Origin of the sequence: Shinella daejeonensis (genome assembly GCF_024281235.1) — a bacterium.
GTDB classification, from domain to species: domain Bacteria; phylum Pseudomonadota; class Alphaproteobacteria; order Rhizobiales; family Rhizobiaceae; genus Shinella; species Shinella daejeonensis.
On record NZ_JAHWXY010000008.1, the window covers coordinates 113,118 to 169,408 of the forward strand.

At 63.1% G+C, this 56,291-nt stretch carries 52 protein-coding genes, 1 tRNA gene and 2 pseudogenes (2 of these 55 cut by a window edge); 24 read left to right on the forward strand and 31 right to left on the reverse strand.

The genetic code is table 11. The annotated features are described in order from the left end of the window. The 5 genes from dapB to mepA form a co-directional block, all read right to left on the reverse strand. Positions 1-640, reverse strand: partial view of a 4-hydroxy-tetrahydrodipicolinate reductase gene (dapB, locus tag KYK29_RS17295; RefSeq protein ID WP_254692143.1) — the 5' portion only. The gene continues 179 nt to the left of window position 1, outside the view; only the first 640 of its 819 coding nucleotides appear in the window; it begins with the start codon at positions 638-640; its stop codon lies off the left edge, out of view. 20 nt (positions 641-660) lie between these two features. Next, on the reverse strand, positions 661-2,454 hold the full coding sequence (locus KYK29_RS17300) for an ABC transporter ATP-binding protein (RefSeq protein WP_254692144.1): 1,794 nt from the start codon (positions 2,452-2,454) through the stop codon (positions 661-663). A gap of 117 nt (positions 2,455-2,571) precedes the next feature. After that, on the reverse strand, positions 2,572-3,597 hold the full coding sequence (locus KYK29_RS17305; protein WP_254692145.1) for a glucokinase: 1,026 nt from the start codon (positions 3,595-3,597) through the stop codon (positions 2,572-2,574). Positions 3,598-3,654: 57 nt separating this feature from the next. Further along, positions 3,655-4,035, reverse strand: coding sequence for a methylglyoxal synthase (locus KYK29_RS17310; RefSeq protein WP_254692146.1), 381 nt, complete (start codon positions 4,033-4,035; stop codon positions 3,655-3,657). A gap of 137 nt (positions 4,036-4,172) precedes the next feature. After that, positions 4,173-5,159: a penicillin-insensitive murein endopeptidase gene (gene mepA, locus KYK29_RS17315; RefSeq protein ID WP_437437270.1), complete on the reverse strand. Its 987-nt coding sequence runs from the start codon at positions 5,157-5,159 to the stop codon at positions 4,173-4,175. Positions 5,160-5,423: 264 nt separating this feature from the next. Between mepA and KYK29_RS17320 the strand changes: the two genes are divergently transcribed. The 5 genes from KYK29_RS17320 (at position 5,424) to KYK29_RS17340 (ending at position 12,286) form a co-directional block, all read left to right on the forward strand. Then, positions 5,424-7,280, forward strand: a complete 1,857-nt coding sequence (locus tag KYK29_RS17320; RefSeq protein ID WP_254692148.1) for an extracellular solute-binding protein — start codon at positions 5,424-5,426, stop codon at positions 7,278-7,280. Between the two features lie 184 nt (positions 7,281-7,464). Next, a complete protein-coding gene (locus KYK29_RS17325; protein ID WP_254692149.1) occupies positions 7,465-8,541 on the forward strand; it encodes a microcin C ABC transporter permease YejB in 1,077 nt (358 codons plus the stop codon). Continuing rightward, on the forward strand, positions 8,541-9,680 hold the full coding sequence (locus KYK29_RS17330; RefSeq protein WP_254692150.1) for an ABC transporter permease: 1,140 nt from the start codon (positions 8,541-8,543) through the stop codon (positions 9,678-9,680). Before KYK29_RS17325 ends, KYK29_RS17330 begins: the two co-directional genes overlap by 1 nt. Before the next feature lie 8 nt (positions 9,681-9,688). Further along, a complete protein-coding gene (locus tag KYK29_RS17335) occupies positions 9,689-11,317 on the forward strand; it encodes an ABC transporter ATP-binding protein (protein ID WP_254692151.1) in 1,629 nt (542 codons plus the stop codon). A 9-nt stretch (positions 11,318-11,326) separates the two neighbouring features. Beyond that, positions 11,327-12,286, forward strand: coding sequence for a 2-hydroxyacid dehydrogenase (locus KYK29_RS17340; RefSeq protein ID WP_254692152.1), 960 nt, complete (start codon positions 11,327-11,329; stop codon positions 12,284-12,286). 8 nt (positions 12,287-12,294) lie between these two features. Here KYK29_RS17340 and KYK29_RS17345 read toward each other — a convergent pair whose 3' ends face one another. The 3 genes from KYK29_RS17345 to KYK29_RS17355 form a co-directional block, all read right to left on the reverse strand. Next, positions 12,295-13,149 (reverse strand): C40 family peptidase, encoded by an 855-nt coding sequence (locus KYK29_RS17345; protein WP_254692153.1) that lies wholly within the window; start codon positions 13,147-13,149, stop codon positions 12,295-12,297. Between the two features lie 9 nt (positions 13,150-13,158). Continuing rightward, positions 13,159-13,506: a MarR family transcriptional regulator gene (locus KYK29_RS17350; RefSeq protein WP_254692154.1), complete on the reverse strand. Its 348-nt coding sequence runs from the start codon at positions 13,504-13,506 to the stop codon at positions 13,159-13,161. Positions 13,507-13,569: 63 nt separating this feature from the next. Further along, on the reverse strand, positions 13,570-14,964 hold the full coding sequence (locus KYK29_RS17355; protein ID WP_254692155.1) for a leucyl aminopeptidase family protein: 1,395 nt from the start codon (positions 14,962-14,964) through the stop codon (positions 13,570-13,572). Positions 14,965-15,095: 131 nt separating this feature from the next. Here KYK29_RS17355 and KYK29_RS17360 point away from each other — a divergent pair, with 131 nt between their 5' ends. Beyond that, entirely contained in the window at positions 15,096-15,905 is an 810-nt protein-coding gene (locus KYK29_RS17360; protein WP_254692156.1) for a tetratricopeptide repeat protein, read from the forward strand. Positions 15,906-15,974: 69 nt separating this feature from the next. On the opposite strand, the gene KYK29_RS17365 is transcribed toward KYK29_RS17360, so the two are convergent. The 9 genes from KYK29_RS17365 to KYK29_RS17405 form a co-directional block, all read right to left on the reverse strand. Beyond that, positions 15,975-16,958: a type II secretion system F family protein gene (locus KYK29_RS17365; RefSeq protein ID WP_254692157.1), complete on the reverse strand. Its 984-nt coding sequence runs from the start codon at positions 16,956-16,958 to the stop codon at positions 15,975-15,977. A gap of 12 nt (positions 16,959-16,970) precedes the next feature. Then, complete coding sequence (locus tag KYK29_RS17370) at positions 16,971-17,981, reverse strand: type II secretion system F family protein (protein ID WP_254692158.1); 1,011 nt, start codon at positions 17,979-17,981, stop codon at positions 16,971-16,973. Between the two features lie 19 nt (positions 17,982-18,000). Continuing rightward, positions 18,001-19,479, reverse strand: a complete 1,479-nt coding sequence (locus KYK29_RS17375; RefSeq protein ID WP_254692159.1) for a TadA family conjugal transfer-associated ATPase — start codon at positions 19,477-19,479, stop codon at positions 18,001-18,003. A 44-nt stretch (positions 19,480-19,523) separates the two neighbouring features. Continuing rightward, positions 19,524-20,807, reverse strand: a complete 1,284-nt coding sequence (locus KYK29_RS17380) for a CpaE/TadZ family protein (RefSeq protein WP_254692160.1) — start codon at positions 20,805-20,807, stop codon at positions 19,524-19,526. A 64-nt stretch (positions 20,808-20,871) separates the two neighbouring features. Then, positions 20,872-21,588, reverse strand: a complete 717-nt coding sequence (locus KYK29_RS17385; protein ID WP_254692161.1) for a CpaD family pilus assembly protein — start codon at positions 21,586-21,588, stop codon at positions 20,872-20,874. Between the two features lie 12 nt (positions 21,589-21,600). Further along, positions 21,601-23,148 carry a type II and III secretion system protein family protein gene (locus KYK29_RS17390; RefSeq protein ID WP_254692162.1) on the reverse strand — a complete coding sequence of 516 codons (1,548 nt, stop codon included), beginning with the start codon at positions 23,146-23,148 and terminating at the stop codon, positions 21,601-21,603. 12 nt (positions 23,149-23,160) lie between these two features. After that, positions 23,161-23,970: a Flp pilus assembly protein CpaB gene (gene cpaB, locus KYK29_RS17395; protein WP_254692163.1), complete on the reverse strand. Its 810-nt coding sequence runs from the start codon at positions 23,968-23,970 to the stop codon at positions 23,161-23,163. Between the two features lie 174 nt (positions 23,971-24,144). After that, positions 24,145-24,657 carry an A24 family peptidase gene (locus tag KYK29_RS17400; RefSeq protein WP_254692164.1) on the reverse strand — a complete coding sequence of 171 codons (513 nt, stop codon included), beginning with the start codon at positions 24,655-24,657 and terminating at the stop codon, positions 24,145-24,147. 92 nt (positions 24,658-24,749) lie between these two features. Next, positions 24,750-24,938, reverse strand: a complete 189-nt coding sequence (locus KYK29_RS17405) for a Flp family type IVb pilin (protein ID WP_254692165.1) — start codon at positions 24,936-24,938, stop codon at positions 24,750-24,752. Positions 24,939-25,262: 324 nt separating this feature from the next. Here KYK29_RS17405 and KYK29_RS17410 point away from each other — a divergent pair, with 324 nt between their 5' ends. The 6 genes from KYK29_RS17410 (at position 25,263) to KYK29_RS17435 (ending at position 29,714) form a co-directional block, all read left to right on the forward strand. Further along, entirely contained in the window at positions 25,263-25,676 is a 414-nt protein-coding gene (locus KYK29_RS17410; RefSeq protein WP_254692166.1) for a pilus assembly protein N-terminal domain-containing protein, read from the forward strand. 115 nt (positions 25,677-25,791) lie between these two features. Then, the gene (locus KYK29_RS17415) at positions 25,792-26,403 is read left to right on the forward strand and encodes a TadE/TadG family type IV pilus assembly protein (RefSeq protein WP_254692194.1); all 612 of its coding nucleotides are present in this window, start codon (positions 25,792-25,794) and stop codon (positions 26,401-26,403) included. After that, positions 26,403-26,984 carry a TadE/TadG family type IV pilus assembly protein gene (locus tag KYK29_RS17420; RefSeq protein WP_254692167.1) on the forward strand — a complete coding sequence of 194 codons (582 nt, stop codon included), beginning with the start codon at positions 26,403-26,405 and terminating at the stop codon, positions 26,982-26,984. Before KYK29_RS17415 ends, KYK29_RS17420 begins: the two co-directional genes overlap by 1 nt. A 106-nt stretch (positions 26,985-27,090) precedes the next feature. Then, entirely contained in the window at positions 27,091-28,320 is a 1,230-nt protein-coding gene (locus KYK29_RS17425; protein ID WP_254692168.1) for a phosphopentomutase, read from the forward strand. 105 nt (positions 28,321-28,425) lie between these two features. Beyond that, positions 28,426-29,055: a uracil phosphoribosyltransferase gene (upp, locus tag KYK29_RS17430; protein ID WP_254692169.1), complete on the forward strand. Its 630-nt coding sequence runs from the start codon at positions 28,426-28,428 to the stop codon at positions 29,053-29,055. A gap of 122 nt (positions 29,056-29,177) precedes the next feature. Continuing rightward, a complete protein-coding gene (locus KYK29_RS17435) occupies positions 29,178-29,714 on the forward strand; it encodes a TIGR02281 family clan AA aspartic protease (RefSeq protein WP_254692170.1) in 537 nt (178 codons plus the stop codon). Here the strand turns inward: KYK29_RS17435 and deoA are convergent. The 6 genes from deoA to KYK29_RS17465 all read right to left on the reverse strand — a co-directional run bounded on the left by deoA (position 29,704) and on the right by KYK29_RS17465 (position 36,038). Further along, positions 29,704-31,023: a thymidine phosphorylase gene (deoA, locus tag KYK29_RS17440; RefSeq protein WP_254692195.1), complete on the reverse strand. Its 1,320-nt coding sequence runs from the start codon at positions 31,021-31,023 to the stop codon at positions 29,704-29,706. The genes KYK29_RS17435 and deoA overlap by 11 nt on opposite strands. 178 nt (positions 31,024-31,201) lie before the next feature. Further along, positions 31,202-32,005, reverse strand: a complete 804-nt coding sequence (locus tag KYK29_RS17445; protein WP_254692171.1) for a purine-nucleoside phosphorylase — start codon at positions 32,003-32,005, stop codon at positions 31,202-31,204. Continuing rightward, positions 32,002-32,394 carry a cytidine deaminase gene (locus KYK29_RS17450; protein WP_254692172.1) on the reverse strand — a complete coding sequence of 131 codons (393 nt, stop codon included), beginning with the start codon at positions 32,392-32,394 and terminating at the stop codon, positions 32,002-32,004. The genes KYK29_RS17445 and KYK29_RS17450 overlap by 4 nt, the downstream gene beginning before the upstream one ends. A 1-nt stretch (position 32,395) precedes the next feature. After that, on the reverse strand, positions 32,396-33,367 hold the full coding sequence (locus KYK29_RS17455) for an ABC transporter permease (protein WP_254692173.1): 972 nt from the start codon (positions 33,365-33,367) through the stop codon (positions 32,396-32,398). Between the two features lie 5 nt (positions 33,368-33,372). Further along, complete coding sequence (locus tag KYK29_RS17460) at positions 33,373-34,506, reverse strand: ABC transporter permease (RefSeq protein WP_254692174.1); 1,134 nt, start codon at positions 34,504-34,506, stop codon at positions 33,373-33,375. Further along, positions 34,503-36,038 (reverse strand): ABC transporter ATP-binding protein, encoded by a 1,536-nt coding sequence (locus tag KYK29_RS17465; RefSeq protein WP_254692175.1) that lies wholly within the window; start codon positions 36,036-36,038, stop codon positions 34,503-34,505. Before KYK29_RS17465 ends, KYK29_RS17460 begins: the two co-directional genes overlap by 4 nt. A gap of 159 nt (positions 36,039-36,197) precedes the next feature. On the opposite strand from KYK29_RS17465, the gene KYK29_RS17470 reads away from it, so the two are divergent. Beyond that, positions 36,198-36,419 (forward strand): SlyX family protein, encoded by a 222-nt coding sequence (locus KYK29_RS17470; RefSeq protein ID WP_254692176.1) that lies wholly within the window; start codon positions 36,198-36,200, stop codon positions 36,417-36,419. A 62-nt stretch (positions 36,420-36,481) separates the two neighbouring features. On the opposite strand, the gene KYK29_RS17475 is transcribed toward KYK29_RS17470, so the two are convergent. The 3 genes from KYK29_RS17475 to KYK29_RS17485 form a co-directional block, all read right to left on the reverse strand. Then, the gene (locus KYK29_RS17475; RefSeq protein WP_254692177.1) at positions 36,482-37,474 is read right to left on the reverse strand and encodes a BMP family lipoprotein; all 993 of its coding nucleotides are present in this window, start codon (positions 37,472-37,474) and stop codon (positions 36,482-36,484) included. A gap of 229 nt (positions 37,475-37,703) precedes the next feature. Beyond that, the gene (gene msrA / locus KYK29_RS17480; protein ID WP_254692178.1) at positions 37,704-38,354 is read right to left on the reverse strand and encodes a peptide-methionine (S)-S-oxide reductase MsrA; all 651 of its coding nucleotides are present in this window, start codon (positions 38,352-38,354) and stop codon (positions 37,704-37,706) included. 37 nt (positions 38,355-38,391) lie between these two features. Then, the gene (locus KYK29_RS17485) at positions 38,392-38,709 is read right to left on the reverse strand and encodes a hypothetical protein (RefSeq protein ID WP_254692196.1); all 318 of its coding nucleotides are present in this window, start codon (positions 38,707-38,709) and stop codon (positions 38,392-38,394) included. A gap of 231 nt (positions 38,710-38,940) precedes the next feature. Here KYK29_RS17485 and KYK29_RS17490 point away from each other — a divergent pair. Then, positions 38,941-39,030: transfer RNA gene (locus KYK29_RS17490), tRNA-Ser, on the forward strand. A 594-nt stretch (positions 39,031-39,624) separates the two neighbouring features. Beyond that, on the forward strand, positions 39,625-41,883 hold the full coding sequence (locus tag KYK29_RS17495; protein WP_254692179.1) for a hypothetical protein: 2,259 nt from the start codon (positions 39,625-39,627) through the stop codon (positions 41,881-41,883). Positions 41,884-42,322: 439 nt separating this feature from the next. Here KYK29_RS17495 and KYK29_RS17500 read toward each other — a convergent pair whose 3' ends face one another. The 3 genes and pseudogenes from KYK29_RS17500 to intI1 all read right to left on the reverse strand — a co-directional run bounded on the left by KYK29_RS17500 (position 42,323) and on the right by intI1 (position 47,546). Next, a complete protein-coding gene (locus KYK29_RS17500; RefSeq protein WP_254692180.1) occupies positions 42,323-42,859 on the reverse strand; it encodes a hypothetical protein in 537 nt (178 codons plus the stop codon). A gap of 801 nt (positions 42,860-43,660) precedes the next feature. Next, a pseudogene (locus tag KYK29_RS17505) lies at positions 43,661-46,195 on the reverse strand (TrlF family AAA-like ATPase); the annotation flags it as partial. A 337-nt stretch (positions 46,196-46,532) separates the two neighbouring features. After that, positions 46,533-47,546: a class 1 integron integrase IntI1 gene (gene intI1, locus KYK29_RS17510; RefSeq protein ID WP_000845048.1), complete on the reverse strand. Its 1,014-nt coding sequence runs from the start codon at positions 47,544-47,546 to the stop codon at positions 46,533-46,535. 145 nt (positions 47,547-47,691) lie between these two features. Here intI1 and aadA1 point away from each other — a divergent pair, with 145 nt between their 5' ends. From aadA1 to KYK29_RS17530, 4 genes are all read left to right on the forward strand, one after another. Next, positions 47,692-48,483, forward strand: a complete 792-nt coding sequence (gene aadA1 / locus KYK29_RS17515; RefSeq protein WP_001206316.1) for an ANT(3'')-Ia family aminoglycoside nucleotidyltransferase AadA1 — start codon at positions 47,692-47,694, stop codon at positions 48,481-48,483. Positions 48,484-48,646: 163 nt separating this feature from the next. Continuing rightward, positions 48,647-48,994: a quaternary ammonium compound efflux SMR transporter QacE delta 1 gene (locus KYK29_RS17520; protein WP_000679427.1), complete on the forward strand. Its 348-nt coding sequence runs from the start codon at positions 48,647-48,649 to the stop codon at positions 48,992-48,994. After that, positions 48,988-49,827 carry a sulfonamide-resistant dihydropteroate synthase Sul1 gene (sul1, locus tag KYK29_RS17525; protein WP_000259031.1) on the forward strand — a complete coding sequence of 280 codons (840 nt, stop codon included), beginning with the start codon at positions 48,988-48,990 and terminating at the stop codon, positions 49,825-49,827. Before KYK29_RS17520 ends, sul1 begins: the two co-directional genes overlap by 7 nt. Before the next feature lie 127 nt (positions 49,828-49,954). Beyond that, the gene (locus KYK29_RS17530; RefSeq protein ID WP_000376623.1) at positions 49,955-50,455 is read left to right on the forward strand and encodes a GNAT family N-acetyltransferase; all 501 of its coding nucleotides are present in this window, start codon (positions 49,955-49,957) and stop codon (positions 50,453-50,455) included. A 123-nt stretch (positions 50,456-50,578) separates the two neighbouring features. On the opposite strand, the pseudogene KYK29_RS22645 reads toward KYK29_RS17530, so the two are convergent. Next, positions 50,579-50,815 (reverse strand): annotated as a pseudogene (locus tag KYK29_RS22645) (hypothetical protein); the annotation flags it as partial. Between the two features lie 287 nt (positions 50,816-51,102). Between KYK29_RS22645 and KYK29_RS17540 the strand changes: the two are divergent. Next, complete coding sequence (locus tag KYK29_RS17540) at positions 51,103-52,290, forward strand: phospholipase D family protein (RefSeq protein WP_254692183.1); 1,188 nt, start codon at positions 51,103-51,105, stop codon at positions 52,288-52,290. On the opposite strand, the gene KYK29_RS17545 is transcribed toward KYK29_RS17540, so the two are convergent. After that, on the reverse strand, positions 52,287-53,927 hold the full coding sequence (locus KYK29_RS17545; RefSeq protein WP_208632944.1) for an Eco57I restriction-modification methylase domain-containing protein: 1,641 nt from the start codon (positions 53,925-53,927) through the stop codon (positions 52,287-52,289). The two genes, KYK29_RS17540 and KYK29_RS17545, sit on opposite strands and share 4 nt — an antisense overlap. Positions 53,928-54,512: 585 nt before the next feature. Here KYK29_RS17545 and KYK29_RS17550 point away from each other — a divergent pair. The 4 genes from KYK29_RS17550 to KYK29_RS17565 form a co-directional block, all read left to right on the forward strand. Next, positions 54,513-55,043: an antirestriction protein ArdA gene (locus KYK29_RS17550; RefSeq protein WP_254692184.1), complete on the forward strand. Its 531-nt coding sequence runs from the start codon at positions 54,513-54,515 to the stop codon at positions 55,041-55,043. Between the two features lie 198 nt (positions 55,044-55,241). After that, a complete protein-coding gene (locus KYK29_RS17555) occupies positions 55,242-55,457 on the forward strand; it encodes a transcriptional regulator domain-containing protein (protein WP_254692185.1) in 216 nt (71 codons plus the stop codon). Then, complete coding sequence (locus KYK29_RS17560; protein WP_226948974.1) at positions 55,390-56,022, forward strand: DUF2285 domain-containing protein; 633 nt, start codon at positions 55,390-55,392, stop codon at positions 56,020-56,022. The genes KYK29_RS17555 and KYK29_RS17560 overlap by 68 nt, the downstream gene beginning before the upstream one ends. A gap of 237 nt (positions 56,023-56,259) precedes the next feature. Next, on the forward strand, positions 56,260-56,291 hold the beginning of the coding sequence (locus KYK29_RS17565; protein WP_145396302.1) for a GNAT family N-acetyltransferase. The gene runs 517 nt beyond the window's last position; the window shows 32 of its 549 coding nt (coding positions 1-32); the start codon lies at positions 56,260-56,262; its stop codon lies off the right edge, out of view.

A 56,291-nucleotide genomic window follows, 5' to 3' on the forward strand; every position in this document is an offset into this window, starting at 1 on the left:
CGCGCAGCGTGGCGAAGCCGATCGTCCCCTGCGGCCGGGGGCCGGTATGGCCGTCGCGGACCCGCACGGAATTGTCACCAAGAGCGATGCCACGCCCCTTCGCCGCCGCCTCGCCCAGCAGCAGCGCCGTCCCCGAGGGGGCGTCGACCTTGTGGCGATGGTGCATTTCGAGCACCTCGATGTCCCAGTCGGCGGGGCCGAGCGCGCGCGCCGCCGTTTCGGCGAGCACGCCGAGCAGGTTGACGCCGAGGCTCATGTTGCCGGACTTGACGATGCGGGCGTGGCGCGCCGCTGCGGCGATCCGCGCGTCGTCCTCCGCCGCGCAGCCCGTCGTGCCGATCACATGGACGATGCGCGCCTGCGCGGCGAGGGCCGCGAATTCGACGGTTGCCGCCGGTGCGGTGAAGTCGAGCACGCCTTCCGCCTCGACGAAGGCTTCGAGCGGCCGGTCGCTCACCGGGACGCCGATCGGTCCGAGGCCGGCGATCTCGCCCGCATCGCGGCCGACGAAGGGCGATTGCTCCCGCTCCACCGCGGCGAAAAGCTCCACGCCTTCCATGGCGTGGATGGCGCGGATCAGGGTCTGCCCCATGCGGCCGGCGGCCCCGACCACGACCAGTTTCATTGCGGTTGCGCTCATGTCTTTCCTCGCGGGATCGGTCATGGACCCGGTGTCGCGGCGGGGTCCTGGAGATTGTTCAGGCGAGCGTAAAGGCCGCCCGGCCGGCTCGCAAGCGCCTCGTGGGTGCCTTCCTCGGCGACGCGGCCCTGTTGCATCACGATGATCTTGTCGGCGCGCACGATGGTGGAGAGCCGGTGGGCGATGACGACGACGGTGCGGCCGCTCATCGCCTCGTCGAGCGCCTTTTGCACCGCCTTTTCCGATTCGGTGTCGAGCGCCGAGGTCGCCTCGTCGAGCAGCAGGATCGGGGCGTTGCGCACCAGCGCGCGCGCGATGGAAAGCCGCTGGCGCTGGCCGCCGGAAAGCGTCACGCCGTTCTCGCCGACCAGCGTGTCGTAGCCCTGCGGCTGGGCGAGGATGAAGTCGTGCGCATAGGCATGGCGGGCGGCTGCCTCCACTTCGGCGTCGGTGGCGTCGGGCCGGCCATAGCGGATGTTGTCGCGGATCGTTCCCTCGAAGAGATAGGGCTGCTGCGAGACATAGGCGATGGCGTTGCGCAGCGACTGCTTGGTGACATGGGCGATATCCTGCCCGTCGATGAGGATTTCGCCCGCCACGGGATCGTAGAAGCGCGGGATCAGGCTGATGACGGTCGACTTGCCGGCCCCGGACGGGCCGACCAGCGCCGTCGTCCTGCCGCCATCGGCGGTGAAGGTGACATCCTTGAGGATGTCCTCGCCCTCCAGATAGCCGAAGCGCACGTCGCGGAAGCTGATCGCCGCCTCCGTCACCTCCAGCGGCCGGGCGTCGGGCAGGTCGGCCTGCCGCGGCTTGAGATCGAGGATCTCGTAGATCATGCGGGCGTTGACGACGGCGCGTTCGAGCGAGACCTGAAGGCGCGCCAGCCGCTTTGCCGGATCATAGGCCATCAGCAACGCGGTGACGAAGGAGAAGAAGGCGCCCGGCAGCACGCCGCCGTAGATGGAGCGGAAGGCCGCATAAGCGAGAACGCCGGCGATGGCGAAGCCGGCGAAGGTCTCGGTCATCGGCGCGGTGCGTTCGGAAAGCCGGGCGATGCGGTTGGAGCGGCCCTCCGCCCGGCTGATGATATCCTCGACCTTCTCCTCGAGCTGGGCCTCCATGGTGAAGGCCTTGACGATGGAGATGCCCTGGATCGTTTCCTGCATCGCGCCGAGCACGTGGCTGTTGAGTTCGATCGATTCGCGGGTGGCGCTGCGCAGCCGCTTCGACACGTAGCGCAGGCCGAGAAGCAGCGGCGGCGCCAGCACGAAGACGATGAGGGTCAGCAGCCAGTCCTTCGAGATCATCACGCCGATCAGCGCGACGAGGGTGAGGAAATCGCGCGCGACCGAGGTGACGGTCATATTGAGGACGTCGCGGATGCCGGTGACGTTCTGGTTGATCTGGGCGGCAAGATAGGCCGAGCGCGATTCGCTGAAGAAGCCGACGCTGAGCGACATCAGGTGCGCATAGATGCGGCGCTGGTAGCGGGCCACGATATTGTTGCCGATGCGCGACAGGGTGACCGCCTGGCCGTAGGTCGCAAAGCCGCGCAGCAGGAAGGCCAGGAAGATCGCGCCGCAGATGAGCAGCACGAGGTCGGCGCGCTTGTTGGCGAAGGCCTCGTTGACCACGGATTCCATGATCCAGGCCGCAAAGGCGGTCGTCCCCGCCACGACGGCGAGGCAGAGCGTGGCGAAGGCGTAGCCGCGGATATGGTCGCGGCCGTTTTCCGCGATGACGCGCCTGAGGACGGTGGTTACGGTGTCGGAGCTGACATGATAGCGCTCCGTTCGACTCTTGTCGGTCAATAAACTGACTTCCCTGCACGGATTCGTCGATTGCCGGCGTACGCCGGCCCGGTGCGCTCTATAGGCCGTGCGCCGGTCTTTGGCGAGTCCGGGCTGCCTCGGGCGACGCCCGGCACGTCACCTTTTCCAATGGCGTCCCTCGGTTGCAACACCGAACCGGTCGGGCATGCGGGCGAAGGCGGCAAGGCCGACGAGAGCGGCGACCGGGTGGGTCACCACATAGGTGGGGATCGCGCCCAGAAGCGCCCGGTGCGGCGCCTTGTCCTCGAAGGCCGCGCGAAACTCCGGTCCGCGCAGCGCCGGCAGGATTTTCTGCGAGATGCCGCCGGCCAGATAGACGCCGCCTCGCGCCATGAAGATCATCGCCATATCGCCGGCGACGCGGCCGAGATAGGTGGAAAACAGCGAAAGCGTTTCGATTGCGGCGCGATCGTCCTGCGCCAGCGCCTGGGCCGTCACCTCGGCCGGCGTGGACAAGGGCGCATCGGCGCCGTCGGCGGCCGAGACGGCGCGGTAGATGTTCATGATGCCGCGCCCGGACAGAAGCTCTTCGCCGGCGACGCGGCCTTCGATCCGTTCGAGGAAGGGCCAGATTTCGTAGTCGCGCTCGCTGCGCGGGCCGACGTCCACATGCCCGCCTTCGCCGGGGACCGGTATCCAGCTGTGGCGCGCATAGACGAGGCCGGCGACCCCGAGGCCGGTGCCGGGGCCGAGCACGGCGCGCGAGGCCGCCGGACGCTCGACGCCGGGGCCGATCTGTTCGCGGTCGCCGTCGGGCAGCGAGGCGATCGCCAGCGCCTGCGCCTCGAAATCATTGACGAGCAGCACGTCCTGAAAGCCGAGATTGGCGATCATCTCCCGCGGGCGCACCACCCAGGGGCAATTGGTGAGCGGCACCTCGTCCCCCTCGATCGGCCCGGCGAGCGCCAGGATCGCCGAACGCGGCTGGACCGAGGTTGTGTCGAGGATGCAGCGTTGCAGCGCCTCGTCGATATTGGCGAAATCGGCTGTCTTGACGGGCGGAAACGGCCGCGGCTCGGCGAAGGCGTCGATCAAAAGCGCAAAGCGGGCGTTTGTCCCGCCGATGTCGCCGATCAGGATCGGAAAGGGAAGATTGATGTCGTGATTGCTTGCCTGTGTCATCGCCGCCCCGCTGTCGTAGTCATGCCGCTTCCGGCCTACCGACCACAGCCGCCGCCGTCAATCGCCGGGAGCGGCCAGAAGCCGCTCGGCGGTCGCCCGGGTCAGCGCCATCGGGATGTCGTAGACGATAGCGAGCCGCATCAGCGCCTTCACGTCCACATCGTGCGGCATGGGGGTGAGCGGGTCGACGAAGAAGATCAGGAGATCGACCTCACCCGTGGCGATCAGCGCGCCGATCTGCTGGTCGCCGCCGAGCGGGCCGCTCTTCAGCCGCGTCACGTCGAGGCCGGGGCAGGCTTCCAGCACCCGGCTGCCCGTCGTGCCGGTGGCCACGATGCGCGCCCTGGAGAGTATAGCGTCGTTGCGCAAGGCGAAGGCCGCCATGTCGTCCTTCTTCTCGTCATGGGCGATGAGGGCGATGCATTTCCTGCGCGACATGCGGGATTCCTTGCCGATGGTACTCTTTTAGAGCCCCTGACAAAACCTCCGCCCGGAGGTTTTGTCAGGGGCTCTAAATCGATTTGAACGATTTATACAGAAATGCCGTCCGGTTGAGAAGGACCGCCGCTGCCGGCCTATTGAAGCGGCCGGGGGGTCGGCATGGGCGGGATCGCCGGCAGTGCCGGAAAGCCGGCGGACATCGCAGCCCCGACCGTGGCCGGCCGGCCGGCGCCGCCGGAAAAGGCCAGCACCCGCGAAGGGCCGCCGCGATAGGTCGCCTCCAGTTCGGAGGCCGGCGAGGGGCCGGCGAGCACGGCGGCGCAGGCGCCGGGCAGATCGGCGAGCGTCACGACGCGCGGCTTGGCCGGCTTGACCGGCTTGGTGTCCTTCTTCGGGGCGGGTTTCGCCCAGGGTTCCTTGGTGAACCACCAGGCGAGCGACTGGTCGCAGCCGTCGCCTGCCGGCACCGCGGCCTGCGGTTTGCAGCCGGCCGCGCCCTCGGGGCACTTGATGCGGATATGGAAATGTTCGTCATGGCCGTAGATCGGCCGCACCTTGCCGAGGTGGGTGCGATCGCCGTTCCAGGTGTCGCAGAGCTTCTTCTTGATCGCCGGATTGACGAAGACGCGCTCGACCTGCGGATAGCTTGCGGCCGTCATGACGAGACGGGCGTGGGTCTCCGTCCAGCGTCGCGGATCGACCGTCAGGAACTTGCTCCTGTCGAGCATGGTGGTGAAGGGGAGCGTCTCGCGCTCCGCCACGGAAAGCCTGCGCTCCGGCATCGGCGTGAACCAGACGTCGGCGTCGAGGCCGACCTGATGCGAGGCGTGGCCGTTGAGCATCGGCCCGCCGCGCGGCTGCGAGATGTCGCCGAGCAGCAGCCCGGGCCAGCCGATGGCGCGGGCGTCCTGCGAAAAGCGTTCGAGCAGCGCGAGCATCTCGGGATGGCCCCAGCGGCGGTTGCGCGACAGCCGCATGGCCTGCCACGCGGGGCCGTCTGCGGGAATGGCCATCGCCCCGGCGATGCAGCCTTTCGCATAGGAACCGTAGGGTTGCGCGTCCATGCGGGCGGGTAGCCGCTTGGCGCCGAACAGCGCCTTGGCCGCCGTTTCATCGGCCAGGGCCGGATGGGGGAGCGCGGCAAGCGCGAGCCCGGCGGCGAAAAGGCGGAAGGCGAGACGGGAGAAGAGGGGTTGCAAGGGCGCTGTCCGGTCTGAAAACGAAATCGTTGCCAAAGGCTAAACGACCATCCTTTCGAGGAGGTGAATGGTAGCGCCGAAAAGAGCGGCAAAAAACGGCCGCTTTGAGGACGGACTGTCATTTGCCCGCATTTTGCCTATTCTCCCGGTAAGATTCGGGGACGCCCGCACGAAAGGAAATCCGGAATGAAGATACCGCAGGCAGGACCGGCGACGAGGATCGCGATGATGGCGCTGGCTCTTTCGCTGGTTCTTTCCGGAGGGGCGGGAGCCGAGGACGCGCGCACGCCGCAATGGCGCAGCGGCGTTGCGACCGCCGGCGACCTGAAGCATCCGGACGGGTTCGCGCATTTCGACTACGTCAATCCCGATGCGCCGAAGGGAGGCGAACTGAGGCTTTCCGCCCTCGGCACCTTCGACACGTTCAATCCGCTTCTGGCGCGGGGCGAGGCGGCAAGCGGCCTCAGTCTCGTCTTCGACACGCTGATGCAGCCGGCGGAAGACGAGATCACGGCCTCCTATGGTCTGCTTGCCGAGGCGGTTTCCTATCCCGACGATATTTCACAGGCCACCTTCCGCCTGCGCGCCGAGGCGAAATGGGCCGATGGCGCGCCCGTGACGCCGGAGGACGTCGTCTACAGTTTCGAGAAGGCGAAGGAACTCAATCCGCTTTACACCAGCTATTATCAGCATGTGGTTTCGGCGGAGGCCTCCGGCGAGCGCGACGTCACCTTCCGCTTCGACGAGAAGAACAATCGGGAACTGCCGCAGATCCTCGGCCAGTTCCCGATCATGCCGAAGCACTGGTGGGAGGGCGAGGACGGGAAGGGCGTAAAGCGGGATATCGGCCGCACGACGCTGGAGCCCGTCATGGGCTCGGGTCCCTATCGCATCGCCAGCTTTCAGGCCGGCTCCACGGTGCGCTACGAATTGCGTGACGATTATTGGGGCAAGGACGTCAACGTCAACGTCGGCCGCAACAATTTCGGCGTGATCAGCTATGCGTTCTTCGGCGACCGCAACGTCGAATTCGAAGCCTTCCGGGCCGGCAACGTCGATTTCTTCCAGGACAACAGCGCCAGCCACTGGGCGACGGCCTACGACTTTCCGGCCATGAAGGACGGCCGCGTGCTGCGCGAGGAAATCGAGAATCCGCTGCGCGCCACCGGCATCATGCAGGCCTTCGTGCCCAATCTGCGGCGCGAGAAGTTCCAGGATCAGCGGGTGCGCGAGGCGCTGAACTACGCTTTCGATTTCGAGGATCTGAACCGTAACCTCGCCTATAACGCCTTCGAGCGCGTCGACAGCTATTTCTGGGGCACCGAGCTTGCCTCCTCCGGCCTGCCGGAAGGTCGCGAGAAGGAAATCCTGGAGGCCTTGAAGGACAAGGTCCCGCCAGCCGTCTTCACGACGCCCTATACCAATCCCGTGGCCGGCGATCCGCAGAAGGCGCGCGGGAACCTGCGGCAGGCGCTCACGCTCTTCCAGGAGGCCGGCTACGAACTGAAGGGCAACCGGCTGGTGAACGCCGAGACCGGCGACCCCTTCGGCATCGAGATCCTGCTGTCCAATCCGTCTTTCGAGCGAACGGTCACGCCCTTCGTCAACAGCCTGAAGAAGATCGGCGTCGACGCCCGCATCCGCACCGTCGACGCCTCGCAATATACCAATCGCCTCAGAAGCTTCGATTACGACATGATCTACGGCATCTGGGCGCAGACGCTGGTTCCCGGCAACGAGCAGATCGATTACTGGGGCTCGGCCTCCGTCGATCGCGAAGGCTCCAAGAACTATGCCGGCATTTCGGATCCGGCGATCGACGAACTGATCCGGAAGATCATCTTCGCGCCGGACCGCGAGGAACTGGTGGCCGCCACCCGCGCGCTCGACCGGGTGTTGCTGGCGCATCATTATGTCGTGCCGCTGTTTTATTCCAGGGCGGTGCGGATCGCCTATTGGAAACGTCTCGTCCGTCCGCAGGAACTGCCCTATTACGGCCTCGGCTTCCCCGACCTGTGGTGGTCGGCAGATGCCGGCAAGTGAGCGGGGACTTGCGCGCAACCGCGTCCTCGGCTCCATATAGCAGAGACGAATCATCATCGCCGCCGCGCTGTCGCGCGGCCGGCAGAGCGGAAGGAAAAGGCTTGAGCGGCTGGATATCGAAGCGGAGCGCTCCAGGGCGGTCAACCGAAGCGAACCGGCATGTCTTGCGGGCGGGACGCCGCTGATGGGCGCCTATATCCTGCGCCGCCTCCTGCTGATGATCCCGACCATTCTCGGGATCATGGCGATTTCCTTCACGATCGTCCAGTTCGCGCCGGGCGGGCCGGTGGAACAGGTGATCTCGGATCTCACCAATCAGGGGGCGGGCGACCGGCTGTCCGGCGGCGGCGATCTTCTGGCCGCCGGCGGCGACGAAGGGACCTATCGCGGCGCGCGCGGCCTCGATCCCGAATTCATCGCCAAGCTGGAAAAGCAGTTCGGTTTCGACAAGCCGCCGCTCGAACGCTTCGGCATCATGATGTGGGACTATCTCCGTTTCGACTTCGGCGAGAGCTTCTTCCGCAACATCTCGGTCGTGGACCTGATCGCCCAGAAGATGCCGGTCTCCATCTCGCTCGGCGTCTGGATCCTCGTCCTCTCCTATGCGATCTCCATTCCGCTCGGCATCCGCAAGGCGGTGAAGGACGGCTCGTCCTTCGACATGTGGACCTCGGGTATCATCATCGTCGGCTACGCCGTGCCGAGCTTCCTCTTCGGCATCCTGCTGATCGTGCTTTTCGCCGGCGGCTCCTTTTTCGACTGGTTCCCGTTGCGCGGTATCGTTTCGGACAATTTCTCCAGCCTTGCCTGGTGGCAGAAGCCGCTCGACTATATGTGGCACATGACGCTGCCGCTGATCACCTTGCTGCTCTCGGCGTTTGCGACGACGACGCTGCTGACGAAGAATTCCTTCATCGACGAGATCAAGAAGCAATATGTGACGACGGCGCGCGCCAAGGGACTGACCGAGCGGCAGGTGCTCTACGGCCATGTCTTCCGCAACGCCATGCTGATCATCATCGCCGGTTTTCCCGGCGCTTTCATTTCGGCCTTCTTCACCGGATCGCTGCTGATCGAATATATCTTCTCGCTCGACGGCCTCGGCCGCCTCGGTTACGATTCCATCGTGCGGCGCGACTATCCGATCGTCTTCGCGACGCTTTATATCTTCTCGCTGATGGGTCTCGTCGTCAGCCTCATTTCCGATCTCATCTATACCTGGGTCGATCCGCGCATCGATTTCGAGCGAAGGGACGTGTGATGAGCGCCGTCGCCCGCCTCGAACCCGCCGCCGCGCCCCGGAAGGGCCGGTTGTCGCCGACCAACCGGCGGCGCTGGGAGAATTTCAAGGCGAACCGGCGCGGCTACTGGTCGCTCTGGATCTTCCTTGTCCTGTTCGTGCTCAGCCTCTTCGCCGGATTTGTCGCCAACGACCGGCCGATCATCGCCTCCTACAAGGGCGAGCTGCTTTTCCCCGTCGTCATCGATTATCCGGAAGAAAAATTCGGCGGCTTCCTGGCGGAGACGGATTATCGCTCCGATTTCATCCAGGACGAGATCGACGCCCACGGCTGGACGGTCTGGCCGCCGATCCGCTATTCCTATCGCACCACCAATTCCAATATCCCCCATTCCGCACCCACCCGGCCCTTCTGGCTGATGTCCGGGGAGGAGCGCTGCGCCGGTTATCCGCAAGGGGCCACCGATCCGGCCTGCAACTGGAGCAACCTCAACTGGCTGGGAACCGACGATCAGGCGCGCGATGTGCTGGCGCGCGGCATCTACGGCTTCCGCATCTCCGTATTGTTCGGCCTCGCGCTCACCATCGCCTCGGCCGTCGTCGGGGTCACGGCGGGGGCGGTGCAGGGGTATTTCGGCGGCTGGACCGATCTTTTGATGCAGCGTTTCATCGAAATCTGGTCGTCGATGCCGGTGCTCTACATCCTCCTGATCATCGCCGCCATCCTGCCGCCCGGCTTCTGGATCCTGCTCGGCATCATGCTGCTCTTTTCCTGGGTCGGCTTCGTCGGCGTGGTGCGGGCGGAGTTCCTGCGCGCCCGTAATTTCGAATATGTGCGGGCGGCCCGCGCGCTTGGGGTCGGCAATGGCACGATCATGTACCGCCACCTGCTGCCCAACGCCATGGTGGCGACACTGACCTTCCTTCCCTTCATCCTCTCCGGCTCGATCACCACGCTCACCTCGCTCGACTTTCTCGGCTTCGGCATGCCGCCGGGCTCGCCCTCGCTCGGGGAACTGATCGCCCAGGGCAAGGAGAACCTTCAGGCCCCCTGGCTGGGGCTTACCGCCTTCGTCATCATGTCGCTGATGCTGTCGCTCCTGATCTTCGTCGGCGAGGCGACACGGGACGCCTTCGATCCGCGCAAGACCTTCCGATGAGCGCCGCCATGTCCGAAACGATCCTTTCCGTGCGTGACCTTTCGGTGGATTTCCATCAGGGCGACAGGACCACGCGCGCCGTCGACGGCGTCTCCTTCGACATCCGGCGCGGCGAGGTGGTGGCGCTGGTCGGCGAATCCGGATCCGGCAAGTCGGTGACCGCCAATTCCATTCTCAGGCTCCTGCCCTATCCGGCGGCGAGCCATCCGGCCGGGCAGATCCTGTTCGCCGGCCGCGATCTCATGAAGGCCTCGGACGCGGAGCTTCGCGCCGTGCGCGGCAACGATATCACCATGATCTTCCAGGAGCCGATGACCTCGCTCAATCCGCTCCACTCCATCGAGCGGCAGATCGGCGAGATCCTTGACGTGCATCAGGGCGTGACGGGCGCGGCGGCGCGCGCGCGCATCCTTGAATTGCTGAACCAGGTCGGTATCCGGGAGCCGGAAAAGCGGCTTTCGGCCTATCCGCACGAGCTTTCGGGCGGCCAGCGCCAGCGGGTGATGATCGCCATGGCGCTGGCCAACCGGCCGGACCTGCTGATCGCCGACGAACCCACCACGGCGCTGGACGTCACCGTGCAGGCGCAGATCCTCGAACTGCTGAAGGGTCTGAAGGAGGAGCATGGCATGTCCATGCTCTTCATCACCCATGATCTCGGTATCGTGCGCAAATTCGCCGACCGGGTCTGCGTGATGACCGGCGGCGAGATCGTCGAGACCGGGCCGGTCGAAGCGATCTTCACCGATCCGCAGCACGCCTATACGCGCCATCTTCTGGCTTCGGAGCCGAAGGGCCGGCCGCGCGCGGCCGACGACAGCCAGCCGGTAGTGATCGAGGCCGAGGACGTGAAGGTGTGGTTTCCGATCAAGGCGGGCTTCCTGCGCAAGGTGGTCGATCACGTGAAGGCGGTCGACGGCATCGATCTTGCGCTGCGCGCCGGCCAGACGCTCGGCGTCGTCGGCGAATCGGGTTCCGGCAAGACGACGCTCGGCCTTGCCCTGACGCGGCTCATCGCATCGAAGGGCCGCATCGCCTTCGTCGGCACGGATATTTCCGGCCATTCCTTCCGCCAGATGCGGCCGTTGCGCCGGCGCATGCAGATCGTCTTCCAGGACCCCTTCGGTTCGCTGAGCCCGCGCATGTCGGTCGCCGATATCGTTGCGGAGGGATTGCGGATCCATGAGCCTTCGCTGTCGGAGGCCGAGCGGGACAGCCGCGTCGCCGCCGCGCTGGAGGAGACCGGCCTCGACGCGGCGACCCGCTGGCGGTATCCGCACGAGTTTTCCGGCGGCCAGCGCCAGCGCATCGCCATCGCCCGCGCCATGGTCCTGAAACCGGAGTTCGTCATGCTGGACGAGCCGACCTCGGCGCTGGACATGAGCGTGCAGGCGCAGGTGGTTGAGCTTCTGCGCGACCTTCAGGCGAGGCACAACCTCGCCTATCTCTTCATCAGCCACGACCTCAAGGTGGTGCGGGCGCTGGCCAATGATATCATCGTCATGCGCGGGGGACGGGTTGTCGAGAAGGGACCCGCCGCCCGCATCATCGAGGCCCCCGCCGAGCCCTATACACGGGCGCTGATGGCCGCGGCCTTCAATCTCGAAGCCATTCGCAGCGATGCGGTCAGTCAGTAGGAACAGGACGTGCAGAGGAAAAGCCCGGTCATCATCGATCTGAAATTCGATCCGCAGCAGGTGGCGGCCGCCCTCAAGGGGGCATTCGCGGACCGTGAGGTCATCAACCTCCTTCATCCGGCCAACCGCAACCGCGATCTGTCGGATGTCGATTATGCGGTCGTCTGGAAGCCGGGCGCCGATCTCTTTTCCCGCGCGCGCAATCTCAAGGCGGTCTTCTCCGGCGGGGCCGGCGTCGATCATGTGCTGTCGCTGCCCGGACTTCCGGATGCGCCGCTGGTGCGCTTCGTCGACCGCTCGCTCGCCACGCGCATGAGCGAGTGGGTGGCGATGCAGTGCCTTCTGCACCTGCGCCAGCATCTGGCCTACGAGGCCCAGCGCCGCCAGCGTATCTGGCGGGAGCTGGTTCAGCCGGAGGCCCGGGAGATCACCGTCGGCGTGATGGGTTTCGGCGTGCTCGGCCAGGATGCGGCCGTCAAGCTGAAGGCCCTCGGTTTCAACGTCATCGGCTGGTCGAGAAGCCGCAAGCACGTGGAGGGTTTCGAAACCTATGACGCCGGCGGGCTCGACGCCTTCCTTGCAAGGACCGACCTCCTCGTCGGCCTGCTGCCGCTGACCGCGGAGACCACGGGCATCTATAATACCGGCCTGTTCTCGCGGCTCTCCCGCAAGGGCCCCTTTGGCGCGCCGGTCTTCATCAACGCGGGTCGCGGCGGCAGCCAGATCGAGGCGGATATCGTCGCCAGCCTCGGCGACGGCACATTGCACGGCGTGTCGCTCGACGTCTTCGAGCAGGAGCCCCTGCCGCTCGAAAGTCCGCTCTGGTCGATGGAAAAGGTGTTCATCACGCCGCACGCCTCCGCCGCCTCGGACGTGAAGGCGCTGGTGGCGCATGTCGAGCGGCAGATCGCGCGTTTCGAGCGGGGCGAGCCGTTCGAGTTCCTGGTGGACCGCGCGTCCGGCTACTGAGCGATCCGTCAGGGACGGCGCAAGCCGGTCGGCTGCTGGTAAAGCCAGCCGATGCGGCGGATCGCCTCCTCCAGACCTTCCCGCGCGACGTTCATCGTATGGCCGTTGGCGTGCAGGATCGTCCGCTCGTCCTCCATGATGGCGACATGGCCCCGCCAGAAGACGAGGTCGCCCCGCCGCAAGGCTTCCCGTTCGATCGGGACGCCGAGTCCGGCCGCCTGCATGTCGGAATCGCGCGGCGCCTTGCGACCGGCCATCATCATCGAAAGCTGCACGAGACCGGAGCAATCGATGCCGAAACCGGAGCGGCCGCCCCACAGGTAGGGGGTTTCGAGAAACCGCGCTGCGGTGGCGACATAATCGTCGTCCGGCGGCTCGCCAATGGCGATGCAATGGGCGGCCACCACCGACTGGCCGCCGGAGAGTGTCAGGTAACGGGTGCCGCGCGTTTCGCTTTCTCCGGAAATCGTAAGCCGGCTACCCATCGAGAGCGTAAAGGCCGCCGGCGTCTTCAGGTCGTTTCCGGTATAGGCGAAGGTTCGCGGTGCGGCGACGATATGGGTGGCCGGCCCGCCGGTTTCGCGCAGCGCGGTTTCCGGCAGATAGCCGACATAGCCGTCGGCGTCCGCCTTCACCCAGGCCCAGCCTTCCGCACGGTCGAACAGGCGAACTGTTTCACCGAACAGCAGCTGCGTGTCGATGCCGGCGGCCTCATCCGGCCGTGGACGCAGCGCCGCGACCGGAACGGCGACAGCGGCGGGCGTTCCCTCCACATAGCGTTCGGCGGCGACGATGCCGGCAAGACCGGCTTCGGCGAGATCGGGTCGGTAAGCGTTCAGGCGGCGGTCCGGAAGGGCGGTCATGGCGGTCTTCTAGTCCAGCTTGCGGCCGGAGGCGATGACGAGATCGCCGAGCCGTTCGAGATAAAGCGCGCCGTCGACCGTGCGGCGGATGACGACATTGCGGCGGTCGCGCTCGTCGCGGACGCGCGTCACCAGCCCCATCTCTCCCATCGTGTCGAGCGCCCGGGTGATCACCGGCTTGGTCACGCCGAGCGTGGCGGCCAGCCCCCGCACCGTATGCGGCGGCGGCACGAGGTAGATTTCCATCAGGATGGCGAACTGGCGCATGGTGAGATCGCGCCGGTCCTGACGCACCGTTTCCAGCATCACTGCATGCCAGAGGCCGAGCGCCTGCGATGGGGTCATGTCGAGCGGCACGGGGCCTCCGGCGCGAATGGGTCTTCGTTACGCTACCGTATCGGTTCCCGGAAGAAAAGGGTTTCAGCCCCCCGCCTGCCGCAGATGATGGTAGAGCGCGCGCACCGCCTGCGCCTCGCCGCCGGCCGGCCCGTGCGGCCGTTCGGCCGGCGCCCAGCCGTAGATGTCGAAATGCGCCCATCGGGCATTGCGTGTCACGAAGCGTTTCAGGAACAGCGCGGCGGTGACGGCGCCGGCCATGCCGCCGGCCGGCGCATTGGTCAGGTCGGCGATCCGGGCCGAGACGTCCTTCTCGTAGCCCTTCCACAGCGGCAGCCGCCAGAGCGGGTCGTCGGCGGCGACGCTGGCGGCGGAAAGATCGCGGGCAAGCGCCTCGTCGTCGGTGAAGAAGGGGGGAACGTCGGGGCCAAGCGCCACGCGCGCCGCACCGGTCAGCGTGGCCATGTCGACGACGAGATCGGCCTCTTCCTCGTCCGCATAGGCGAGCGCATCGGCAAGCACCAGCCGTCCCTCGGCGTCGGTATTGTCGATCTGCACCGTCAGGCCCTTGCGGCTCCGATAGATGTCGCCCGGCCGGAAGGCGTTGCCGGAGATGGCGTTTTCGACCACCGGCAGCAGCACGCGCAGCTCGATGTCGAGCCCGGCGTCCATGATCATCAGCGCAAGGCCGAGCACGTTCGCCGCCCCGCCCATGTCCTTCTTCATCAGCAGCATCGAGGCGGCGGGCTTGATGTCGAGCCCGCCGGTATCGAAGCATACGCCCTTGCCGACGAGCGTCACGCGCCGGTGGCCCTTTCGGCCCCAGCGTAGTTCAACGAGGCGCGGGGCTTCCGCAGAAGCGCGCCCGACCGCATGGATCAGCGGGAAATTCTCCGCAAGCAGATCGTCGCCGGCGATGGTGGTGACGGTGGCGCCGTAATGGCCGGCAAGCGACCGGATGGCCGCTTCCAGCGCTTCCGGCCCCATGTCGTTGGTCGGCGTATTGATGAGGTCGCGGGCAAGGAACACGCCCGCCAGCTGCCGCTTCACGTCCGCGCCGTCCATCTCGTGTGGAAGGAGGAGCCTCGGCGTGTTTCCGCTGGAAGCCGCCTTGTAGCGGTTGAAGCGATAGCTGCCGAGACCGAAGCCGAGCGCCAGCTTGACGGCGTCGATCGCCGTCGTTTCGATGCGCCAGTCGCCGGGCGGCAGCAGCCGGGCAAGCTTGCCGGCAAGAAACGGCGTCTCGCGGGGCGTCTTGCCGAGGCCGAAGAGCGCGCCGCCGAGGCGGCCGTCGGTGGCGGGAAGGGGAACGAACGCGCCTGCCTCCGCGGCAAAGCCGGTCTTGCGCGCCCAGTCGAGAACGGCGGGTTCGATCGTGCCGGCCTCGATTTCTCCGGGTGTAACGGCAAAGACCGGCAGGGATGGACCCTGGCCGTCGTGGAAGGGGGAAGGGCGGTCGATGAACTGGAAGGCGGGCATGGGACACTTTCTGCAAGGGGCGGGAATCGTGAAATTAACATTCTATTAGGGTTAACGGAATATTTCTGGAGCAAGGGTAGCGGCGCGATTCTTTCCGCCGCACCGGGATCGGGGCTCGGGGAATTCGCAACATGACCGTTTCCGTCACACGCCATCTGCGCGCGGCCAGGCTTCTCGGTGGGGCGGCGCTGGTCGGGCTTGCCCTTTCCGGCTGCGCCGGCAAGAGCAACATCACCACGGGATCGGTGCCGCAATCGGCCCGGGCGGCGGGCGAGATGAATGCGACCGAATTGCGCGGCGCTGCGGAAGCGGCCGGACGCGCCTATGAGAAAAACCCCAAGGATCGCAATATCGGCATGAACTATGCCAACGTCCTGCGCATGAACGGCCGCAACGATCAGGCGCTCGCCGTCATGCAGCAGGTCGCCATCTTCCATCCGAAGGACCGGGACGTGCTGGCCGCCTACGGCAAGGCGCAGGCGGCCGCCGGCCAGCTTGAGCAGGCGCTGGCCACCGTGCTGCGGGCGCAAACGCCGGACCGGCCCGACTGGCGGCTGCAATCGGCCGAAGGCGCCATCCTCGACCAGCTCGGCCGTACGGCCGAGGCCCGCCAGCGTTATCGCAAGGCGCTCGACCTGAAGCCGAACGAGCCGTCGGTCCTGTCCAATCTCGGAATGTCCTATCTTCTGGCCCGCGATCTCAAGACGGCCGAGACCTATATGCGTTCCGCTGTCGCCCAGCCGGGCGCCGACAGCAGCGTCCGCCAGAACCTGGCGCTGACCGTCGGCCTTCAGGGGCGCTTCCAGGAAGCCGAGACCATCGCCCGGCAGGAATTGACGGCCCAGCAGGCCGAGGCGAACGTCGCCTATCTGCGCTCGATGCTGACCCAGCAGAATGCCTGGAAGCAGCTCGCCGCCGACGACAGCAAGAACACCAACTGAACCCGACCGGATCCTTCGCAAAGCTGCTGATCCCGTCGGTACGGGATCAACGGCGGCGGCGGGCGTTTTTCAGAACCGGTCGGCGACCTGGATCCCGGCCGGCCCGAGGATGACGGCGACCAGCACGGGCAGGAAGAACAGGATCATCGGCACGGTCAGCTTGGGCGGCAGCGCCGCGGCCTTCTTTTCCGCCTCGTTCATGCGCTGGTCGCGGCATTCCTGCGCCAGGACCCGGAGCGCCTGCGCCAGGGGCGTGCCGTAGCGTTCGGCCTGGATCAGCGCCTGCGTCACCGATTTCACCGTATCGAGGCCGACACGCGCGCCGAGGTTCTCATAGGCCGCGCGCCGTTCCTGGAGGAAGGAAAGCTCGGCATTGGTCAGCACCAGTTCCTCGGCCAGCTCCGGCGAGGCCATGGCGATCTCATCCGCCACGCGCCTCAGCGCGACCTCGATGGAAATGCCGGATTCGACGCAGATCAGCATGAGATCGAGCGCGTCCGGCCATGCCCTGCGGATCGAGGCCTGCCGCTTGGTGACCTTGTTGGAGATGTAGAGGTTCGGCGCGTAGAAGCCGAGATAGGCGATGCCGATCACCGCCAGCAGGCGCATGGGCATCGGCTTGTCGGCGAGATTGCCGAGATAGAAGATATAGAAGGAGCCGGCCGCCAGGAAGACGAAGGGCAGCACGAAGCGGGCGAAGAGAAAGACGTTGAGCGCGTTCTGGGAGCGATAGCCCGCCTGGCGCAGCCGGTTCACCGTATTGCCGTCGACCAGCGCCTCGCGCAGGTTCAGCCGTTCCACGATCTGGCGGACAGACGTATTGTTCTGCGCTCGCAGGCTGGCCTTGCCCTGTGTCGCCTCGGCGTGCTGGCGCGCGCGCTCGCGGGCGCGGATCTGGTCGCGCTCCAGCGCCACCGCCTTCATCCGCTTGCCGAGGTCGCCACGCTCGAAATAGGGCGCGGCGAGCGTGTAGAAGGTCGCAAGCACCGTGATCATCACGAGGGCGGGAAGCAGGACCGCCGGGTCGGTGAGCGTGGAGACGAGTCCGGACATGATCGCGGGTTCCTAGATTTCGAAGTTGATCATGTTGCGCATGATCACGATGCCGATCGTCATCCAGATCGCCGACAGGCCGAGGATCAGATGGCCGCGGGGATCCTGGAACAGGATCACGATGTAATCCGGCGAGGTGAGATAGACGAGCAGCGCGACGATGAAGGGCAGCGCGCCGATGATCGCGGCGGAAGCCTTGGCCTCCATCGACAGCGCGTTGATCTTCGCCCGCATCTTGCGGCGCTCGCGCAGCACGCGGGAAAGGTTGCCGAGCGCCTCGGAAAGATTGCCGCCCGCCTGATTCTGGATGGCGATGACGATGGCGAAGAAATTCACTTCCTGAAGCGGGATATTGGTGAACATGCGCGCGCAGGCGTCCGGCACCCCGAGACCCATCTGCTGCGCCTCGACGACGCGCCGGAACTCCGTCTTCACCGGCTCCTGCCCCTCGGCGGCGATGAGCCGCAGCGCGTCGGTGAGCGGCAGGCCCGCCTTGATCGAGCGCACCATGATGTCGAGCGAGTTCGGGAATTCCTCCAGGAACCGCTTGAAGCGGCGCTTGATCAGGAAGCCGACGAACCAGCGCGGCAGGCCGGCCCCCGCGACGAAAGCGAGGCCGAGGCAGAGAAGCGGCGGCAGGCCGGCGATGAAGGCGAGCAGCAGTGCGGCGGCTCCGAAAAGCCCGCTGAAAAGATAGAAGCGGCCGACGCTGAGGGTCAGGCCGGCCTGAGCGAGCCTGGCCTTGATGCTGGTCGGAATGCGTTTGGTCTGTTCGCGCTGCTTCTTTTCCAGTTCCTTCAGCGAATCCTGCACGGATTTCCGGCGCTTGGAGATTTCCTGCATGCGGTCGCGGGCGGCCTTGGCCTTGGACTGGTCGGTCTCCGCCGCCTTCACCCGCCGCACGCGGGTCTCCGTCTTCTTCTCGGTCTCGATCCGTGCGAACAGGAGCCCGTAGCAGAGGCCGCCGGTGGAAAGTGCCGCCAGCGCGATGATCGCCACTATGGTGATGTCCAGCCCGAACATGCCGCCGTCCCGTCTGCCCTCAGGGCTTTTCCATGGCGTCGAGCGTCGCCGCCAGGCGTTTGTCCTCGTTGAAGTAGCGCGCCCGATCCCAGAAATGCGGCTTGCCGATGCCGGTTCCGGCATGGCGGCCGAGGATGCGCCCGTTGGCGTCCTCGCCTTCGATCTCGAAGCGCATCAGGTCCTGGGTGACGATGACGTCGCCTTCCATGCCCACGACTTCCGTGACGTGGGTGATGCGGCGGGAGCCGTCCCGCAGGCGCGTGGCCTGGATGATGACGTCGATCGAGCCGGCGATGATCTCGCGCACCGTCTTGGCCGGCAGCGTATAGCCGCCCATGGCGATCATCGATTCCATGCGCGACAGGCATTCGCGCGGCGTGTTGGCGTGGATCGTGCCCATCGAGCCGTCGTGGCCGGTGTTCATCGCCTGCAGGAGGTCGAACACCTCCGGCCCGCGCACTTCGCCGACGATGATGCGCTCGGGCCGCATGCGCAGGCAGTTCTTGATGAGATCGCGCATGGTGATCTCGCCCTCGCCCTCGATGTTCGGCGGGCGGGTTTCGAGGCGCACGACATGCGGCTGCTGGAGCTGGAGTTCGGCCGAATCCTCGCAGGTGATGATGCGCTCGTCGGTATCGATATAGCGGGTGAGGCAGTTGAGCAGCGTCGTCTTGCCCGAGCCGGTGCCGCCGGAGATCACCAGATTGCACCGCACACGGCCGATGATCTGGAGCAGCGTCGCACCTTCGGGGGTGATCGATCCGAACCGGACGAGCTGGTCGAGCGTCAGCTTGTCCTTCTTGAACTTGCGGATGGTCAGCGCGGTGCCGTCGATGGCCAGCGGCGGCGCGATGACGTTGACGCGCGAGCCGTCCGGCAGGCGGGCGTCGCAGATCGGGCTCGATTCGTCGACACGGCGGCCGACCTGGCTGACGATGCGCTGGCAGATGGACAGCAATTGCCCGTTGTCGCGAAAGCGGATCTCGGACTCTTCGACCTTGCCGTTGACCTCGATATAGGTTCTGCCGGCGCCGTTCACCATGATGTCGGCGATGTCGTCGCGCGCCAGAAGCGGCTCGAGCGGGCCGTATCCGAGCACGTCGTTGCAGATATCGTCGAGCAGTTCCTCCTGCTCGGAAATCGACATCGCGAAATTCTTGATCGTGATGATGTCGTTGACGATATCGCGGATCTCCTCGCGTGCGCTCTCGGTGTCGAGCTTGGCGAGTTGCGACAGGTCGATCGTATCGATCAGCGCCGAGAAGACCTGGCTTTTCGTGTCGTAATAGTCCTCGGTGCGCGTCGGCCGCCGCCGCGCGGCGGAGGGAGAGGGGGCGACCGGCGGCGCGGATGCCGGCTCGAATGCCGGCTGCGGAGAGACCGGGGCCGCGGGCCGCTCGACGGTCAGCGAATCTCCCGCAGCCGCAGCGGACGGCGGGGCCGTCTGGGCCGCCCTGCCGCCCCTGCCGAAACCTTCGTTGCCGCGTTTTCCGAACATGCCACCCAATCCAGTTCTGTTGTGTCGTCTTTCCGGTCAGTCCGTCATTTGCGTCCGATAAGGCCGAGCATCTTGCCGAGCCCCGCCTTGCGCGCCTTCTTCACCGTCGCCCGGCCGGTCACCAGATGGGCGATTTGTGAAAAGGTCTCGGCCGTTGGCGCCTTGCGATCGATTTCGGCGATCATGCGTCCGCTGTTGGCGGCCGTTCCGAAGAGCTGGGCGTCGAAGGGGATGATGGCGACCGGCTCCACCTCCAGCGGGTCGCAGAAGTCCTCCGGTGTGATTTCCGGCCGTTTCGGCATGCCGACCTGGTTGAGGATCAGATGCGGGCTCTTGTCGTTGGGCCGCAGCTTTTTCAGCGCGTCGAACAGGTTTTTGGCGTTGCGGAGGTTGGCCAGGTCCGGCATGGCGGTAATGACCACTTCGTCGGCCTCCGAAAGCACGGAGCGCGTCCACTCGGACCAGCCGTGCGGAATGTCGAGCACGGTGATCGGGGCGCTGCGTTGCAGCAGTTCGACGATGGGCTGGAATGCGCCGCTTTCGAGATCATAGGTCCGATCCAGCATGGACGGGGCGGCCAGCAGCGACAGGTGCTCGGAGCACTTCGACAGCAGCCGGTCGAGAAAGACTTCGTCCAGCCGTTCCGGCGCATAGACGGCTTCCGCAATGCCCTGCGGCGGATCCTGGTCGAAATCGATGTTGGCGGTGCCGTAGGGCAGGTCGAGATCCGCGAGGATGACCTCCGTCTGGAAGAGGTTGGAGACGTCCCAGGCGCAGTTATGCGCGATGGTGGACGAGCCGCAGCCGCCCTTCGCGCCGATGAAGGCGATGGTGCGGCCGAGGGGTTCGGCATCCGGATCGACGAAGATCGCCGAAAGGGCGTTCATCAGGTCGGCGACCCCGACGGGGCCTACCATATATTCGGAAATGCCGTTGCGCAGCAATTCGCGGTAGAGCGTGATATCGTTGTGGCGGCCGACGATGATGACCTTGGTGCTCGGATCGCAGACCTCGGCGAGCGGCGCCAGTTCCTCCATGATCGCGCCGGGCTCGGTGGAGGTTTCCAGGATGAGCAGGTTCGGCGTCGGCGCGGAGGCGAACATGCTGGCCGCGGCCGCGATGCTGGCGCTGCTGATGCGCAGGCTCACCTTCGACATGCGGCGGTCCTGACCGCAGCGCTCCATGGTGCGGACCATCGCCTCGCTCTCGCAGAAGGCGTGGACGGAGATGCGCGGCAGCGGGCGCACGGCCTCCAGATCGGCGGGCGCTGTGGTGTCCTCGAAGCGCTCCTGCGCGGCCGGCTCCAACTTGTAGTCTATCGTGCTCATCGCTCGTGCCCGTTCCTGATGTCCGGCGGACCGGATGGTGATTCCCCGTTGGCTTGCGCGCCCGTCACAGCCGCGGCTGTCCCCAGTTGCGATAGTCGTCGATGACGACGCCGCGCCGTTCCGCGTCGATGGGCGTCATGCCGCGCGGCTGGACGAGGTCCATCGGATTGGCGATCTGCGCGGCCAGATTGGATTGCGTGGCGCAGCCGAAATTGCTGTAGTTGCGGTTTTCCATCGTGTTTTCCACGAGGTCCTCCGGCCATTCGCCGCAAGGCGCCGTCTTGGCGGCGATCGACAGGAAGGCCAGGCGGATGGGGGCCGCGTCGCCATGCCCGCCGGCGTCATAGGCAGTCATGATCATCCGGTCGCGGGGGACGCCGGCGCGGGTGAGCGTCGCGCGGATGTCCTTGCTGAGCCGTTCGGCCGTCGCGGCGTTGGCCGAGCCGCGCGGCAGCATGATCTGGATGGCGCCGCCCGAGCGGGCCGCGTGATCGGATGCAAATCCGCTGATGTTGTCGCGCACGGCTGTCGAGAGGCGGCGTTCGCCGGCGGCGATGGGAAGGTCCATCGTCTGCTCCGCCTCGGTCAGCACGATCGGATGGCGCAGGCGGTAGTCGTCGGGAATGGCGCCCGTCGCGGTGCCGTCCGGCTTCGTGCCGCATCCCGCAAGCCCGGCGACGGACAGGAGCAGCGCGGCGGTCAGGGTGGCCCGCAGCGCGCCGGCGGCGCGGCGGGAGCGGGCTTCGGCGGGAAAGCGTGGCTGGCTGTATCTATTGCTCATGTCCCTGTCCGATCACTTGTAGATGAAGCCGATGGAGCCGTGATAGGCGCCGACCGGAGCCGCGTCCTGACGCCGCCCGTAGATCTTGTTGACCTTGCCGAGGAAGAAGCTCGCGGCGTCGTTCGTCGGATTGAAATTGTCGTCCGGCCGCGACAGCGCGTTGCGCGCGACGGGGCGAACCAGATAGGGCGTGGCGATGATCACCATTTCGGTCTCGTTGCGGACGAAGTCCTTCGAGCGGAACAGCGTGCCGAAGATCGGGATCTTCGACAGGCCGGGCAGGCCGGAAACCGCCTGGCGGATATCGTCCTTGACGAGGCCGGCGATGACGATGGAGCCGCCCGAGGGCAGTTCCACGCTCGTCGTCGCCTCGCGGCGGCGGATGCCGAGCGCCGTCAGGCCCGGAATGGAGCTGTTGCTGATCGAGGTCGCCGAGCCTTCGAAGGTCGGTTCGGAAACCTCCGTCTCGACGCGCAGGCTGATGCGCCCCGGCGACAGGACGACCGGGCGGAAATTGAGGCGGATGCCATATTCAACGGTCGAGATGGTGCGGGTGACCGTGGTCTTGCCGGTCTTCTCGTCGGAGCCGATCTCCTGCTCGCTCGGCATGCGGAATTCGCCGCCGACATAGAAGCGGGCCTCCTCGCCGGAAATCGCCGTCAGGCTCGGCTCGGCCAGCGTGCGCATCACGCCGGCCTGTTCCATGGCGCTCATGTAGCTGGCGAGCGCGACGCCGCCGATCGAGCCGGTGAGCGCGCCTTGCGAGGCCCAGTCGGCCGCGCCGCCGAGATTGGTGGGATTGCGGAAGGAAATGCCGCCGCTGGAGCCCTGGACGGAGCCGTTGAAGCCGAGCTGCTTGAGCACCTGGCGGCTGACCTCGGCGACGGTGACCTTCAGCGTCACCTGGTCCTCGCCCTCGATCTTCAGGAGGTTGACGATCTGCGAGCGCTGGCGGTCTTCGCCGAAGATGGCGGAATCGCCGTTGTTGCCCTGGGAGACGATGGTGCGGGTGGTCGCCTCGCCGCCGGTCAGGAAGATATCGGCGAGCTGGCGCGCCTTGTCGGCGTCCTGCGGCGTGCGCACGGTGCCGTTCAGCACGATATTGTCGGAGATGATCTCCACCTGGATGTCGGAATCGGGAATGAAGCGGCGCAGATGCGCCTCCAGCCCGGTGATGTCGCGTTCGACGTCGAGGTCGATGCTGACGATCTCCTCGCCGCCCGGCCCGAAGATGAAGATATTGGTCTGGCCGACATCCTTGCCGAACAGATAGATGCGGCGGGATGTGCGGGTCACCGCGTCCGCCTTCATCGGATCGGCGACGAGAATGTCGTGCGCGTCGGTCGGCAGGTCGATGACGAGCGCCTTGTTGAGACCGAGCTTGATCGATTTGCGCGCGCCCGGGCCGGTGTTCTGGATGCGGACGACGGCCGAACCGGCGGCCTCCGCCGTTGCCACCGGCTGGCCGGTGAGGACGGCGGCGGGAAAGCCCGAGAAGGCCAGGCAGAAGGCTGTTCCGCCGACGACGGACGCCCGAAAGGTTCTTGCGATTCCTGACACGTTCCGTTCCTCTTACCTGGGTTCCGCGCTTCTGTTGCCGCTGACGATCTCTCCGGTCTTGATCACCTGGATGACCGGCATGCCCGCGCCGCCGCTGAGCAGATAGTCCGCCGCGGTCGTATCCGGTTCCTGTGCGTCGGCGACGCTGCGCAGCGCCAGCGACAGCCGCTCCGCCATCTGCTGGGCGACGGCGATCACCTTGGTCTGGTCGGGCGTCAGCTCCAGCGTTGCCGTGGTGCCGATCACCGATTTCGAGCCGTCCTCGTTTTCCTGGATCTGCTGGTCGATCGCCAGGACGCGGACGTTGGAAAGCACGTTCTCGGTGAGATAGGCGCCGGTGTCGTTCCGGCGCACCATGACGACGTCGACCCGGTCGTTGGGCAGGATGAAGCCGCCGGCGCCGGTTGCGACCGAGATTTCCGTGGCGACCGCCCGCTTGCCGGCCGGCAGCAGCGACGACATGATGCGGCTGCTGGAATCGGTGATCTTTTCGGGGCGGATCGGTTCGCCGTTGAAGATCGGCATGCGCACGATCGCCCCTTCCAGCGTCTCGATCGCATCCGGCCGGTTCCGGTCGGTGATGAAACCCTCGACCATGGATTTCTCCGGCCAGGCGGCCCAGATGAGGCTGTCGGGATTGAGCCTCGCGCCGACCGGCAGGCTTTCGCGCGCCACCAGCACGTTGACCGTCGGTTCGCGTTCGACCACGGCCTCGGTCGGAGCTTTATCCGCTCCGCCGCGGGCGATCTGCAAGGCGAGAAAGCCTGCGACGCCCGCCGAGACGACGGCTACTGCCAGAATGATGATTCGCGCCGGTTTCATATCGCTTCCCTGGGATGCGGATTCTTCTATCGGCGCAGATTGACCGGCAAAGGTGTAATTATGGTTAATGCCAGCCTTACGGTCATGGTGAACGCAGCCTTAACGGCGTGACGGCAAAAAGCCGGCGCTCTTGCGAGGCCGGCCTGGTCGGACGAAAGAGGAGGATAAGTGGCGTCAGCCCGCGCCGCCAAGTGCGGCGATCATCAGCGGGGAGGAAGGATAGGCGAGAAAGGCGGCGGCGCCGATGGCGATGCCATAGGGCACTTTCTTGCCCGCCAGCAGATGGCCGGGAACCGGCAGGCCGGTGGCAAGGATGCTATTGGTATGGGCGCGCAGCGACAGGATGGCGATCACCAGCACGCCGCCGAAGAAGGAGACGAAAACGAGATATTCGACGAGCGAAAGGCTCATCCCGAACCATACGGCGCTCGCCGTCAGCAGCTTGGCGTCGCCGCCGCCCATGATGTTGAGGGCGAAGAGCGCGAAACAGACCGCGAAGACTGCGAGCCCGGCGGCAAGGTGCTGGGCGATATCGGCAAGCCCGAGGCCGGCCAGCGGCGCGACGAGGATAAAGGCGGCCAGCAGTACGGCCGAAACCCGGTTGGGAATCGTCATGGTGAAGAGATCGGAAAAGGCCGCGACCGCAAGGCAGAGCGGAAAGACCACGAAGATGATGGCTTGGGTCATGCGGCTTCCTTTCATTGATGGCTTGAACTGCTATGAAAGCAGAAAGCCGCCTCAACAAGAGAGGCGGCTTCCAATCGGGTATTTTTGTGGGCTTATTCGCCCATGGCCGTCTTAGCCTTACCCATTTCGGTGCTGAGACCATCGAACACTTCATTCAGAGAAGAGCCGAGGGTCGTCGCGCCGGCGATCAGGGCGACGGAAATGAGAGCTGCGATCAGGCCATATTCGATGGCGGTCGCGCCGGATTCGTCCTTCATGAGACGAGCGAAGATGTTGGTCATGGTGTTCTCCTGGCTCCACGATATTGGGTTCAGCACGTCCGCCAACGTTCTGTTGTTCGGATGACTGCAACCTTAGCGGCAGTGGATTGCCATCCACTTAAGAAAACCGGTTAATACGATCCTAAGAAGCGTTGGTGGATTCTATGATGAATCATTGCTTTAAATTCTGATAAGTCTCTGATTTATATGGATTGTTTACGGGGCATCCTCTCCGGGTGGGGTGTTTCTACGTGAAAACAGGCTTGGATTGTAATTTCCCGCTTAAGGCTTCGTTCACCAATAGCGGCGATGCTGGGGCCTGATTTATCGCCGGGGTGGATGCGAATGGCACAGGACAGGGTTTCGGCAAAGGGCGTCGCAAAGGGCGCGGCGATCGCAGCGGTCGCGGTGCTGACCGCCGCCGCAGCCGCCGCGCAGGAGCCGATGATGCGGGTCTATATGGATCACGCGCGCGTGCTCAAGCTCGACCGGCCCGTCAGCAAGGTCATCATCGGCAATGCCGACGTCGCCGACGCGACGGTGGCCGACTCCCGGACCATCGTTCTCACGGGCCGCAATTTCGGCACGACGAACCTTGTGCTTCTCGATGCGGACGGCAACGCCATCGTCGACGAGCGTATCCTGGTGTCGATCGACGAGGGCAATACGGTGCGGGTGTTCCGCCAGACCAGCCGCTCGGTTCTCTCCTGTACGCCCAATTGCGAGGTTCACGCCGCGCGCCCGCCATCCGGCGGCTGATCCGGCGGCTTCCCCGTCCGGAAACGGGATTTCCGGCGAATGCCGGATAAATCACAAACGAAATGTAAAGGGTCCGCCGCATAGGCTTGCGGGAAAGCCATTGGGGTGGATCGCGATGACGCCGGATCGGGTTGACAAGCAAAGCAGCGCGCCGGGGCGGGGCCTGTTCCGCCGGTTCCTTCGCCGGAAAGACGGCGCGACGGCGATCGAGTTCGCCATTCTCTGCCTTCCCTTCTTCCTCGTTCTCTTCGCAGCGATCGAGACCTTCGTCGCCTTCACTGGCGAGCAGTTGCTGACGGCGGCGACCGATTCGATCGCCCGTCGCATCCGCACCGGCGAGATCACCTTCAATCAGGACAAGCCGAGCGACGTGAAGACGGAAGCGGCGTTCCGCAAGCTGTTCTGCGACGAGATCGCCATCATGCTGCCCTGCTCGCAGACCGAGCTGGAGACGCCGACGAAGCTTTATCTCGACGTGCGCAGCTTCGATAAATTCTCCGATATTCCGCCCGCCCTGCCGCTGGTCGGCGGCGATCTCGACACCACGGCGTTCCGCTTCGCGCCGGGCGGCAAGAAGAGCATCAATATCGTGCGGGCCTATTATCGCTGGGAAATCCTGACCGATCTGGTGCGCCCCTATATCACCAATATCCGTCCGGCTTCCGGTGCCCGGCCGACCTATCTGATGGTGGCGACGGCCGTTGTTCAGAACGAGGATTATCCGTGATGGCCGCCCTGCGCTTCCGCTTTCCCGCTCTCGCACGGCTGCGCCGGCTTCTTCGCGATCGCCGCGGCGTCGGCGCGATCGAATTCGCGATTGTCATTCCGCTTCTCATCATGGCCTATATCGGGGCTTTCGAGATTTCCGTCGCGATGACCGTCTACCAGAAGGTCAATCGCGCCTCGGCGACCGTCTCGGACCTTCTGACCCGCACGCAGACGACCACGCCGTCGGGACTCGATTCGATGAAGGCCGTGACGGCTGCCATTCTCCAGCCCTTCCCGCAGCGCGAAGGCTATTCGCTGAAGATCACCGGCATCATCGTCGACGTCGATGGCCGGGCGACCGTCGCCTGGTCGCGCGACCAGAACGCCGGAACGCCCTATCGCAAGGGCTCGACCGTCACGCTGCCGGAAGACATGGATGCGAAGGATACCTTCATCGTGCGCACGGAATACGGCGTGCCCCATTCGGTGCTCCTGATGATGCCCGGCCTTTCCTCTTCGCTCAACACGCTGACGCTCGGCAAGACCAGCCATTTCCGCCAGCGCGTCGGCGACAAGGTCGAATGCGCCGCCTGCACCTGACCTTCGCACCGCGCGGTTTTTGCTTGAACCGGGCCGGCCGGCAGTGTCATCTCGGGCCGGGTGCGCCGCTTCGGCGGTATGGCGCCGGGACAGACGGCAGGTGAATATGGCGCGGGTGTTTCTTTTCGTTCTCGATTCCTTCGGCATCGGCGGTGCCCCGGATGCCGCCCTCTTCGATGATCTCGGCGCCAATACGCTCGGGCATATCGCGGAGTTCTGCGCCGCCGGCGCGGCCGATCGGCCGGGCCTGCGCGAGGGGCCGCTCTATCTGCCCAATATGTCCGCGCTCGGCCTGCTGCACGCCGCCCGCGCCGCCGCCGGCGACTTTCCCGCCGGCATGGATGTGCCGCAGCGTGTTTTCGGCCTCTACGGCGCGGCGACCGAGGTCTCGCATGGCAAGGATACGCCATCCGGCCATTGGGAGATCGCCGGCGCTCCGGTCCTGTTCGACTGGGGCTATTTCCCGGCGGAAGGCGACGCCTTCGAGCCGGAACTGGTGGAAGCGATCTGCGCTGCGGGCGAGGTGCCGGGCATCCTCGGCAATTGCCATGCCTCCGGCACGGACATCATCGCCCGCCACGGCATCGACCATATCCGCACCGGCCGGCCGATCTGCTACACGTCGCGCGATTCGGTCTTCCAGATCGCCGCCCACGAGCGCCACTTCGGGCTCGACCGGCTGTTCGACGTCTGCGCGACCGTGCGGCGGCTGCTCGACGCGCGGCCGGGGGGGAGGATCGGCCGGGTCATCGCCCGCCCCTTCATCGGCGAGAGGCCGGCAAGCTTCGAGCGAACCGGCAATCGCCGCGACTACTGCGTGCCGCCGCCCGAGCCGACCTTGCTCGACCGGCTGACGGAGGCGGGCCGCACCGTCCACGCGGTGGGCAAGATCGGCGATATCTTCGCCGGGCAGGGCGTCGGACGCAGCGTCAAGGCGAATGGCAACGGGGCGCTCTTCGATGCGACGCTGCGGGTCATGGACGAGGCGCAGGACGGCGATCTGGTCTTCACCAATTTCGTCGATTTCGACATGCTCCACGGCCACCGCCGGGATGTCGCGGGCTATGCGGCGGCGCTGGAGGCCTTCGACCGCCGTCTGCCGGAGGTCGACCGCAAGCTCAGGCCGGGCGACCTCGTTGTCCTTACCGCCGACCACGGCTGCGATCCGACCTGGCGGGGCAGCGACCACACGCGCGAGCGGGTTCCCGTCATGAGCTTTGGCCCCGGCATCCGCTCCCGCCCCATCGGAACACGCGGAAGCTTCGCCGATATCGGCGAAAGCGTCGCCCGCCACCTCGGCATTCCGCCCGGGCCGCACGGACGAAGTTTTCTCTGACGCCTGCCGCAATTGGGGATGGCGGCCTGTGCGACGCCTCTTCTCTTGCGGGGATCGTCGGTCCATGGAAAAAGAGACAGTCCCGTGTTTTCGGAAGGTTGGCCCATGGACGGCGTCACAGTCATCGATCACCCGCTCGTGCAGCACAAGCTGACCATCATGCGCAAGAAGGAGACGTCGACCGGAAGTTTCCGCCGGCTGCTGCGCGAGATCTCCACGCTGCTCTGTTACGAGGTCACCCGCGATCTGGAACTGACGACCCAGCGTATCGAGACGCCGATGGAAGAGATCGATGCGCCGGTCCTCGAAGGCAAGAAGCTGGTCTTCGCCTCGATCCTGCGCGCCGGCAACGGCCTGCTTGAAGGCATGCTGGAACTGGTGCCCTCCGCGCGTGTCTCCCATATCGGCGTCTATCGCGATCACGATACGCTTGAGGCCGTCGAATATTTCTTCAAGGCCCCCGACAGTATCGGCGAGCGGCTCGTCATCGTCGTCGACCCGATGCTGGCGACGGGCAATTCCTCCATCGCCGCCATCGACACGCTGAAGAAACGCGGGGCGAAGAACATCCGCTTTCTCTGCCTGCTTGCCGCGCCCGAAGGTATCCGTCATTTCCGCGCGGCCCATCCCGATGTGCCGGTCTATACGGCCTCCATCGACCGCAAGCTGAATGAGAAGGGCTATATCGTGCCGGGCCTCGGCGATGCCGGCGACCGCATGTACGGCACCAAATAGGTTAATCCTTTATTTACTAGATCGATCGAATCCGGTGGGAAAGGGGCGCGTGGCGGCGTCTCTTCGCCGTCCGTCGACGGTTGCCGTGCTAATTCGGGACAGATTGTTCCGGAGGCCTGTCCATGTTCGCGCGAAGCTTCATTCTTCTTGCCGGTTGCGCCATTGCCGCCGCTCCCTTCGTTCCGGGTCTCGCCAGACGCCATCTCGACCTGCCGTTCGCCGGTGAGGCCATGGCGCGGGTGGAAACCGCCTCGCTCGCCGTGGACGAACCGGCGCCACGCCCCGGCCATGGCAGCGTGTTCCTCGCCACCGGGCCGGATGGCCGCGTCAGCGGGCTTTTCACCATCAACGGCCACGCTGAGGAGGGGCGGATCGATCCGGCGTCCTCCATGGTGCGGATCAGCGTCTCGACGGCCGTGCGTCTCGGTATCGATCCCGCGCGGCTTGCCTTCCGCTATGCGGTGGAAACGGACAAGGGCATGGCGCGCGCCGCCTATATCCGCCTCGACCATGTCGGGATCGGGCCCGTCCGGCTCGAAAAGGTGGGCGCGATGGTGCTCGAGGATCGGGTTCTCGGCGATACGCTGATCGGCATGAGCTTCCTCAAGGGCCTGAAATCCTACGATGCCGTTGACGACGGGTTGCGCCTCACGCGGTGATATGCGCCAGCACCCCGGCAACGGGCGGCGGCGGTTCGCCGGAAATCCGGTAGAGCGCGGCAAGCCGTTCGGCCGCGTGATCCGCCATGGCCTCGCTCGCCGCGTGGGCGCGCCCGATTTCGGTCCCCTTATCGACCCATGTCCCGAGCGGCGGCAGGCGGTCGAAGCCGACACGATGGTCGATCGGCTGGTCCGGCCGGGTCCGTCCACCCCCCAGCTCGATGACCGCAAGGCCGAGTGCTCTCGTGTCGCAGGCCGACAGATAGCCGGATTGCGATGCGTGGACGGTTCGGATCGCCGGCGCGCGCGGCAGATGGGCCTCGGGACGCTCCAGCAGGTCGGGCGGCCCGCCGAGCCGGTGCACCATCCGGGCGAAAACCTCCGCGGCCGCGCCGCTCGCCAGCGCCGCCCGCGCTCTTGCCGCCGCTGCTGCGCTGTTCATTTCGAGGCCTGCAAGAAGGATCATTTCGGCGGCAAGGGTGATGACGGTCCGCTCAAGCCGGGTTCCGGTCTCGTCGCCCCTCAACAGGGCGATGGCGCTCGCGACCTCGACGGCGTTTCCGGCCGCATCGGCGAGCGGCTGGTTCATGTCGGTGACGAGGGCGGAGGCGGCAAGTCCCGCGCCCCCGGCGATGCCGGCCAGCGACCGGGCCAGCGTCTCCGCCTCCGTCATCGTGGTCATGAAGGCGCCATTGCCGACCTTCACATCCAGCACCAGCGCGTTAAGGCCGGCGGCAAGTTTCTTCGAGAGGATCGATGCGGTGATGAGCGGCAGGGAATCGACGGTCGCCGTGACATCGCGGATTGCGTAGAGGCGGCGGTCGGCCGGGGCCAGATCAGCCGTCTGGCCGATGATCGCACACCCCGTTTCGCGCACCGTCCGGCGAAACAGGGCTTCCGGCGGGGCAATCGTATAGCCGGCTATCGATTCCAGCTTGTCCAGCGTTCCGCCGGTGTGGCCGAGGCCGCGGCCGGAGATCATCGGCACGGCGAGACCGCAGGCGGCGGCGACCGGGGCGAGCGCCAGCGAGACATTGTCGCCGACCCCGCCGGTCGAATGCTTGTCGACCACCGGCCGGTCGAGGTCGCGCCAATCGAGAATGGCGCCGGAATCGCGCATGGCGAGCGTCAGCGCCACCGTTTCCGCCTGGCTCATGCCCTTGAACCAGACGGCCATGGCGAAGGCCGCCGCCTGCCCCTCGGAAACCTCGCCATTTGTGAGGCCGCGAATGAAGCGGGTGATTTCCGGCGGCGAAAGCGTCTGTCCGTCACGCTTGCGGCGGATCGTCTCCTGCGGAAGGGGATCGATGGGCGGCATCGCGGCGTTCTCCTCGGGTCTTGTCAACCGCAGCGGTTTCGCAGCGGCATCGGGTGATGGGGCAGATCGCAAGCCCGGAGCCGTGCCGGATTTCACCAGAATTGCTCTAATATATTGTTTTTATCGCATTATCCGACGCCGAAGCGATCTCGCTTCGGCTGGAAATGCTCTAATCCCGATCATCGCCGGCGATCATTCCGGTCAGGATGGCAGCAAGCCGCGTTCCGCCGACCGGGGCCATGTCCTGGGTGTCCCGATGGCTGAGTTCCGCGCCGGTCATGCCCGCCCCGAAATTAGTGATGACCGAGGCCGCCGCCACCTTCAGCCCGAGGAAGCGGGCGATCAGCACTTCCGGAACGGTCGACATGCCGACGGCGTCCGCGCCGAGCAGGCGCGCCATGCGGATTTCCGCCGGGGTCTCGAAGCTCGGGCCGGAGAACCACATATAGACGCCGCTTGCAAGCGGGATGCCGGCCTTTGCCGCCGCCCTGTCCATCCGCGCCGCCAGTTCCCCGTCATAGGCGTTGGTCATGCCGACGAAACGGTCGTCGCTCTCGACGCCGATCAGCGGATTGGCGCCGGCGAAATTGATATGGTCGGAAATCCGCATCACGGAACCGGGCGGCATGTCCTCGCGCAGCGACCCGGCGGCATTGGTGAGGATCAGTGTCGTGACGCCGAGGCCCTTCAGCACTTCCAGGGCTCCGCGCATGGCGTTGGCGTCGCCGCGTTCATAGTAATGGGCGCGGCCGGAAAGCATGGCGACCGGCGTGGAGCCGAGATGCCCGATGACCAGTTCGCCGGCATGGCCGGAAACGGAGCCGGCGGGAAAGTTCGGCAGATCGGCGTAGGGGATGCGCAAGGGATCGCGCACCGTCTCCGTCAGTCCTCCAAGCCCCGAGCCGAGCACGATGCCATGGCTGGGGACGAGGCCGCCGAGGCGGGCGGCGAGAAGATCGCCCGCGCCGCTCATCGGGCAAGCTCCGTCTGGAACGCGCAGGGCAGAAGCTCCGCCATGGTGAAGGTCTTCTTCACGCCGGTCTCGTCGCAGAGATAGACCGGCGTTGCGGCCGTCGCGAATTCCGCGATCTTCTGGCGGCAGCCGCCGCAGGGCGGGCAGAGCGGCAGTTTCTCGGCGATCACCGCTATTTCGACGATTCTCTTCGCACCGCCCATGATCATCTGGCTGATCGCGGTCGGCTCGGCGCACCAGCCCTGCGGAAAGGAGATATTCTCGATATTCGCGCCGGCGTAGATCCGGCCGTCCTCGGCGCGGATCGCCGCACCGACCGGAAACCCGGAATAGGGCGCATGGGCGAAGGCGAGCGCGCCGCGCGCGGCCTCGAAGAGATCGTGAGACATGTCAACGCTCCTTCACATAGGCGATGCCGCCGGCTTTCGGCGGAACAGCCTTGCCGATGAAGCCCGCAAGCAGGATGATGGTGAGAATATAGGGCAGCGCCTGCATGAGTTGAACCGGGACCTTGCCGATGAGCGGAAAGGCCTGGCTCTGGTAGCGGATGGCGAAGGCGTCGAGGAAACCGAACAGCAGGCAGGCGAAGAGAACGTTGGCCGGCCGCCATTTGGCGAAGATCAGCGCTGCAAGCGCGATATAGCCCTTGCCGGCCGTCATCCCCTTGGTGAAGCCGCCATTGGCGGCGAGCGACAGATAGGCCCCGGCGACGCCGCAGAGGACACCGCAGCAGATGACGGCGCGATAGCGCAGCCAGATGACCGAGATGCCCGCCGTGTCGACCGCGCCGGGATTCTCGCCGACGGCGCGCAGCCGCAGTCCGAAGCGGGTGCGATAGAGCACCCACCAGCTTGCCGGCACCATCAGGAAGGCGAGATAGGTCAGGAGGGAATGGCCGGAAAGCAGGCCGGAATAAAGCGGCCCGAGAACCGGCACGTCGCGCAGCGTCTCGGCAAAGGGCAGGGCAAGCGTGCCGAAGCGCCCGTCGGCCGAGAGCGCCGGTGTGCGTCCGCCTTGGCGGAACCATGCCTCGCCGAGGATGACGGTGGAGCCGGCCACGATGAAGTTGATCGCCACGCCGGAAACGATCTGGCTGCCGCGCTGGGTGATCGAGGCATAGCCGTGCACCAGCGACAGCAGCACGGAGACGAGGACGCCCGCCAGAAGCCCCATCGTCGCCGATTGCAGGATATAGGCAACGCTGGCGGCGGCGAAGGCGGCTCCCAGCATCTTGCCTTCGAGGCCGATGTCGAAAACGCCGGCGCGCTCGGTGAAGAGGCCGGCGAGCGCGGCGAGGATCAGCGGCGTCGAGACGCGGATGGTCGATTGCGCAAGCTCGATGAAGACCTGAAAGACATCCATGACGGTCACGCTCCCCTGGTTGCGGCGGTGTCGCGGCCTTGCGGGGAAAGCCCGAGCACGAGACGGGTGACGGCCGGGCGGAACATATGCTCAAGCGCTCCGGCGAAGAGGATCACGAGGCCCTGGATGATGACGATCATGTCGCGTGAGATTGCGGGCATCTCGAAGGCGATCTCCGCCCCGCCCTGATACAGCACGCCGAAAAGCAGTGCCGCCGGGATGATGCCGGCGGGATGGGAGCGGCCCATCAGCGCCACCGCGATGCCGACGAAACCGGCCCCTTGCACGAAATCGAGCTGCATGCGGTGCTGCTCGCCCATGATCGAGTTCAGCGCCGTCATGCCGGCGAGCGCGCCGGAAATCGCCATGGTGACGATGATGATGCGCGCCTCGCCGATGCCGGCATAGCGGGCGGCCGTGGGGCTGAAGCCCATGGTGCGCATCTCGTAGCCGAGCCGGGTGCGGCTGATCAGCAGCCACACCGCGAAGGCGGCCAGCAGGGCGAGCAGGAAGGAGACGTTGAAAGGGGCCGAGCCGAGGTCGAGGCCGAAGATCGACATCAGCCAGTCGAGCCGCGGGAGCTGTCCGCCCGCCTCGAAGGTGCGCGTTTCGAGGGACATCGAGCCAAGCGGCTTGAACACCCGGTTGAGCAGGTAGTTCATGAGGCTGGCGGCGATGAAGTTGAACATGATCGTCGTGATGACGATATGGCTGCCGCGCCGGGCTTGCAACCAGCCGGGAATGAACGCCCAGAACGCGCCGAAGAAGGCCGCCCCGACAGTGGCGATCGGAAAGACCAGATACCACGGCATCGTCCGGTCGAGGGCCAGGCAGGCCACCGCCACACCGATGCCGCCGACATAGGCCTGCCCCTCGCCGCCGATGTTGAACAGTCCGCAATGGAAGGCCACCGCCACCGCCAGCCCGGTGAAGATGAAGGTGGTCGTGTAATAGAGGGTGAAGCCGATATATTCGCCACGCCCGAACGCGCCGTTGACCATGTGGTAGGCGGCGTCCAGCGGGCTCTCGCCGACGATCAGCACCACCAGGCCGGAGATCAGGAAGGCGACGGCGAGGTTGACGAGGGGGATCAGGCCGTATTCCGCCCAGCCGGGCAGTTTCGCATGGGGAACGCTCATTGCGCGGCCTCCCCGCCGTCTTCCACGCCGGCCATCAGCAGGCCGATCTCGCCTTCGCTCGCCGCAGGCGTCCGTTCGCCGGCGATCCGGCCCGCGAACATCACGAGGATGCGGTCCGAAAGGGCGCGGATTTCATCGAGTTCTACGGAAACGAGCAGCACGGCCTTCCCCTGATCGCGCATTTCGATGATGCGCCTGTGAATGAACTCGATCGCCCCGACATCGACGCCGCGTGTCGGCTGGCCGATGATCAGCACCTGCGGATCCCGCTCCATTTCGCGCGCCAGCACGATCTTCTGCTGGTTGCCGCCCGAGAAATTGGCGGTCTTCAGCCGTGGATCGGGCGGGCGGATGTCGTAGGCGGCGATCTTCGCCTCCGCCTCGGCGCGGATCGCCTGCGTATCGAGGAGGAGGCCGCTGCGGTATTTCGGATCGCCGTGATAGCCGAGGATGGCGTTCTCGCTTTCCGTAAATTGCAGCACGAGGCCGGCATGGTGGCGGTCCTCCGGCACATGGGCAAGGCCGCGCCGGCGCAGTTCCGACGGATCGGCCGCGCCGCAGACGTCGATGGTCCGGCCGCTGAGCGTGACGGTTCCCGAAGCGGCGCGGCGCATGCCGGCGATCGTCTCCAGGAGTTCCGACTGGCCGTTGCCGGCAACGCCGGCGATGCCGACGATCTCGCCGGCCCGGATGTCGAAGGAGACGCCGTCGACCATGGTGACGCCCCGGCTGTCGCGCACTGTCAGGTCGCGGACGGAAAGCTTCGTATCGCCGGGTGTCGCATCCTTCTTGTCGACGCGCAGAAGGACGCGACGCCCCACCATCAGCTCGGCGAGTTCCTCGACGGAGGTTTCGGCGGTCCGGCGCGTGGCCACCATCTTGCCGCGCCGCATGACGGAAACCTCGTCGGTGATCGCCATGATCTCGCGCAGTTTGTGGGTGATGAAGACGACCGTCTTGCCCTCGGTCTTGAGCTGTTCGAGGATGCGGAAAAGATGATCGGCCTCCGCCGGCGTCAGCACGCCGGTAGGCTCGTCGAGGATGAGGATATCGGCCCCGCGATAGAGCGCCTTGAGGATTTCGACGCGTTGTTGCAGACCGACGGGCAGCTCCCCGATCACCGCGTCCGGGTCGACCTCCAGCGCATAATCCCGTTCGAGGCGTCTCAGCTCCGCCCGCGCTTTGGCGATGCCGGCGTTGAGGAACTGGCTTTCCTCCGCCCCGAGCATGATGTTCTCCAGCACGGTGAAATTCTCGACCAGCATGAAATGCTGGTGCACCATGCCGATGCCGGCGGCGATGGCGGCATTGGGGTCGCGGATGTCCCGCTTGCGGCCGTCGATCAGGATATCGCCCCGGTCCGCCTGATAGAAACCGTAGAGGATCGACATCAGCGTCGACTTGCCCGCGCCGTTCTCGCCGACGATGCCGTGGATGGTGCCCTTGCGGACCTTCAGATCGATAGTGCGATTGGCGTGGACGACGCCGAAGCTCTTGTCGATGCCCTTCAGTTCGATTGCCAGTTCGCTCATGACGATCCGCTTCGCGAGGAGTCCGGGCCGGGGGACGCGCAGTATCCGGCCCGCCGGCGCAGTCTTGTTGCTTCCATATCGCTTGTCCAGCCCGATTGCAGGCGGTGTCATCCGCCGTTATAGCTTCGGCGGCCCGGCACTTGATCGATGAGGACCGCCATGACCGCTGCCGACCTTCCCGAAGAGCCCCGTATTGCGCGGCTGGAAGAGCAGATCGCCCACCAGACGCATACGATCGACGAACTGTCCGACCAGATTGCCGAGCAATGGCGTGTGATCGAGCAGCTCCGGTCCCGGCTGGACCGGTTGACGGAACGTTTCCTGACGCTGGAGGAAGGGGCGCTCGAAGCCCCGGCCATCACCCGCCCGCCGCACTATTGAGGCCCGATCCCGCCGGGAGGCAAGCCGCCCGTCCGCTCTCGCAGACGGGCCGGCCCGGGCTTTCAATAGGGGCAGGACTCGTCCGACATATAGTCGTGGACCTTCACGGTGCCGGCGATGATGTCGGCCCTGGCCTTTTCGACGGCCGCCTTCATCTCCTCGGTGATGAGCGGCGCATTGTTTTCGTCCATCGCGACGCCGACGCCGTCTTCCTTGAGGCCAAGCACATTGACACCCGGCTGGAACGTGTCGTCCTTGGCGGTCATGAAGGCATCGTAGACGGCGACGTCGACGCGCTTCAGCATCGAGGTCAGCACCTTGCCCGGATGCAGGCCGTTCTGGTTGGAATCGACGCCGATGCCGAGTTTGCCCGCATCCGCGGCGGCCTGGAGCACCCCGACGCCCGTGCCGCCGGCGGCATGATAGACCACGTCCGACCCCTGGTCGAATTGTGAACGTGCGATCTCGCCGCCCTTGACGGGGTCGTTCCAGGCGTCCGGCGTCGTGCCCGTATAGGCTTCGAGGACCTTGACCTCCGGCCCGACCGACTTGGCTCCGCCGATATAGCCGCAGGCGAAATTGTGGATCAGCGGGATATCCATGCCGCCGATGAAGCTGACGGTCTTCGTCTTGGAGGCCATCGCCGCCAGGATGCCGGCGAGCCAGCCGCCTTCGCCTTCCTTGAAGACGACCGAGCGCACGTTCGGCTTGTCGACGACCATGTCGATGATGGCGAATTGCGTCTGCGGATATTCGGACGCGATCTTCTCGAGCTGGGCGGCCCAGGAGAAGCCCGCCATGACGATCGGATTGTTGCCGTCGCTGGCGAAACGGCGAAGCGCCTGCTCGCGCTGGGCGTCATTGGCGATCTCGAAGTCGCGATAGTCGATGCCGGTCTCGGCCTTGAATTTTTCCGCGCCGTTATAGGCTGCCTCGTTGAAGGATTTGTCGAATTTGCCGCCGAGGTCGTAGATGATGGCCGGCTTGATGTCGGCGGCAAGCGCGCCTGTCGATATGGTGGCCGTGGCAAGGAGCGTGAGAAGGGTTCTTTTCATTGTGCAGCCCTGTTCGCTATTGATCGTGACGGGTCCTCCCGCGTGCTGCCGGACGGCGCGCCCACGGATCCGCCGGCCTCTCCCTCGGGCCGGCTGGCGGCATCCTTGCATGGCCGGGAGGAAAATTCACGAGGATTTTTTTCAACTGGTAAAAATCCACCGGCAGCCGGCGGCAGCCGCTGCCTTGGCGTTGCAAGGAGCGGCGGCCTTGAAGGGAAACCCTGCGTTTTCAGGCAATTGCGCAGGAGACGCCGGTGCCGCGCAGGCCGCAATAGCCGCCGGGATTCTTGGCGAGATACTGCTGGTGGATGTCCTCCGCGAAATAGAAGGGTCCGGCTTGCGCGATCTCGGTGGTGATGCGCTCGCCGTGGCCGGCCTCTGCGAGCGCCTGCTGGAAGCCGTCGCGCATGCGGTGTGCGACGTCCAGATCGGCCGCGTCGCCGGCATAGATCGCCGAGCGGTAGGTCGTGCCGATGTCGTTGCCCTGGCGCATGCCCTGGGTCGGATCGTGCGCCTCGAAGAATGTCTTCAGCAGCGTCGCGAGCGATACGGCAGCGGGATCGTAGACGGTGAGCACGACCTCGGCATGGCCGGTAAGCCCGGTGGTCGTCTCCTGATAGGTGGGATTGGGCGTAAGGCCGCCCGAATAGCCGGCCGCCGTCACCCAGACGCCGGGAATGTTCCAGAGCCGTCGCTCGGCGCCCCAGAAGCAGCCCATGCCGAGGAGCACGGTCTTCATGCCGTCGGGATAGGGCCCCTTGAGCGGCCGGCCGTTGACGAAATGGTCGGCGGCGGTGGGGATCGGTTCGCTGCGCCCGGGCAACGCCGTATCCGGCGCGGGCATGGCGGTCTTCTTGTTGAACATGTCGATCAGGAACATCTTGACGCCTCCTTGCCGCTTGGCGGCTGGATTGAATTCAGGCGGTGAAGCGCCCGGCCACCGGCGGGCGCTTGTAGGCGCATATCCACAGGGCGAGCGATAGAGCGAGCATCACCGCGAAGGCCGGTTGCGACAGGACCCAGATGGCGGCGGGGTCCCAGGCGAGGGGGTGCAGATTATGCATGATGCCGTCGGCGACCAGCGCGATCGTGCCGGGGCTGACGGTGCTCCAGGCGACCGCCAGCGGCGTCAGCACCGGCTCCGTCGCGGCGACGGACTGGATCGCATCGATGACGCCGGCCATCACGGCGATCACCAGAGCGACGACACTGAGGGTCCGAAGGACAAAGCGTATCATCGAGCATTCCCCGGCGCCGCGCGCCTTCCTGCGCAGCAGGCCTTTCCTTGCCTGAAGATAGGAAGCTACGGCCTTTCTTGCAAACTTTTACGGCCTGTCCGGAACACTTTCAAGAATCTGACAGAAAGCGGTTGATCCTGCCGCAAAGCTCGGTATATATCGCGCCGGTCCGCCGGATTGACGATCCCGGCGACCCGCACACCGGCTGACCTCCGGCGGCGAGCGGACGGACAGGTGGCCGAGTGGTTGAAGGCGCACGCCTGGAACGCGTGTATAGGGGAAACTCTATCGAGGGTTCGAATCCCTCTCTGTCCGCCATACCCCGCCGATTGCCTTCTATAATGCGATACTGCCGCCGATCACCGCATTCCACCGGATGAGATAGCAAACCGCCGACTCTACGCTACAGCGCGATATTTTGGGAGCAGCGCGGGACAGCTTCCGACCTTATTACGGTCGTTCGAGTGCTTTCTTCGTACGCCTGAAACCTGCCGTTCGTTAATTTTTCTAGAACGGCAGAGCTAGGATTGGAAGGGGAACGGCGGCTTTGAGAGCGATGCAAGATGAAAATAGACATGTGACCAACCGATGACCTGCTCTGAAGTCGATGGGTGGCGCGTTAATAGCGTTGCCTCTATATGATAAGTGCGGGCCGCTTTGGGAGACTGGCTTAGATGGGCGGCAGCCCACCTGAATAGCCCAAGGATATATACGAAACTTGGGGCTATTCGTCTTAGCGGTGCGCTGCGGTCATGTGTGGGCAGTCAAGCGCGTTGCCACTCCACCCAGAGCCGCGACTGGACGCAACCTAAGCGATTGCATCTCAAAGGTCATAATTGATATAATTGGAAATTACGAATAATGTGATCGTCTTCCGCCGACCCCTTGGCCCTGCTGTTTCAAGAGAATCTGATGACGTTAATCGATCCGCGGTTGGTTCTGCGAGCGCTTCCAGAAGTTGATACTTGGGCTTTCGAAAAATTCGGCCAGACGTTCTACGGAGCCCTGCAAGACAGAGAGTTCGTCCCACTAGGTGGAATGCACGATGGGGGAGCGGAAGGATTCGATTCTGCAAGTGTGGAACTTGAGCCAGAGGTTTTCTTCGAGGAGGAGACATCAAGTTTCCTTCAAATATCGAAGGAGGCCACCGCGAGGTCAAAAGTTAGGAGAACAGTGAAGAGGCTACGAGAATATGGCCGAGCGCCAAAGGTGCTTACTTACCTTTCTTCTCAGGTCATTTCCGATATCGATAAAGAAGAAAAGCTTCTCTCTGACGAGCTCAGTTGCAAAATCCGAATCCGAGATGCCGCGTTCATCGAGATAAACATCAATGCATCGCCATCTATTCAAGCGGCGTTCAAAGCATATTTGGAGCCGGCAATTGAGTACCTCTACAAACCGGGCACGGCTGATGTTGGCGAAAGGACAGAAGATTACGTAGATCGTACTCTTGCGGTATTCCTACGCCAGGAGGTTGATAATAGACGGGACAAGAGCGGCCTGCTGGAGTCGATTGCAGACAGCCTGATCTTATGGGCGCTTGGCGACACTGACCCAGACAAAAGAATCTTCATGAGCCGCGCGGAAATATTAGCTCGGATCGAAGAGACATTGCCCGCAGCGCGGCAATTCATTCGAGGCGTTCTCGACGACCGACTGGGTCGGATGGTATCCAAAGAAGCCCCAGGCGGGCGCCAAATTCGGTGGTACCGTCGTGATGACAAATTTTGCCTCCCTTATGAAACACGTATGATCGTCGCGGTAGAAAACGCTGACGACGATCTGTTGAAGTCTGAGGTCTCCGCAGTTCTGACCGAGCGATTGAAGTCCATAGCTGAGGAGGACGTCGACGCTATTACTGATGCGGTCGTGGCAACTTGTCATTCTAGTTTGGAGCGGGTGTTCGAGCGCCAAGGCTTGCAAATGGCGCGCTTCGTAACTGATGGGGACGGGGATGACGAACTCTACACGGATGTATCGCAGATAGTCTCGAGCGAGGTTGATCGCCTCGCCTGCACCGCGCTCGATAAAGGCAGAATCCGGCGCTACTGCTTAATGATCTTGCGAGGGACGTTCTACAAGGCCAGCGACGCAGAGCGAAAATACCTATCCAAGCTTAGCAGGACATATATCTTGTTGCTCACCTTGAAAAACGAGCCAAGGATTGTCGAGTACTTTAGAACGATCGCAAAAACATTTAGACTATATATCGGCACCGATTTTATTATTCGAGCAATTTCGGAGCAATATCTACCGCAGGAAGATCGCACAACGTCGAGCCTTTTAGATATATTAAGGGCCGCCGGATCCGAACTTATCCTGACCGAGAAAGTTATCGAAGAGGTTGAGACCCACCTTCGAGCACAGATACTTGAGTTTGAAAATCACTACGCCGCTGTTGAGCATAAAATTCCGTTTGAGTTGATAGGCTACATAGATAGGATACTGATCCGAGCGTACCTATACTCAAAGCTTAGCCCTGCGGAAGGTATTGCGCCGCCGGAGTCTTGGCGATCTTATATCGCCCAGTTCGCGAATTTTGGAGATGTCAGAAGCTTAAGAGCCAGATCCCAACTGGCCGGATACTTCACCCGGCGCTTCAAAATGACCTATGAGACCACCGATGAGATGCTTGCAGGCATTGATCAATCTGAACTCGAAATTCTTACCGAAAGGATCTACGAAACAAAGAGGGCCAGCGGCAACGTGAAAGTCGAAGGAAGGTTGCTGGCGTACAATGACGCGCTGCATATCCTCCGTGTATTTCGAAGACGCGTTGAGACCAAGGAGAATAGCCCTGGAAATCAGTGGGGTTTCCAGACTTGGTGGTTGACTCAGGATGGCAAGGTTCGACGAGCCGGAGCGCTGGCTTCTGCAGCTCGCGGCGGTGCGCATTTCATGATGAGGCCAGAGTTCTTGCTCAGCAACATTAGCTTCGCACCAGAATTAAAGGAAGTCCGAGACAGCTTCGAGAAAATCTTCCCGAGTGTATTAGGCGTTCGGTTGTCGGCTCGTCTTTCTCCCGGCGTCTTCGAAAGCGTCATGGACCAGGCGAAGGAGGTTTCGGCCTATGATGACGCAAGGGCGGGAACGTTAATCACAGACCTCACTAACAAGCTCAAGGGGGACGCGCTACGCCTTTACGAAGTGGGCTGGGAGGAGCAGGTCTGATCCTTCTAGCTTGCCCAAGACGATATCTCTATTGCGATGCCGTCTCGCAGTTCTTAATTGAACCGCACCGAATCCACCGACGCTCCAACGTTTAACCCGGTTTCCACTTTCGGGAAATTGTAGGAATAGGCTCGAATGGCCGGGATGAAGGCGCGTTGCCGTCGAAGCTCATTGAACAGGTTATTGGCAAATTCTCCGGCGTAGCCGTCTAAAAGCCGCCATTCCTCTTCCCACCCCATTGTAGCCGTTCGCTCGCATCCTAATTTTGGGGCTATAGCGTGAACGTAGTTCTCCGTTTCATCGGCTTCGGCCCGCCATCCACTCCGATTTCCGCACTTCAGCGTGCCGCGATTGCCAAGCCCGGCCGTGGAGATACGGACAATGGAGACCGGACACGTCGCATCTTTTGCCTTGCTGCAACCCCGGGCCTGGCAAGCGGTCATTTCACGTGAGATCGGTCGGTCGGATCCGGGACAGAGGGGCGCGCGGGGCGCGGTTTTTCCCTGTCCGGTGCAGCTTTTTCGGACTGTCTTTCCGCACCCATTGGCGGCGCCGTCCAGAAGGGTCTTTCGATCCATCCGGCCGCTTTCTCCGCTTCCGTCAGGGGGCTGACGGAAAACTGCAATGCGCCGCTCGTCCGGTGACTGCGAAGATAGCCAGCCGGCGGAGGCGGAACGACCTTTTCGGGCGATGCCTGCTTGTTCCGGTCGCGGACGGCCTTGGGCTCGAGTGATTCATGCACCCAGACGATCCCCGAATCGACCGTGAACCTGAACTGGACGGGATGGGGATGGGTTTGGGAGGCGGCCCGCATGTCCTTGATGGCCTCGAGGAAATCCTCCGACGACACGCGCATGTAGTGGCCGCCCAGCAGATCGACGCGGACATAGACGTCGGAGACGGTCCGGGTGACCTGCATGAGTTCTTTCAGTCGCTTCCACGCGATCTGTCCACCGTTGGGGCCGTTGTCGCTCATGGTGTCCTTCTAAAAAGACTGTGAGACCTGTTTCAGCCGGCAGTGGAGATGCGGATGGACATCGGACCGCAAGAAAAGCCGAACCTGCGGCGCTCTGCCTGATACCGAAAGCGGTCTTTCAGAGATGTCGATCCTTGTAGCGCCGCGTTCCTCCGGCATGCAACCCTTGTCGGGAAAATCGTCCTTCATCCTCAGGAGCGTCGTTCGGGTTCATGGCGTCGACGCCCCCGGCCGGCTCCGGTCTGGAGATCGATATCCTCGAATGAGGCAAAAAGATGGATTGGCGGCCCTATTCATCGCTGTAGAACCGCACCCGTTCCCCCCGCTCTCGCCGGGAGATGCGGCGTCGCAGCGCCCATCAAGCCGCAGGAAAATATTCCACACCCTGCTTCCGGCGACGTCCGGACGGCCTCAAATCATTCCCACTCCATTATTTTGAGACGACTTAGCGCATTGAAAATAATGCAAAAATATTTTTTTGCATATCGAGATACCGTCAAGCCTACCGTCAGAAAAGTTCGATCTTGAAATCATTGAGCTTTTCGCGCTGGCGATGAAGCTCGACATTTCCCCATCTATCGCTGGAGACAGCAACTGGTGCAGTTTGGTATCGACTCGGTAAAGTGCTCGATGAAAGCCGACGAACAGAGAACTGCATCTACGCTATAGCCCTACAAAATGACACTTGATCGCCATTAGAAGCCTAGGAAAGCCTGTAGCGAATTCCTAGGCAAGCGACCCTACAACGCTTCCGCCCTTGACCCGCTGACTTCAAGCTGTCCGCTAGCAGGTCATTATTTGTTAAAAGCCATACTTTTCTCGTCGGAGGTTGAAGGCGGCCTCGCCGCCTTCCATAATGCGTTTGATAGCCTCACGAACCTCGGGCACGTCGATGGCACCTTCGCCTGCGATCTTGCCGCCGGATTGGTCGCCGGCCTTTCTGTAGTCGCACCATGCGACCAGTTCGGCATCGCCGTTGACGACAAGATTGGCGTTGTGGCTGACGAAGATGATTTGGCGCTTCTGCTTCGCACTCCAAATTTGCTCGACGATTTCCTGCATAACTGGATTGTCTAGGTCTTCTTCGGGCTGGTCGATGAGCAGAGGCGGCCCTGGCTGATTGAGCAATGTCTTTAAGAGTGCCGTCGCCTGCTGCCCCGCCGACGCGTTCTTGAACGGAATATAGTCGCTTTCGCGAGCGCGGTACTCAAAGAATGGCTCGCTCTTGATATCGATAAGCGATAGTGCCAGCCAGTCATCTGCTGATAGCTTCCGTGCAATCCGGTCAAGATCACCAGCAGTGAGTCCTGCTGCCGACAATGCTGGTGTTTCCGGACGGCGATCACTGCCCTCTTGGTCAGATTCGAACGCAGCAAGCATTTCAAGATCATCGAGAATGCGCGACCAGCGTTCTTGCGGGTTTTCGGCCGTGATGATGGCCTCACCAAGCGCCTCGACGCGCTCTCGCCGCACATTGGAGCCGGAAAGAGATTCACGGAGTCGTTCCACAAATTCGTTAGCATCGGCGTAGCGTTTGACGTGAGCGCGGATAGCGCCGCTCGCGCTCTCGGTCAGTTTCTGACATTGAACATCGAAAAGCCTGTCGCGCTCGGCTTTGAGCTCATGCCAGCCTTGTCGTTCGGCGGCATAGACGTCGCCTGCTGTCTTTAACGATTTTTGCTCGTCGCCGAGGCGTGCTGTCTCTTTCTGGAAGGCGGACAGCCGACCTTCAATGGTCTGCAATTGTTCCATACGTTCACGGTGCGCGGATGAACGCTTGACGGCTGCCTCATATGCTTCCCTGAAAGCCTGCAATTTCTGCTGCCAATCTGCCCACGGCGTGCCGGGGCCTGCCTCGGCAGGCTTGCGCAGCTGCGCAAGCAGGGTGTCAATCACTTGGCTCGCCTGCGTCATCAACTGAGTGTATTCGCCGTGCGCATTCTTCAAGAGGTCGCCGTCCGGGACCTCGGGCGGCGGAGCCGCCTGCTCAAGGCTGGCCGCAATTTCCGCAGACAAGTCGGACAGACTATTGGCAACCGACCGAAGGTCGTTCTGCCAGCCGTCAACGGCTTCCTCGGCGGCGTCGTAGGACTTCCCCTGATTGAGAAGGGCACGGTCTTCATCCGACAAGCCGGTCAGGGAATTGCGGATGGCGTCCGCTTGCTCTTGCAGCGAACGCGCTTCCAGCGTGCGGCGTGCGATATCGGCCGCAAGCGCCTGTTGCCGGCGGCGATTGGCATAAGTCTGCCTGATACGTTCCGCTTTTTCCGAAATACGGCGGTCCAGTTGTGCAAGCTCCATGCGTATGGGCGCGGTGATGAAGCGGGCAAGCTCGTCGGTGCGCACGCTCACGTCGCTCAGTTGCTTCTGGCTATACGCCTGCACAGGCAGGAGCGCGCGCACTTCCGCCTCGTTGCAGACTCGCATCTCGTCGGGGCCTACCTTGATGAGCAGGCTTCCGTCCTTGCTATCGCGCCGAACGACATGGATCACGTCGTTGACAATGAAAGTCACATCGACCGTCGCGCCCAACGGCTTGAGCGTGTTTTCGATGAGCCGGCTGCGGCGCGACTGATAATTAGGCGCGTCCGGGTCGTCCGTTGCCGGTGGCTGATCGCATAGCGCCCAACGGAGATATTCGAGAATAGTGGATTTTCCCGTCCCCCGCCCGCCGATGAGGGCGTTATATTGCGGATTGAATGCAAGGTCGATGGGGCCGAGAAACTGACTATTGCTTACGCTGATCCCCGAAATGATTACGGACGGCAGCTTAGGTTCGTCGTGCGAAATACGTGACTCTTGCGCGAGACACGCCTGCCGCAGAGCCTCCGCCGTCGGCTTCGCCCATTTGATCCAAGATGCATGCTTGCCAAGATCGTCATGGTCTTCGCGGCGATTGTCAGAAGTCTGTATGCAGGCGATGCGCTTGTTGCCCCAAGCCTTGTCCTTGCCCGCAAGGATGCTCATAGGCCCCGCCTTGAGGTCATTGATACTTCCGTCGACGTAACCGCCAACAAAAGGCATTTCCTTGTATTTGGCCATCATACCGTTGCGAAGAAGCGAAAACTTCCCTTCGCCGGTAACATTCGGAAAAACGATGTAGCGGTCGCGCAGCCACGTATGCTCGTCGAGTTTCTCCTTCAAGATCCTGAGTGACTGGATGTTTTCTAGACGCTCGGTCTGCGCGGTCTTTGCATCGTCGTCAGGCGCGGGATTTATGGCGAGCGCCGTTAGCACGGCTGGGAACCGGTTTTCCTCGAAATCAGCATCCAAAATGAGGATGGCCTGACAGGGCACGGCGAGTGTCAATTCGATGCCGGGGAAAACAGAGAGGCGCTTAGGTCTTGTTCCTCCGTGCTCACGCGCAGGTAGATGCGTGCGACTTTCATGCGGGCCTCCTGGTCATTTTGGGTATAGGGAAAATGACCATTGTTTCACGCCTAGCCAAAAAGGGAAGGTTCCCGGTTCAAATGTCGTTTTCAGAAGACGGCTGCACTGAACGTCAGAAGCCGACTGCACTATAGCAGCGGAGGGGTTGGATCCATCAGGCAACGACGGGCTGCTGCCGGCCATCAGCGGACGCAGGGAGGACTTTCCGCAACCGGCCGTTCGATGCGGCACCGATGGCCTTCGCGCAGGGGTAGTGAATCCGCCAGGATTGACTTGCGCTGCCCTACCTCTCACTAGTGAGGGGCGGCAGCGCATCAAGCGGTGAGCGCACTCCGGCACCGCCAACTTTCAGCACATGCGTGTAAATCATCGTCGTAGAGACGTCGGAATGGCCGAGCAGATCCTGCACGGTTCGAATGTCGTAACCGCTGCGGAGCAAGGCCGTCGCGAACGAGTGGCGGAGGGTGTGCGGTGTGGCGGGCTTCGTGATGCCTGCTTGTTCTACGGCACGTTTGAAGGCGCGCTGAAAGGTCTGGTCATACATGTGATGGCGACGCACGACACCGCTCCGTGGATCGGTCGAATGCGTGTGCTGCGCAAAAACCCAGAACCACGGCCAGGAATGCCCGGCGCGCGGATACTTCCGCTCAAGGGCGTCGGGAAGCGCAACGCCGCTGCGGCCCTCGGCCTGGTCCTTCAGCCACCATGCCCGTGCACGCGACAGCTGCTCGCGCAGGCTGGGTGCCAAGCTCTCGGGTAACATCAAGGCCCGATCCTTGGAGCCCTTGCCCTCCCGCACGATGATCGTGCCGTGATCGAAATCCAGATCCTTGACCCGCAGTTGCAAACCCTCACTGATCCGCATGCCCGTTCCATACAGAAGCTGGGCGAACAAACGATGCTCGCCTTCCAGAAAACCGAGGATGCGAACCACTTCATCCGGGGTCAGCACCACCGGCAAGCGCCGCGACGGCCGAGGTCTTCCGATCTCCTGAAGCCAGGGCAGATCCGTGCACAGCACCTTGCCGTAGAAGAACAGCAAGGCCGCCAATGCCTGACGATGCGTGGAGACCGAAACCTTGCGCTCGTTCGCCAGCCAGGACAGAAATGCCTCGACTTCGCTGCTGCCCAAGGTTGCCGGGTGACGCACACCGTGGAAACGGATGAAGGCACGAACCCAGTGGACATAAGCCTGTTCGGTTCGTAAGCTGTAATGCAAGTAGCGTATGCGCTCACGCAACTGGTCCAGAACCTTGACCGAACGCAGCGGTGGTAACGGCGCAGTGGCGGTTTTCATGGCTTGTTATGACTGTTTTTTTGTACAGTCTATGCCTCGGGCATCCAAGCAGCAAGCGCGTTACGCCGTGGGTCGATGTTTGATGTTATGGAGCAGCAACGATGTTACGCAGCAGGGCAGTCGCCCTAAAACAAAGTTAAACATCATGAGGGAAGCGGTGATCGCCGAAGTATCGACTCAACTATCAGAGGTAGTTGGCGTCATCGAGCGCCATCTCGAACCGACGTTGCTGGCCGTACATTTGTACGGCTCCGCAGTGGATGGCGGCCTGAAGCCACACAGTGATATTGATTTGCTGGTTACGGTGACCGTAAGGCTTGATGAAACAACGCGGCGAGCTTTGATCAACGACCTTTTGGAAACTTCGGCTTCCCCTGGAGAGAGCGAGATTCTCCGCGCTGTAGAAGTCACCATTGTTGTGCACGACGACATCATTCCATGGCGTTATCCAGCTAAGCGCGAACTGCAATTTGGAGAATGGCAGCGCAATGACATTCTTGCAGGTATCTTCGAGCCAGCCACGATCGACATTGATCTGGCTATCTTGCTGACAAAAGCAAGAGAACATAGCGTTGCCTTGGTAGGTCCAGCGGCGGAGGAACTCTTTGATCCGGTTCCTGAACAGGATCTATTTGAGGCGCTAAATGAAACCTTAACGCTATGGAACTCGCCGCCCGACTGGGCTGGCGATGAGCGAAATGTAGTGCTTACGTTGTCCCGCATTTGGTACAGCGCAGTAACCGGCAAAATCGCGCCGAAGGATGTCGCTGCCGACTGGGCAATGGAGCGCCTGCCGGCCCAGTATCAGCCCGTCATACTTGAAGCTAGACAGGCTTATCTTGGACAAGAAGAAGATCGCTTGGCCTCGCGCGCAGATCAGTTGGAAGAATTTGTTCACTACGTGAAAGGCGAGATCACCAAGGTAGTCGGCAAATAATGTCTAACAATTCGTTCAAGCCGACGCCGCTTCGCGGCGCGGCTTAACTCAAGCGTTAGATGCACTAAGCACATAATTGCTCACAGCCAAACTATCAGGTCAAGTCTGCTTTTATTATTTTTAAGCGTGCATAATAAGCCCTACACAAATTGGGAGATATATCATGAAAGGCTGGCTTTTTCTTGTTATCGCAATAGTTGGCGAAGTAATCGCAACATCCGCATTAAAATCTAGCGAGGGCTTTACTAAGCTTGCCCCTTCCGCCGTTGTCATAATCGGTTATGGCATCGCATTTTATTTTCTTTCTCTGGTTCTGAAATCCATCCCTGTCGGTGTTGCTTATGCAGTCTGGTCGGGACTCGGCGTCGTCATAATTACAGCCATTGCCTGGTTGCTTCATGGGCAAAAGCTTGATGCGTGGGGCTTTGTAGGTATGGGGCTCATAATTGCTGCCTTTTTGCTCGCCCGATCCCCATCGTGGAAGTCGCTGCGGAGGCCGACGCCATGGTGACGGTGTTCGGCATTCTGAATCTCACCGAGGACTCCTTCTTCGATGAGAGCCGGCGGCTAGACCCCGCCGGCGCTGTCACCGCGGCGATCGAAATGCTGCGAGTCGGATCAGACGTCGTGGATGTCGGACCGGCCGCCAGCCATCCGGACGCGAGGCCTGTATCGCCGGCCGATGAGATCAGACGTATTGCGCCGCTCTTAGACGCCCTGTCCGATCAGATGCACCGTGTTTCAATCGACAGCTTCCAACCGGAAACCCAGCGCTATGCGCTCAAGCGCGGCGTGGGCTACCTGAACGATATCCAAGGATTTCCTGACCCTGCGCTCTATCCCGATATTGCTGAGGCGGACTGCAGGCTGGTGGTTATGCACTCAGCGCAGCGGGATGGCATCGCCACCCGCACCGGTCACCTTCGACCCGAAGACGCGCTCGACGAGATTGTGCGGTTCTTCGAGGCGCGGGTTTCCGCCTTGCGACGGAGCGGGGTCGCTGCCGACCGGCTCATCCTCGATCCGGGGATGGGATTTTTCTTGAGCCCCGCACCGGAAACATCGCTGCACGTGCTGTCGAACCTTCAAAAGCTGAAGTCGGCGTTGGGGCTTCCGCTATTGGTCTCGGTGTCGCGGAAATCCTTCTTGGGCGCCACCGTTGGCCTTCCTGTAAAGGATCTGGGTCCAGCGAGCCTTGCGGCGGAACTTCACGCGATCGGCAATGGCGCTGACTACGTCCGCACCCACGCGCCTGGAGATCTGCGAAGCGCAATCACCTTCTCGGAAACCCTCGCGAAATTTCGCAGTCGCGACGCCAGAGACCGAGGGTTAGATCATGCCTAGCATTCACCTTCCGGCCGCCCGCTAGCGGACCCTGGTCAGGTTCCGCGAAGGTGGGCGCAGACATGCTGGGCTCGTCAGGATCAAACTGCACTATGAGGCGGCGGTTCATACCGCGCCAGGGGAGCGAATGGACAGCGAGGAGCCTCCGAACGTTCGGGTCGCCTGCTCGGGTGATATCGACGAGGTTGTGCGGCTGATGCACGACGCTGCGGCGTGGATGTCCGCCAAGGGAACGCCCGCCTGGGACGTCGCGCGGATCGACCGGACATTCGCGGAGACCTTCGTCCTGAGATCCGAGCTCCTAGTCGCGAGTTGCAGCGACGGCATCGTCGGCTGTTGCACCTTGTCGGCCGAGGATCCCGAGTTCTGGCCCGACGCCCTCAAGGGGGAGGCCGCATATCTGCACAAGCTCGCGGTGCGACGGACACATGCGGGCCGGGGTGTCAGCTCCGCGCTGATCGAGGCTTGCCGCCATGCCGCGCGAACGCAGGGGTGCGCCAAGCTGCGGCTCGACTGCCACCCGAACCTGCGTGGCCTATACGAGCGGCTCGGATTCACCCACGTCGACACTTTCAATCCCGGCTGGGATCCAACCTTCATCGCAGAACGCCTAGAACTCGAAATCTAACGTCCGTTCGGGCATCGAGGTCCATGTCGGGGTGGGACGGGCCCGTGGCTTCAAGATCACTTGCAGTCCGACCGCGATGTCTTGGTTGCGCGAGAGGTTGTCGATATCCTCAGGTAATAGCGCGCCGTTGGCATCGGTTTCGGCGAGCGCGGCGCGCTTCACGAACGGAACGAAAGCCATATCGTGATGATCGGTGACGGCTATCGCGTTCAAGCCCTTCTCCCGACACGCTTCGACCAGCCTAGCCGCGTAAGCCATGCGCTCCGCTTCCGTCACATGGTTCCCGCCATTCCATTGCAGATCGCGCGGCGAATGAACCTGAAAGTCGCAGCAGTGGTAATGTGCTCCCCTGTCAGCCATCTAAATCTCCCCCCAGATACGAATGTTACTTCTTACTTCCCCCGAGGGCACGAAATTTCTGTATGAGACGGCGGTGTTGCTCCAGCGTTAACTTTTCTGATTATCGCCATCCACAACGGGCTACGCACCAGCAACCTGATAAGCCCTGCTCGCCAGCCGCGCCGGTCTCTAGCCTATGATTACGATTCCTTTGATGAGCGGTTAGGGGGCGCTTTTAGGCACCGGTCGCGATGACTCGGCGACCAACCGCCGGTATCGTCTATAGAAAGCGAATCGGTGGGGGCGAGATGGGAAGCAGGTTACTCTTTCAGGGAATTACTCCCGAAAATCACCTTGCCGCCGTGCGGTATGTGCTTTCGATTGATGAGCCCGATGAGATTATCTTCAGCACGGCGTTTATGAATCGGGGTGGCCTCCAGCAAATCCGCGAGGCTCTTGAACCTGCCGCAGCCGTGACAACTATCATTGCGGGCATCCGCAACGGGATAACCTCAGCACAAGGACTTCTCGCCGCGCTCGAGTTTGGCTGTACGGTGCTTGCAGTTGATACCGGCTCGCGCAACGTGATCTTTCACCCAAAAATCTACTTTGCTAGGAATGCCACGACCGCACGGCTCGTGCTGGGCAGCGCTAACCTGACGATTGGCGGCCTTAACTCTAATATCGAGGCAAGTGTTACCATGACGCTTGATCTCGGCATGAAGGACGACGCGGATTTTGTGGCCGACATTCTGGCGAAAATCGCTGGAATGCGGGCCGACTATCCGGAACATGTTTTCAGCATCGCGGACGCAGCGGCAGTGGCAGCACTGCTGGAAGCCGGGCGCGTGGTCGATGAAAGTATAGTGGCAGCCCCGACGCCGGGCGGCTCGTCCGGCAATCGTGATCTCGACACTATCCCGAAAATGAAGCTAAAAACACAGCCCGTTAAACGCCCAGCTATGCCGCCAGCGGCTGCGGCTCCTGCTGCTGCGCCAGCGGCACCGGCCGCTGCCCCGGTCGTTGCTTCAGTACCGGCCGCGCCTGTGCGGGACCAACTCGCCCTTGTATGGGAAAGCCGCCCCCTGACGCGGCGATACCTGACGATTCCGACTGGTGAGAACACGAACCCCACCGGCTCGATGCTGTTCACCAAGGGCGCAATGGACGATATCGACCAGCGCCATTATTTCCGGGACGAGGTCTTTAGCGGGCTGGATTGGCACCACGACACAGCGCCCGGCAAGGAACACATGGAACGCGCTGAAGCGCAGTTCCGCCTAATCATCCGCGACGTTGATTATGGGGTGTTCACGCTGCGGCTTTCGCACAACACGCGGACGGACACGGCCGCCTATGAGCAAAGCAACAGCATGACCCAACTGCATTGGGGCGAAGCGCGGCCCCTCGTAGCCCGCGAGGATCTGCTAGACCGCACGATGTATCTTTACCGGGACGAAACGGACCCGGACTCGTTCGTGCTGGAAATCGACTAATCAGCTTCAGCATCGGCGGACACGCGGTGCCGCCGGTCGCGCAGCCGCTTCCATCCGTTCAGCAATTCCGATTGATCGGCCGCCGACAGGCCAAGGCCGCCAAGGGTGCGCCGCGTCTGCTGCTCAAGAACAGCGTCCATCGGCATTGTCCGCACGGCCTTGTCAAGCTCGGCAACCTTCGGCCGAACCTTCAGCGGCGGAGGGACTAGCAGCTTTTCAATCTCGGACGGCACCAATTCGAGGACGCCGCCGCCGTAGTGGCGGCCCTCAAGCTCCGCGCTAAGGGCCGTCAGCGCATTGAGGAAGCCATAAACGAATTGCTCGGCCGTGCCTTCCTTGAGGCTGACGCGGTAAGCCGTGTCCGTGGTGTAGGCGCGTAGCCGGTTGAGAATTAGCCGGGGCGTATCGTGGGACCGCTTCAGCATTCCGATTTCAGTCGCATAGACTGACGGCACAGAATACCACGGGGACCGGATGCGGCACTTGTAACGGGTATGCAGGCTCTCTTTTTCGCCCTGCTCGATGTAGCGCTTGCCGGTGCGGCTTTTCTCAACGCCCCGGTCCTGAAACCATATGAAGTTGGTCGGCTTACCCTTGGTCGCATTTGCCCGGTGCTGGCGCTCGTCATAGACGACGCCGGGGCAATGCTCGCTGCGGCCGAACATCGGGTGCGCCCATTGCTGCAAGCCAAATTGCTCTACTGTTTCATCCTCGACCAGAAAGAACTTGTTGGCCCCGGTGACGATTCCAACGTCAACCTCTGCCACGTCATCGAAGCGGCGAACCTCGCCGCTGTCTATCAGGCCGTCCAGCAGCGAACGGGTGGACGGCGACAATAGCGCCCGCGTCCATTTCCCGGCGACGGTCTTCCCGTTGATAGACTGCGGCGCTCTGAAAACGTCCTCGGGGTCCAGCTTCAGGAAGTTCCGGCCCTTCACGGGGTACATGCCAAGCCCTTCGGCGTGTTCGTCCGGGTGCGCCTTCTTCTCGACCATGAGCAGGACCGCGCCCTGAAGGGTGCCTTCAAACCACAATTCTTCTGGGTCGATGACGACTAGGCGGCTGGCGTTCGCGCCAAGATATGAGCGCAGCGATTGCGCATGTGTAACGTGGATGATCTCGGCCGGGACCACCATTGCAAGCCGTCCGCCCGGCCGCAGCAGGGCGAAGGACGCCAGAATGAACGGCACCCATGCGTTTGTGTGCTTCGTGAATTTACAACCAAGGGCAGAAAAGATGGTTTCGGCGCGACCTTGAAAAAGCGGCGGCAAATACTGATAGCGAATGAAGGGCGGATTGCCAAGAACGGCGTCGAACTGCTCCCGCTTGCCCTCAAGGGCTTCGCCAGCCCAACCTAGAAAATCGTCGCTACGGATTCCTACCTCGCGCAAGCCCGCTTGACGGGCGGCCTTGCTAGCCTTCTTCGCCTCGGCCGGGTCGATCTCGAAGCCGGTCACATGGGCGGTCGGAATCAGGTCCGCTATTGGCTTGAAAAAAACGCCGTCGCCGCAACTCGGTTCTAGAATGTCGGTGGGGTCGTTGTGGCGCACCCACCGGACAAGGAAGGTTGCAAGGTCGGCGGGGGTGTAGTAGCCGCCGCGTAATTTTTGCTCGGTCTGAAACTCTTTGAAATTCATTGCCGAGGCTCCGCCTTCTGATTCTTAACGTCCGTTTTCCCGGCGGCCCTGTCCTTAACGTAGCTCTCCGCACACTGAATGAACCAGCGCTTGAGAGTCGAACTGTCCATTGCCAACGTGCTGTAGAGTCGCCGCTTCAGGTCTGGCTCGATCTCGATAACGACGCGGCCGGAATCGCCTTTGGTCATGTGACGGGCCTTTGTGCTTTATGTAACATAGGTGACATGATTTGCCCGGCTTGTCCACGCCATTCATAATGCGATTAGGCGCTTTATATCACTAACGACCCTCCGGCTCTCTACAGCGCAATGTGGAAGCGCGTTCGCCTCCGGGCCGGCGCGGCTGCCGCCGCGTCTCACCTGATCGTTAGGAAGAAGATTGCTAAGGGCGTCGCCCTCGCGCGGCGCAAGAAAACTCTCCGGCCTTTCGCGGCATAAACGGCCCGCTCCCCGCAAGCGGGTCCCCTCCATTTATTCCACGGTGCCAGAGACTTTTCCTGCGCCTTGCTACCCGTGGCTCGCCGCCGGGCAAGGGTTCAGGAGCGGCGCTTCGCTGCTCTGAACCCCAAACCCGAGGATCAGAGACATGACCAACCTTTCCGACAGCAATCCCCGCATCTATGTCGCCTGCCTTGCCGCCTACAATAGCGGGTATCTGCATGGAGCTTGGATCGACGCAGATCAGGACGCGGACGAAATCAGGGACGAGATTGCGGCCATGCTCGCACGGTCCCCCATCGAGCACGCGGAGGAGTATGCCATCCACGACTATGACGGTTTCGAGGGCGTCACCATCAAGGAATATGCCGGCATCGACACCGTGGCGCGCATGGGCGCTTTCATCGCCGAGCATGGCGGGCTAGGCGCTGGCCTGCTGGACCAGTGCGACGATGATATTGACCAAGCCGAAGCCGCCTTGCAGGACTGCTATCACGGCCAGTTCGCCAGCCTTGCCGACTTCATGGAGGACTTGACCGCTGAAAGCGGCATCACGACCCCCGAGGCGCTATGCTACTACATTGATTGGAAAGCAATGGCCCGTGACGCTGAAATGAACGGCGAGTTTTTCACAGTCAAAACCGCACATGGCGAGGTGCATGTGTTTTCCAGCCAGTGAACGCTGGAGCGCCTTGCCCGCACTTTTGCGGGCGGGCGTCTCGCAGAATCATCAAAATATTGTTAAGCAGACAATAACCACGAATGATCGTGTTAGCCGCTCAAGGTATCTGCTTTAAGCGGCTTCTATATTTCTAGCGATCTTTGAACCTCTAAGGGCTGGGCTGCCTTGCGCGCCCCAGCTTTGGGAGGTGACGCCATGCTAAGCATCGACTGGCGTTCGCCGGCGGCATACAGGCACGCGAAGCATATTCCGGCCGCCGGTTTCGCTTGGGAATATTTGCGCCGGAATGACGATTATCGTCATGAGTTCCAGACTATCGCACTGACCGGGGAACCATCCGGCCGTGACCTTGAAGCGTTTGCGGATCGCTGGGGTTTGCGATTTCCCATGCGATCCCGACGCGCCGCATGATCGGCTGCCGCCAATCTGGAGCCCGAGCCTTCATCCTCAAGCGGTGATGCTCTCGCCGGTCGAGCATAAGGGTGGCGACACCGAACCAATATTGACGCTGGCCCATCTCTCCGACCTCGACATGCGCCGTGCTGCCGATGGCTGGCACGGCATCTGGCAGGTGGATGGTGTCTCACATCAATTCTGGCTGCCCGAGGCGGTGTCGGACTCGGGTGCCTTCGCCGCCACGCTACCGATGGATAATTTTCTGGAGCTTCGCGCTCACGCCGCCCGCCGTTTCTGGCGATCCCTCAATGGTCGCGCACCCGGCCCCGACTTCCGGGCCGTTCCCGCCCAGCTCCGGCAATGGCATATCCTGTCCCTGCGCGCGCTCGACGCGCGGTTGCACGGCGAAAGCTATCGCACGATCGCCGAAGTCCTTCTCGGCTTTCGCGGCAGCAAGGAGGATTTCGAGAATGACCCGCGCAAAAACAAGGCCCGCCGCCTAGTCGCTCACGGTATTAAAATGATGCTCGGCGGCTATCGCCTGTTGCTCCACTATCCAATCAGGCCCAACAAGCGTTGATCATTCCGAGCACCATCTTGTTGTATGTCGCAAATTTTCTGCCAACTGCAACAATGACGTGCGACACGAAAAAGGCTGGAAAATCGGCCTTCCGAGAAGTGAATTTACGCGACAACTTCGGTAGAGATTGGTTAGAAAGCTAACATAATACAAAGCCGACGTACGACTGACTAAAATTGTTGGGCAATCCACGATTTCGCACCGACCAACTCGAAATTTCTTTTGAGAACATTTGCTATGGCTTTACTAAAGACGGCGCGTTTGACGCT

Excerpts from the sequence above, each read along its gene's own strand:
- KYK29_RS17325 (WP_254692149.1), top strand. The coding sequence starts at position 7,465 with ATGGGCGCCTATATCCTGCGCCGCCTCCTGCTGATGATCCCGACCATT.
- aadA1 (WP_001206316.1), top strand. The coding sequence starts at position 47,692 with ATGAGGGAAGCGGTGATCGCCGAAGTATCGACTCAACTATCAGAGGTA.
- KYK29_RS17310 (WP_254692146.1), bottom strand. The coding sequence starts at position 4,035 with ATGTCGCGCAGGAAATGCATCGCCCTCATCGCCCATGACGAGAAGAAG.
- upp (WP_254692169.1), top strand. The coding sequence starts at position 28,426 with ATGGACGGCGTCACAGTCATCGATCACCCGCTCGTGCAGCACAAGCTG.
- KYK29_RS17405 (WP_254692165.1), bottom strand. The coding sequence starts at position 24,938 with ATGACCAACATCTTCGCTCGTCTCATGAAGGACGAATCCGGCGCGACC.
- KYK29_RS17500 (WP_254692180.1), bottom strand. The coding sequence starts at position 42,859 with ATGAGCGACAACGGCCCCAACGGTGGACAGATCGCGTGGAAGCGACTG.
- KYK29_RS17460 (WP_254692174.1), bottom strand. The coding sequence starts at position 34,506 with ATGAGCGTTCCCCATGCGAAACTGCCCGGCTGGGCGGAATACGGCCTG.
- KYK29_RS17360 (WP_254692156.1), top strand. The coding sequence starts at position 15,096 with ATGACCGTTTCCGTCACACGCCATCTGCGCGCGGCCAGGCTTCTCGGT.
- KYK29_RS17550 (WP_254692184.1), top strand. The coding sequence starts at position 54,513 with ATGACCAACCTTTCCGACAGCAATCCCCGCATCTATGTCGCCTGCCTT.
- intI1 (WP_000845048.1), bottom strand. The coding sequence starts at position 47,546 with ATGAAAACCGCCACTGCGCCGTTACCACCGCTGCGTTCGGTCAAGGTT.
- KYK29_RS17455 (WP_254692173.1), bottom strand. The coding sequence starts at position 33,367 with ATGGATGTCTTTCAGGTCTTCATCGAGCTTGCGCAATCGACCATCCGC.
- KYK29_RS17345 (WP_254692153.1), bottom strand. The coding sequence starts at position 13,149 with ATGACCGCCCTTCCGGACCGCCGCCTGAACGCTTACCGACCCGATCTC.
- KYK29_RS17420 (WP_254692167.1), top strand. The coding sequence starts at position 26,403 with ATGGCCGCCCTGCGCTTCCGCTTTCCCGCTCTCGCACGGCTGCGCCGG.
- KYK29_RS17540 (WP_254692183.1), top strand. The coding sequence starts at position 51,103 with ATGGGAAGCAGGTTACTCTTTCAGGGAATTACTCCCGAAAATCACCTT.
- cpaB (WP_254692163.1), bottom strand. The coding sequence starts at position 23,970 with ATGAAACCGGCGCGAATCATCATTCTGGCAGTAGCCGTCGTCTCGGCG.
- KYK29_RS17320 (WP_254692148.1), top strand. The coding sequence starts at position 5,424 with ATGAAGATACCGCAGGCAGGACCGGCGACGAGGATCGCGATGATGGCG.
- KYK29_RS17400 (WP_254692164.1), bottom strand. The coding sequence starts at position 24,657 with ATGACCCAAGCCATCATCTTCGTGGTCTTTCCGCTCTGCCTTGCGGTC.
- KYK29_RS17450 (WP_254692172.1), bottom strand. The coding sequence starts at position 32,394 with ATGTCTCACGATCTCTTCGAGGCCGCGCGCGGCGCGCTCGCCTTCGCC.
- KYK29_RS17305 (WP_254692145.1), bottom strand. The coding sequence starts at position 3,597 with ATGACACAGGCAAGCAATCACGACATCAATCTTCCCTTTCCGATCCTG.
- KYK29_RS17355 (WP_254692155.1), bottom strand. The coding sequence starts at position 14,964 with ATGCCCGCCTTCCAGTTCATCGACCGCCCTTCCCCCTTCCACGACGGC.
- msrA (WP_254692178.1), bottom strand. The coding sequence starts at position 38,354 with ATGTTCCTGATCGACATGTTCAACAAGAAGACCGCCATGCCCGCGCCG.
- KYK29_RS17375 (WP_254692159.1), bottom strand. The coding sequence starts at position 19,479 with ATGTTCGGAAAACGCGGCAACGAAGGTTTCGGCAGGGGCGGCAGGGCG.
- KYK29_RS17335 (WP_254692151.1), top strand. The coding sequence starts at position 9,689 with ATGTCCGAAACGATCCTTTCCGTGCGTGACCTTTCGGTGGATTTCCAT.
- KYK29_RS17520 (WP_000679427.1), top strand. The coding sequence starts at position 48,647 with ATGAAAGGCTGGCTTTTTCTTGTTATCGCAATAGTTGGCGAAGTAATC.
- KYK29_RS17410 (WP_254692166.1), top strand. The coding sequence starts at position 25,263 with ATGGCACAGGACAGGGTTTCGGCAAAGGGCGTCGCAAAGGGCGCGGCG.
- KYK29_RS17415 (WP_254692194.1), top strand. The coding sequence starts at position 25,792 with ATGACGCCGGATCGGGTTGACAAGCAAAGCAGCGCGCCGGGGCGGGGC.
- KYK29_RS17330 (WP_254692150.1), top strand. The coding sequence starts at position 8,541 with ATGAGCGCCGTCGCCCGCCTCGAACCCGCCGCCGCGCCCCGGAAGGGC.
- KYK29_RS17380 (WP_254692160.1), bottom strand. The coding sequence starts at position 20,807 with ATGAGCACGATAGACTACAAGTTGGAGCCGGCCGCGCAGGAGCGCTTC.
- KYK29_RS17545 (WP_208632944.1), bottom strand. The coding sequence starts at position 53,927 with ATGAATTTCAAAGAGTTTCAGACCGAGCAAAAATTACGCGGCGGCTAC.
- KYK29_RS17370 (WP_254692158.1), bottom strand. The coding sequence starts at position 17,981 with ATGTTCGGGCTGGACATCACCATAGTGGCGATCATCGCGCTGGCGGCA.
- sul1 (WP_000259031.1), top strand. The coding sequence starts at position 48,988 with ATGGTGACGGTGTTCGGCATTCTGAATCTCACCGAGGACTCCTTCTTC.
- KYK29_RS17385 (WP_254692161.1), bottom strand. The coding sequence starts at position 21,588 with ATGAGCAATAGATACAGCCAGCCACGCTTTCCCGCCGAAGCCCGCTCC.
- KYK29_RS17425 (WP_254692168.1), top strand. The coding sequence starts at position 27,091 with ATGGCGCGGGTGTTTCTTTTCGTTCTCGATTCCTTCGGCATCGGCGGT.
- KYK29_RS17435 (WP_254692170.1), top strand. The coding sequence starts at position 29,178 with ATGTTCGCGCGAAGCTTCATTCTTCTTGCCGGTTGCGCCATTGCCGCC.
- KYK29_RS17445 (WP_254692171.1), bottom strand. The coding sequence starts at position 32,005 with ATGAGCGGCGCGGGCGATCTTCTCGCCGCCCGCCTCGGCGGCCTCGTC.
- KYK29_RS17470 (WP_254692176.1), top strand. The coding sequence starts at position 36,198 with ATGACCGCTGCCGACCTTCCCGAAGAGCCCCGTATTGCGCGGCTGGAA.
- KYK29_RS17555 (WP_254692185.1), top strand. The coding sequence starts at position 55,242 with ATGCTAAGCATCGACTGGCGTTCGCCGGCGGCATACAGGCACGCGAAG.
- KYK29_RS17530 (WP_000376623.1), top strand. The coding sequence starts at position 49,955 with ATGGACAGCGAGGAGCCTCCGAACGTTCGGGTCGCCTGCTCGGGTGAT.
- KYK29_RS17495 (WP_254692179.1), top strand. The coding sequence starts at position 39,625 with ATGACGTTAATCGATCCGCGGTTGGTTCTGCGAGCGCTTCCAGAAGTT.
- KYK29_RS17465 (WP_254692175.1), bottom strand. The coding sequence starts at position 36,038 with ATGAGCGAACTGGCAATCGAACTGAAGGGCATCGACAAGAGCTTCGGC.
- KYK29_RS17475 (WP_254692177.1), bottom strand. The coding sequence starts at position 37,474 with ATGAAAAGAACCCTTCTCACGCTCCTTGCCACGGCCACCATATCGACA.
- KYK29_RS17365 (WP_254692157.1), bottom strand. The coding sequence starts at position 16,958 with ATGTCCGGACTCGTCTCCACGCTCACCGACCCGGCGGTCCTGCTTCCC.